At 69.7% G+C, this 56,487-nt stretch carries 52 protein-coding genes and 2 pseudogenes; 26 read left to right on the top strand and 28 right to left on the bottom strand.

Annotated features, from left to right (window positions below):
* Positions 1-58 precede the first annotated feature (58 nt).
* From AB0H88_RS46950 to AB0H88_RS46920, 7 genes are all read left to right on the top strand, one after another.
* Positions 59-1,282 (top strand): cytochrome P450, encoded by a 1,224-nt coding sequence (locus AB0H88_RS46950; RefSeq protein WP_357655986.1) that lies wholly within the window; start codon positions 59-61, stop codon positions 1,280-1,282.
* 107 nt (positions 1,283-1,389) lie between these two features.
* Positions 1,390-2,277 (top strand): alpha/beta hydrolase, encoded by an 888-nt coding sequence (locus tag AB0H88_RS46945; RefSeq protein ID WP_357655985.1) that lies wholly within the window; start codon positions 1,390-1,392, stop codon positions 2,275-2,277.
* Positions 2,278-2,300: 23 nt separating this feature from the next.
* Complete coding sequence (locus AB0H88_RS46940) at positions 2,301-3,074, top strand: MerR family transcriptional regulator (protein WP_357655983.1); 774 nt, start codon at positions 2,301-2,303, stop codon at positions 3,072-3,074.
* A gap of 153 nt (positions 3,075-3,227) precedes the next feature.
* Positions 3,228-4,427, top strand: a complete 1,200-nt coding sequence (locus AB0H88_RS46935) for an FAD-dependent oxidoreductase (protein WP_357655982.1) — start codon at positions 3,228-3,230, stop codon at positions 4,425-4,427.
* Between the two features lie 18 nt (positions 4,428-4,445).
* The gene (locus AB0H88_RS46930; RefSeq protein ID WP_357655981.1) at positions 4,446-5,402 is read left to right on the top strand and encodes a sigma-70 family RNA polymerase sigma factor; all 957 of its coding nucleotides are present in this window, start codon (positions 4,446-4,448) and stop codon (positions 5,400-5,402) included.
* A 106-nt stretch (positions 5,403-5,508) separates the two neighbouring features.
* Entirely contained in the window at positions 5,509-5,832 is a 324-nt protein-coding gene (locus AB0H88_RS46925) for a metalloregulator ArsR/SmtB family transcription factor (protein WP_357655979.1), read from the top strand.
* Entirely contained in the window at positions 5,829-6,218 is a 390-nt protein-coding gene (locus tag AB0H88_RS46920) for a VOC family protein (protein WP_357655978.1), read from the top strand. Before AB0H88_RS46925 ends, AB0H88_RS46920 begins: the two co-directional genes overlap by 4 nt.
* An 89-nt stretch (positions 6,219-6,307) precedes the next feature.
* Here the strand turns inward: AB0H88_RS46920 and AB0H88_RS46915 are convergent, their stop codons facing one another.
* Positions 6,308-7,492: a DUF3500 domain-containing protein gene (locus AB0H88_RS46915; RefSeq protein WP_357655977.1), complete on the bottom strand. Its 1,185-nt coding sequence runs from the start codon at positions 7,490-7,492 to the stop codon at positions 6,308-6,310.
* 152 nt (positions 7,493-7,644) lie between these two features.
* Here AB0H88_RS46915 and AB0H88_RS46910 point away from each other — a divergent pair, with 152 nt between their 5' ends.
* Positions 7,645-8,364 (top strand): TetR family transcriptional regulator, encoded by a 720-nt coding sequence (locus tag AB0H88_RS46910; protein ID WP_357655975.1) that lies wholly within the window; start codon positions 7,645-7,647, stop codon positions 8,362-8,364.
* A 209-nt stretch (positions 8,365-8,573) separates the two neighbouring features.
* Here the strand turns inward: AB0H88_RS46910 and AB0H88_RS46905 are convergent, their stop codons facing one another.
* The 7 genes from AB0H88_RS46905 to AB0H88_RS46875 are packed head-to-tail and all read right to left on the bottom strand — an operon-like array spanning position 8,574 to position 16,160.
* Entirely contained in the window at positions 8,574-9,701 is a 1,128-nt protein-coding gene (locus tag AB0H88_RS46905; RefSeq protein ID WP_357655973.1) for an enolase C-terminal domain-like protein, read from the bottom strand.
* Between the two features lie 4 nt (positions 9,702-9,705).
* Positions 9,706-10,674, bottom strand: a complete 969-nt coding sequence (locus tag AB0H88_RS46900; protein WP_357655971.1) for a D-2-hydroxyacid dehydrogenase — start codon at positions 10,672-10,674, stop codon at positions 9,706-9,708.
* On the bottom strand, positions 10,671-11,657 hold the full coding sequence (locus AB0H88_RS46895; RefSeq protein WP_357655969.1) for a hydroxyacid dehydrogenase: 987 nt from the start codon (positions 11,655-11,657) through the stop codon (positions 10,671-10,673). Before AB0H88_RS46895 ends, AB0H88_RS46900 begins: the two co-directional genes overlap by 4 nt.
* Positions 11,657-12,820: a hypothetical protein gene (locus AB0H88_RS46890; protein ID WP_357655967.1), complete on the bottom strand. Its 1,164-nt coding sequence runs from the start codon at positions 12,818-12,820 to the stop codon at positions 11,657-11,659. Before AB0H88_RS46890 ends, AB0H88_RS46895 begins: the two co-directional genes overlap by 1 nt.
* A gap of 3 nt (positions 12,821-12,823) precedes the next feature.
* On the bottom strand, positions 12,824-13,678 hold the full coding sequence (locus AB0H88_RS46885) for a carbohydrate ABC transporter permease (protein WP_357655965.1): 855 nt from the start codon (positions 13,676-13,678) through the stop codon (positions 12,824-12,826).
* Positions 13,678-14,646, bottom strand: a complete 969-nt coding sequence (locus AB0H88_RS46880) for a sugar ABC transporter permease (RefSeq protein WP_357655963.1) — start codon at positions 14,644-14,646, stop codon at positions 13,678-13,680. The genes AB0H88_RS46885 and AB0H88_RS46880 overlap by 1 nt, the downstream gene beginning before the upstream one ends.
* Positions 14,647-14,705: 59 nt before the next feature.
* Positions 14,706-16,160, bottom strand: coding sequence for an extracellular solute-binding protein (locus AB0H88_RS46875; protein ID WP_357655961.1), 1,455 nt, complete (start codon positions 16,158-16,160; stop codon positions 14,706-14,708).
* 191 nt (positions 16,161-16,351) lie between these two features.
* On the opposite strand from AB0H88_RS46875, the gene AB0H88_RS46870 reads away from it, so the two are divergent.
* The 3 genes from AB0H88_RS46870 to AB0H88_RS46860 are packed head-to-tail and all read left to right on the top strand — an operon-like array spanning position 16,352 to position 20,028.
* Complete coding sequence (locus AB0H88_RS46870) at positions 16,352-17,128, top strand: sugar phosphate isomerase/epimerase (RefSeq protein ID WP_357655959.1); 777 nt, start codon at positions 16,352-16,354, stop codon at positions 17,126-17,128.
* A 27-nt stretch (positions 17,129-17,155) separates the two neighbouring features.
* Entirely contained in the window at positions 17,156-18,214 is a 1,059-nt protein-coding gene (locus AB0H88_RS46865) for a LacI family DNA-binding transcriptional regulator (RefSeq protein ID WP_357655957.1), read from the top strand.
* A gap of 26 nt (positions 18,215-18,240) precedes the next feature.
* Positions 18,241-20,028, top strand: a complete 1,788-nt coding sequence (locus tag AB0H88_RS46860) for a DUF2264 domain-containing protein (protein WP_357655955.1) — start codon at positions 18,241-18,243, stop codon at positions 20,026-20,028.
* A gap of 32 nt (positions 20,029-20,060) precedes the next feature.
* Here the strand turns inward: AB0H88_RS46860 and AB0H88_RS46855 are convergent.
* Together AB0H88_RS46855 and AB0H88_RS46850 are read right to left on the bottom strand one after the other, a co-directional pair.
* A pseudogene (locus AB0H88_RS46855) lies at positions 20,061-20,486 on the bottom strand (Clp protease N-terminal domain-containing protein); the annotation flags it as partial.
* 378 nt (positions 20,487-20,864) lie between these two features.
* Positions 20,865-21,758, bottom strand: coding sequence for an NADP-dependent oxidoreductase (locus AB0H88_RS46850; protein ID WP_357655953.1), 894 nt, complete (start codon positions 21,756-21,758; stop codon positions 20,865-20,867).
* Positions 21,759-21,828: 70 nt separating this feature from the next.
* Between AB0H88_RS46850 and AB0H88_RS46845 the strand changes: the two genes are divergently transcribed.
* Together AB0H88_RS46845 and AB0H88_RS46840 are read left to right on the top strand one after the other, a co-directional pair.
* Positions 21,829-22,434: a helix-turn-helix domain-containing protein gene (locus tag AB0H88_RS46845; protein ID WP_357655951.1), complete on the top strand. Its 606-nt coding sequence runs from the start codon at positions 21,829-21,831 to the stop codon at positions 22,432-22,434.
* A gap of 115 nt (positions 22,435-22,549) precedes the next feature.
* Positions 22,550-23,170: an L-threonylcarbamoyladenylate synthase gene (locus AB0H88_RS46840; RefSeq protein WP_357655950.1), complete on the top strand. Its 621-nt coding sequence runs from the start codon at positions 22,550-22,552 to the stop codon at positions 23,168-23,170.
* Between the two features lie 109 nt (positions 23,171-23,279).
* On the opposite strand, the gene AB0H88_RS46835 is transcribed toward AB0H88_RS46840, so the two are convergent.
* On the bottom strand, positions 23,280-23,912 hold the full coding sequence (locus tag AB0H88_RS46835; RefSeq protein ID WP_357655948.1) for an NAD(P)H-dependent oxidoreductase: 633 nt from the start codon (positions 23,910-23,912) through the stop codon (positions 23,280-23,282).
* A 136-nt stretch (positions 23,913-24,048) separates the two neighbouring features.
* Between AB0H88_RS46835 and AB0H88_RS46830 the strand changes: the two genes are divergently transcribed.
* Entirely contained in the window at positions 24,049-24,690 is a 642-nt protein-coding gene (locus AB0H88_RS46830) for a helix-turn-helix domain-containing protein (protein WP_357655945.1), read from the top strand.
* A gap of 104 nt (positions 24,691-24,794) precedes the next feature.
* On the opposite strand, the gene AB0H88_RS46825 is transcribed toward AB0H88_RS46830, so the two are convergent.
* Positions 24,795-25,688, bottom strand: coding sequence for an NmrA/HSCARG family protein (locus AB0H88_RS46825; protein ID WP_357655942.1), 894 nt, complete (start codon positions 25,686-25,688; stop codon positions 24,795-24,797).
* Between the two features lie 101 nt (positions 25,689-25,789).
* Between AB0H88_RS46825 and AB0H88_RS46820 the strand changes: the two genes are divergently transcribed.
* The gene (locus AB0H88_RS46820) at positions 25,790-26,398 is read left to right on the top strand and encodes a helix-turn-helix domain-containing protein (RefSeq protein WP_357655940.1); all 609 of its coding nucleotides are present in this window, start codon (positions 25,790-25,792) and stop codon (positions 26,396-26,398) included.
* Between the two features lie 386 nt (positions 26,399-26,784).
* Positions 26,785-27,672: a hypothetical protein gene (locus tag AB0H88_RS46815; RefSeq protein ID WP_357655938.1), complete on the top strand. Its 888-nt coding sequence runs from the start codon at positions 26,785-26,787 to the stop codon at positions 27,670-27,672.
* Positions 27,673-27,708: 36 nt separating this feature from the next.
* Here the strand turns inward: AB0H88_RS46815 and AB0H88_RS46810 are convergent, their stop codons facing one another.
* The 6 genes from AB0H88_RS46810 to AB0H88_RS46785 all read right to left on the bottom strand — a co-directional run bounded on the left by AB0H88_RS46810 (position 27,709) and on the right by AB0H88_RS46785 (position 35,714).
* Positions 27,709-30,021 carry a polysaccharide lyase 8 family protein gene (locus tag AB0H88_RS46810; RefSeq protein ID WP_357655936.1) on the bottom strand — a complete coding sequence of 771 codons (2,313 nt, stop codon included), beginning with the start codon at positions 30,019-30,021 and terminating at the stop codon, positions 27,709-27,711.
* 130 nt (positions 30,022-30,151) lie between these two features.
* Entirely contained in the window at positions 30,152-31,381 is a 1,230-nt protein-coding gene (manD, locus tag AB0H88_RS46805; protein WP_357655933.1) for a D-mannonate dehydratase ManD, read from the bottom strand.
* Between the two features lie 69 nt (positions 31,382-31,450).
* Positions 31,451-32,599, bottom strand: coding sequence for a galactonate dehydratase (gene dgoD / locus AB0H88_RS46800; protein ID WP_357655932.1), 1,149 nt, complete (start codon positions 32,597-32,599; stop codon positions 31,451-31,453).
* Between the two features lie 5 nt (positions 32,600-32,604).
* Positions 32,605-33,420: a carbohydrate ABC transporter permease gene (locus AB0H88_RS46795; RefSeq protein ID WP_357655930.1), complete on the bottom strand. Its 816-nt coding sequence runs from the start codon at positions 33,418-33,420 to the stop codon at positions 32,605-32,607.
* Entirely contained in the window at positions 33,417-34,349 is a 933-nt protein-coding gene (locus AB0H88_RS46790; protein WP_357655928.1) for a sugar ABC transporter permease, read from the bottom strand. The genes AB0H88_RS46795 and AB0H88_RS46790 overlap by 4 nt, the downstream gene beginning before the upstream one ends.
* A 75-nt stretch (positions 34,350-34,424) precedes the next feature.
* The gene (locus tag AB0H88_RS46785) at positions 34,425-35,714 is read right to left on the bottom strand and encodes a sugar ABC transporter substrate-binding protein (RefSeq protein ID WP_357655926.1); all 1,290 of its coding nucleotides are present in this window, start codon (positions 35,712-35,714) and stop codon (positions 34,425-34,427) included.
* A 136-nt stretch (positions 35,715-35,850) separates the two neighbouring features.
* Between AB0H88_RS46785 and AB0H88_RS46780 the strand changes: the two genes are divergently transcribed.
* Positions 35,851-36,612 (top strand): FadR/GntR family transcriptional regulator, encoded by a 762-nt coding sequence (locus AB0H88_RS46780; protein WP_357655924.1) that lies wholly within the window; start codon positions 35,851-35,853, stop codon positions 36,610-36,612.
* A 25-nt stretch (positions 36,613-36,637) separates the two neighbouring features.
* Here AB0H88_RS46780 and AB0H88_RS46775 read toward each other — a convergent pair.
* The 3 genes and pseudogenes from AB0H88_RS46775 to AB0H88_RS46765 form a co-directional block, all read right to left on the bottom strand.
* A pseudogene (locus AB0H88_RS46775) lies at positions 36,638-36,814 on the bottom strand (substrate-binding domain-containing protein); the annotation flags it as partial.
* 31 nt (positions 36,815-36,845) lie between these two features.
* Positions 36,846-37,511, bottom strand: a complete 666-nt coding sequence (locus tag AB0H88_RS46770; RefSeq protein WP_357655922.1) for a MarC family protein — start codon at positions 37,509-37,511, stop codon at positions 36,846-36,848.
* 115 nt (positions 37,512-37,626) lie between these two features.
* Entirely contained in the window at positions 37,627-38,901 is a 1,275-nt protein-coding gene (locus tag AB0H88_RS46765) for an arginine deiminase (protein ID WP_357655920.1), read from the bottom strand.
* A 450-nt stretch (positions 38,902-39,351) separates the two neighbouring features.
* Here AB0H88_RS46765 and AB0H88_RS46760 point away from each other — a divergent pair, with 450 nt between their 5' ends.
* Genes AB0H88_RS46760 through AB0H88_RS46750 form a run of 3 tightly spaced genes read left to right on the top strand, consistent with a single transcriptional unit; the run spans position 39,352 to position 43,141 of the window.
* On the top strand, positions 39,352-39,963 hold the full coding sequence (locus tag AB0H88_RS46760) for a PadR family transcriptional regulator (RefSeq protein ID WP_357655918.1): 612 nt from the start codon (positions 39,352-39,354) through the stop codon (positions 39,961-39,963).
* Positions 39,960-41,753 carry a sulfatase gene (locus tag AB0H88_RS46755; RefSeq protein ID WP_357655916.1) on the top strand — a complete coding sequence of 598 codons (1,794 nt, stop codon included), beginning with the start codon at positions 39,960-39,962 and terminating at the stop codon, positions 41,751-41,753. Before AB0H88_RS46760 ends, AB0H88_RS46755 begins: the two co-directional genes overlap by 4 nt.
* Positions 41,754-41,797: 44 nt before the next feature.
* Positions 41,798-43,141, top strand: a complete 1,344-nt coding sequence (locus AB0H88_RS46750; RefSeq protein ID WP_357655914.1) for an MFS transporter — start codon at positions 41,798-41,800, stop codon at positions 43,139-43,141.
* A 262-nt stretch (positions 43,142-43,403) separates the two neighbouring features.
* Here AB0H88_RS46750 and AB0H88_RS46745 read toward each other — a convergent pair whose 3' ends face one another.
* Positions 43,404-44,927, bottom strand: coding sequence for a carboxylesterase family protein (locus AB0H88_RS46745; RefSeq protein ID WP_357655912.1), 1,524 nt, complete (start codon positions 44,925-44,927; stop codon positions 43,404-43,406).
* A gap of 68 nt (positions 44,928-44,995) precedes the next feature.
* Here AB0H88_RS46745 and AB0H88_RS46740 point away from each other — a divergent pair, with 68 nt between their 5' ends.
* Positions 44,996-45,589, top strand: coding sequence for a TetR family transcriptional regulator (locus AB0H88_RS46740; protein WP_357655910.1), 594 nt, complete (start codon positions 44,996-44,998; stop codon positions 45,587-45,589).
* 51 nt (positions 45,590-45,640) lie between these two features.
* Here AB0H88_RS46740 and AB0H88_RS46735 read toward each other — a convergent pair whose 3' ends face one another.
* The 5 genes from AB0H88_RS46735 to AB0H88_RS46715 all read right to left on the bottom strand — a co-directional run bounded on the left by AB0H88_RS46735 (position 45,641) and on the right by AB0H88_RS46715 (position 50,839).
* Positions 45,641-45,772, bottom strand: a complete 132-nt coding sequence (locus tag AB0H88_RS46735; RefSeq protein ID WP_357655907.1) for a hypothetical protein — start codon at positions 45,770-45,772, stop codon at positions 45,641-45,643.
* A 324-nt stretch (positions 45,773-46,096) separates the two neighbouring features.
* The gene (locus tag AB0H88_RS46730; RefSeq protein WP_357655905.1) at positions 46,097-47,767 is read right to left on the bottom strand and encodes a trehalase family glycosidase; all 1,671 of its coding nucleotides are present in this window, start codon (positions 47,765-47,767) and stop codon (positions 46,097-46,099) included.
* An 18-nt stretch (positions 47,768-47,785) separates the two neighbouring features.
* On the bottom strand, positions 47,786-48,586 hold the full coding sequence (locus AB0H88_RS46725; protein ID WP_357655902.1) for a carbohydrate ABC transporter permease: 801 nt from the start codon (positions 48,584-48,586) through the stop codon (positions 47,786-47,788).
* Positions 48,587-48,606: 20 nt separating this feature from the next.
* Complete coding sequence (locus AB0H88_RS46720) at positions 48,607-49,557, bottom strand: sugar ABC transporter permease (RefSeq protein WP_357655899.1); 951 nt, start codon at positions 49,555-49,557, stop codon at positions 48,607-48,609.
* Between the two features lie 4 nt (positions 49,558-49,561).
* On the bottom strand, positions 49,562-50,839 hold the full coding sequence (locus AB0H88_RS46715; RefSeq protein ID WP_357655897.1) for an extracellular solute-binding protein: 1,278 nt from the start codon (positions 50,837-50,839) through the stop codon (positions 49,562-49,564).
* Between the two features lie 251 nt (positions 50,840-51,090).
* On the opposite strand from AB0H88_RS46715, the gene AB0H88_RS46710 reads away from it, so the two are divergent.
* Together AB0H88_RS46710 and AB0H88_RS46705 are read left to right on the top strand one after the other, a co-directional pair.
* The gene (locus AB0H88_RS46710; protein WP_357655895.1) at positions 51,091-52,107 is read left to right on the top strand and encodes a LacI family DNA-binding transcriptional regulator; all 1,017 of its coding nucleotides are present in this window, start codon (positions 51,091-51,093) and stop codon (positions 52,105-52,107) included.
* Between the two features lie 358 nt (positions 52,108-52,465).
* Positions 52,466-53,296 (top strand): glutamate ABC transporter substrate-binding protein, encoded by an 831-nt coding sequence (locus tag AB0H88_RS46705; protein ID WP_357655892.1) that lies wholly within the window; start codon positions 52,466-52,468, stop codon positions 53,294-53,296.
* Here AB0H88_RS46705 and AB0H88_RS46700 read toward each other — a convergent pair.
* Positions 53,293-53,988, bottom strand: coding sequence for a helix-turn-helix domain-containing protein (locus tag AB0H88_RS46700; RefSeq protein WP_357655889.1), 696 nt, complete (start codon positions 53,986-53,988; stop codon positions 53,293-53,295). The genes AB0H88_RS46705 and AB0H88_RS46700 overlap by 4 nt on opposite strands.
* Before the next feature lie 99 nt (positions 53,989-54,087).
* On the opposite strand from AB0H88_RS46700, the gene AB0H88_RS46695 reads away from it, so the two are divergent.
* The 3 genes from AB0H88_RS46695 to AB0H88_RS46685 all read left to right on the top strand — a co-directional run bounded on the left by AB0H88_RS46695 (position 54,088) and on the right by AB0H88_RS46685 (position 56,301).
* Positions 54,088-55,026, top strand: a complete 939-nt coding sequence (locus AB0H88_RS46695) for an NADP-dependent oxidoreductase (protein WP_357655887.1) — start codon at positions 54,088-54,090, stop codon at positions 55,024-55,026.
* Between the two features lie 33 nt (positions 55,027-55,059).
* Entirely contained in the window at positions 55,060-55,740 is a 681-nt protein-coding gene (locus AB0H88_RS46690; RefSeq protein WP_357655885.1) for an SDR family NAD(P)-dependent oxidoreductase, read from the top strand.
* Between the two features lie 141 nt (positions 55,741-55,881).
* Positions 55,882-56,301, top strand: coding sequence for a pyridoxamine 5'-phosphate oxidase family protein (locus AB0H88_RS46685; RefSeq protein WP_357655882.1), 420 nt, complete (start codon positions 55,882-55,884; stop codon positions 56,299-56,301).
* Positions 56,302-56,487: the final 186 nt, after the last annotated feature.

The following is a 56,487-nucleotide window of genomic DNA, read 5'->3' as shown; positions in this document are numbered from 1 at the left end:
CTCCCGACGCCGCCACCAGCAGAACAAACCCCGTCAAATCTATTACTGGAGGTCATTCATGACGAAGAGCGTCGCCGATGAACTCGCCGACCTGAAGCTGCCGGTCGAGCGTGGCTGCCCGTTCGCCCCGCCCGCCGCCTACGAGCGACTGCGCGAGCAGGCGCCGATCAGCAAGATCCGCATGACCAGCGGCGGCGAGGCGTGGTGGGTGTCCGGGCATGAGCAGGCCCGTGCCATCCTCGCCGACCCCCGCTTCTCCTCCGACAAGCGCAAGGACGGCTGGCCGCTCTTCACCCTCGATGCGGCGACCCTGCGGCAGCTCCGCAGCCAGCCGCCGTTGATGCTCGGCATGGACGGCGCGGAACACTCCGCGGCCCGCCGCTCGGTGATCGGCGAGTTCACCGTGAAGCGCCTGGCCGCGCTGCGCCCGCGCATTCAGGACATCGTCGACCACTTCATCGACGACCTGCTCGCCGCCGACCAGCACCCGGTCGACCTGGTGCGGGCGCTGTCCCTGCCGGTGCCCTCCCTGGTGATCTGCGAACTGCTCGGCGTCCCCTACGCCGACCACGACTTCTTCCAAAGCCGCACCACCATGATGGTGCGCCGGACCTCGCTGGAGGAGCGCCGGCGAGCCTTCGCCGAACTGCGCGCCTATATCGACGACCTGGTCACCCGCAAGGAGTCCGAACCCGGTGACGATCTGTTCGGCCGGCAGATCGCCCGGCAACGCCAGGAGGGCACCGGTGACCACGCAGGCCTGGTGAGCCTGGCCTTCCTGCTGCTGACCGCCGGACACGAGACCACGGCGAACATGATCTCGCTCGGCGTGGTCGGGCTGCTCACCCATCCGGAGCAACTGGCCCTGATCACGGCCGACCCGGACAAGACGCCCATGGCCGTGGAGGAACTGCTGCGCTACTTCACCATCGCCGACGGGGTCACCTCCCGGCTGGCCACCGAAGACGTGGAGATCGGCGGGGTGAGCATCAAGGCCGGTGAGGGCGTCATCGTCTCGATGCTGTCGGCCAACTGGGACCCGGCGGTATTCAGGGATCCGGCCGAACTGGATGTCGAGCGCGGGGCCCGCCACCACGTCGCCTTCGGGTTCGGACCGCACCAGTGCCTCGGCCAGAACCTGGCCCGGATGGAACTGCAGATCGTCTTCGACACGCTGTTCCGCCGCATCCCCACCCTGCGGCTCGCCATACCGGTCGAGGACCTGCCGTTCAAGGCGGACGCCGTCATCTACGGCGCCGACGAACTCCCGGTCACCTGGTGAGCAGGACAATGAGGCGGACCAAAGCCGACACCGGCTCCATCCTGCCGGAGTGAACATGTCGCGCGACCATTGACCCTGACGCAGGGTCAATGTCTCAGCATGGTGGCATGACCGAAAAGACCAGTGCGAACGAGGTCACCGGGCTGCGCGAGTCGTACGGCGACGCGCAGCAGACGGCGAGAGACGACAGGACCATGCGGCACTTCACGATCCGCCACGACGGCGTCACGCTCCCGGTGACTCGCGGTGGCCAGGGACGACCGCTGGTCCTGTGCCCCGGGCTGAACTCGACCCAGGCCGGCCTGCACGAGCTGGCCGAACTGCTCCGGCGCGACCACGACGTGCTGACCTTCGACCTTCGGGGCCATGGCCTCGCCTCGGCCGCCGACCGGTACTCCTTCGAGGCGTTCCTCAGTGATCTGGCCGCCGTGATGGCGGAGCTGGGACGCCTCGACCCGGATTCGGCGCCCACGCTCGTCGGTTACTCACTGGGCGCGGACCTGGCCGTACACTATGCCGCCGAGCATCCCGGCACCGTCGCCGAGCTTGTTCTCATCGACGGGGCGAACCCGGTGCCCGAACCGTTCCTCACCGAGACCCTCCTGCCGGAGTTTCGCGCCATGTGGGAGGACCTGGCGACGCGGCAGGAGAGCGAGCGGGGCACCGCGCGCCAGGTGCTGCTCACCGCCCAGGAGATTCTCGACCTGAACATCGAGATAGACACGGTTCGGTCCAGGATCCTCGACCGGTACAGGAAGATCGACCGGCCCATCAGTCTGATCATGTCGACCTCGATGGCCGGCGACAGCGGCGAAGGGCACGCGCCGCGGTTCAACCAGAACTGGCGCGCCGGTGTCGAGCGGCTCGTCCGCGACCAGCCGCACCTCGTCACGTCCTGGCTCGACGCCGACCACCAGCTGGTCTTCACCCACGCCCCGGAAATCGCCCAGATCATCCGGAGTACGCGACGCCCGGGCGGCCAGGCGACTTCTTGAGCGACTCCTGGAAGGCTGCTCTGATGCTGACCATCGGCGAGCTGGCGTCCTACGCCGGAGTGACGGTACGCGCGGTGCGGCACTACCACGCCAAGGGGCTGTTGCCGGAGCCGGAGCGGGACCGCTCCGGCTACCGCAGGTACGACGCCGGCGCCGCGGTCGAACTGATCAAGATCCGGACCCTCACCGAGGCCGGGGTCCCGCTGGCGCGCGTGCGCGAGCTGCTCCAGGCCGGCGAGGAGGAGTTCGCCACGGCGGTCGCGGACATCGACAAGCGGCTGCGGGCGGAGATCCGGCAGCGACAGCGTCACCGGGAGCGGATCGCCCGGCTCGCCGCCGGAGACAGCTTGACGCTGCCCCCGGAGGTGGTCGGGTATCTCGACCGGCTGCGCGCGCTCGGGGTGGACGAGCGGATCGTCCAGGCCGAGCGCGACGGCTGGATCCTGCTGGCCGCGCACTCCCCCGAGAGAGTCCCGGAGTGGATGGCACGCAAGCGGGAGCAGATCGCCGACCCGCAGCTCATCGATTTCTTTCTCACCCTGAGCCAGGCACTTGACCGGACTGCCGGAGATCTGCGGCTGGACGAGCTGGCTGACAGGCTGGCCGCCTACATCACGCGGCTGGCCGAGGAGAAGGGTGAGGACTACGTCGACGACATCGACATCGAACCGCCGCTCGTCAAGCTGATGGACACACTGGCGTTCGGCACTGTGCCGTCGGCCCGCCGGCTGATCGAACTGCTGAAGGAGCGAGGCTGGACCGGTTGGACCAAGCTCGAGCGCGTGAACCCCATGTGAGCGGCGAAGAGATCCTCGCCGCCCCAGACGAGCGCCTTTACATTGTAGATTTCTTACTTGCGCTGTGACTCATGCCACATGCGGTTCCTGTCAGCAATCGGGGCCCCGTTCCGCTCAATTCACCGGGAGCAAGCCAACCGACAGGAGCAACACATGAAGCACCGCATCGTCGTCCTCGGCGCCGGCTATGCCGGGGTCTACGTGGCCGGGAACCTGGCCCGCCGGCTGTCCCCGGCGGACACCGAGATCACCGTGGTCAACGCTGTGCCGGACTTCGTCGAGCGGCTGCGGCTGCACCAGTTGGCGGCCGGCCGGAAGATCGCGGCTCAAAAGCTCGCCGACGTCTTCGCGGGCACGGGGATACGGCTGCGCCTGGCCCGTGTCACCGCCGTCGATCCCGAGCGCCAGATCGTCGCTGTGGCCGACGCCGACGGCGGCGGCGAGCTCGGCTACGACACGCTTTTGTACGCGCTCGGCAGCCACGGCTCCGACTGCGGCGTCCCCGGCGTGGCCGAGCACGCCTTCGACATCGCCGGCCGGCCCTCGGCGCTGCGCCTGCGCGAGCGCTTGGACAGCCTGGGCAGGCGGGGTGAAGGCGGGAGTGTACTGGTCGTCGGCGACGGGTTGACCGGCATCGAGACCGCCACCGAGATCGCCGAAGCCCGGCCCGGCCTGTCGGTGGCGCTCATCGCCCGCGGCGAGCTGGGCGCCCGGCTCTCCGCCGGAGCCCGCGGCCACCTGCGCCAGGCCTGCGAACGGCTGGGCATCACCGTCCTGGAGCACACCAGCGTCGAAGCCGTCGAAGCGACGCGGGTGCTGTGCGCTGACGGCACCGCCCTGGCGTCGGACGCGACCGTGTGGACGGCCGGGTTCGCGGTCGACCCCATCGCCGCCGTCAGCGGGCTGGAGGTCACCGAGAACGGGCAGATCATCGTCGATCGCGCCATGCGGTCGGTCTCGCACCCGAACGTCTACGCCGCCGGCGACAGCGCCTACGCCATCGGCGACAACGGCCGGCCGCTGCCGATGTCCTGCGCTTCGGCCGGCTTCACCGGCGGGCAGGCGATCCACGCGATCGTGGGACGCCTGACCGGCCGCAAGATTGCGAAGACCAAGCTGGTCTACTCCTACAACCACATCAGCCTCGGGCGGCGGGACGGGATCCTGCAGATGGTCGACGACGAAGGGCAGGCAAAGCCGAAGTACGTGGGCGGCCGCAAGGCCGCGCAGATCAAGGCGGGCATCCTCAAGGTCTCGCTGTGGGCCAACTCGCACCCGACCTTCGGCCTGCCCAAGCGCAAGCGCCGCCTGGCCGCCGCGCCGAATGCGTCCGCCCAGAAGGCGTTCGCGTAGCCGCCTAGGGTGGTCCGCGTGAACAGCACCGCCACTGATCGCTTCGACACCAGTCGGTTCGAGGCCAGCAGGAACCGGCTGGCCTCGCTGGCGTACCGGCTGCTGGGCTCCGCCGCCGACGCCGAAGACGCCGTGCAGGACGCGTTCCTGCACTGGCAGGCCGCCGACCGGCAACTGATCAAGGTGCCGGAAGCATGGCTGACCAAGGTGGTCACCAACCTGTGCCTCGACCGGCTCCGCTCGGCACAAACCCGCCGTGAACGCACCGTCGGCGCCTGGCTGCCCGAACCGCTCCTCAACGGCGACCCGATGCTCGGCCCGGCCGACACCTTCGAGCAGCGCGAATCGGTCTCCCTGGCCGTGCTGACTCTCATGGAGCGCCTGTCACCCCTCGAGCGGGCCGTCTATCTCCTGCGCGAAGCGTTCTCCTACAGCCACGCCGAGATCGCCGAGATCCTCGACATCACCGAGTCCGCAAGCCAGCAGCACCTCCACCGCGCCCGGCGCCGCATCACCGCCGCGCGCCGCCGCGACGGTGGCGAAGCCGACCAGGCATCCGCCCGCAGGATCGTCGAGGAATTCCTCGCCGCTGCCTCCTCGGGCCGCACCGAACGGCTGGTGGCGCTGCTCACCGACGACGCGACCGCGATCTCCGACGGCGCCGGTCTGACCGAGAGGCTGTCGCGGTACGACACTCCGCAGCGCATCGCCGCCGTCGCACGAGCCGGCTTCAAACCCACACCCGCGAAACGGCGATTCGCCGGCGGCACGCCCGCCATCCACTACGCGCTCGTCAACGGCTCCCCCGCCATCCTCGTCGTGGTCGGCGACCAGGTCGTCGGCACCGTGGCGTTCGACATCACCGACGGCAAGATCGCAACCGTGCGCAGCATCGCCGCCCCCACCCGCCTCACCCGTCTCACCGATGCCTGGCGACGGCACGAACCTGACACGCCGCTCATCAGCCTGTGGTGACCCGACGCCGGCCACGGCTGATTCGGCGGACGAGTGACCCGGCCTCGGGGAGCCGGCGAGGGCTGCTTCTTGACATGCAAGTAGCGGCTTGCCTATGGTGCGGCGTGTGGGTGACGTCTTCAAAGCCCTGGCCGATTCCACCCGCCGGACGATCCTCGACGAGCTGACCGACCGGAACGGACAGACGCTCTTCGAGATCTGCGCCCGCCTGGTCACCAAGCATGGGCTCGCTTCCTCGCGGCAGGCGATCTCGCAGCATCTCGACGTACTCGAGCGTGCCGGCCTGGTCGAGACCAGGCGCGAGGGCCGGTACAAGTTCCACTACGTCAACACCGGACCGCTCGAACCGATCATCGAGCGGTGGCTCAACAGGCCCGAGAAGGACGTCGGCGACGGCGCCGATACAGACGACAAGAGGAGACCTACATGAGGATCAACCTGGCGAGCGTACTCGTTGACGACCAGGAGAAGGCGCTGCGCTTCTACACCGACGTGCTGGGTTTCGTGAAGAAGCACGACGTCCCGCTCGGCGAGGACCGGTGGCTGACCGTGGTGTCCCCGCAGGACCCGGACGGCACCGAGTTGTTGCTCGAACCCAGTGGCCACCCGGCGGTCAAGCCGTTCAAGGAGGCGCTGGTCGCCGACGGCATCCCGTACACCTCTTTCGCCGTCGACGACGTCAAAGCCGAGTACGAGCGGCTCCGCGGCCTTGGCGTGCGCTTCACTCAGGAGCCCGCCGACATGGGCCCGGTGACCACCGCCGTGCTCGACGACACCTGCGGCAACCTGATCCAGATCGCCCACCAGGCCGGCTAGCGGCAGGCGGCACCGCCGCCCGCCGGCCGGCTCTCGACGCCGCCGCCGATGACAGCCGCGACCTGCCGGCCGACGCGCTGATCCACTCGTCAGTGCGGGATCTCGGTGCGGTGCGATGCGAGCAGGTCCATCCCGAAATCCCCGTCCGGGTCCCGCCACACGGAGTGCGCGTGGTCGGCGTCGCGCTGGGTGTTGTCGTACTCGATGAGAAGGCGCGGCCCGGTGAGCCGGTAGTAGTGGGGCTCGCCTGGTGAGATGCCGCCGGCCCAGGCGAAATGTACGTGGTCGAGGTTGCGCTCGACGAGATGGTGGCGGCGGTAGGCGTCGGCGACCGGCGTCGGAGAGCGGTCGGTGTAGGCCGCCAGCAACTCGCGGAGCAGCCCGCGCTGCTCCACCGTCATCTCGTGGGCGGGGACCCCTCGGGGGTCATGGGTGAGCGCCATCGCCTCGTGGTCCTGCTCCGTGTAGCCGGAGGCGCGCTCGGCGGCTTCGTCGAGCCGGTGGGCCAGCGCGGACAGCCGAGGCGTGGGAAGCGGTCCGCGGAACAGGTCCTGCAGGTGCATCATGCGGTCCCCGGGGCGGACGCGGGCGCGGTTGCCCGAGACGATGTCGGAGATCGCGCGGGGATGCAGCAGCGCCCGCGCCTGCTCCGGCCTCCGAAGCGAGCCCATCACGGAGCGGGCGAGGTCCTCGGCCCCGCCGAGCGGACGCAGCGTCCCGGCGAGCAGCGGCGAGGCCGCGGGGTTGGCGCCCAGGAACGACGGTGTCGCCGCCGCGATTGCGCCATCGTGAATCAGGAGGTTCACCGACAGATGGTGGCCGCCCACACGCCACCCCCACAGAGGGTCACCGGGACGTCCGAAGACGCGTACCCAGTACAGCCCCGGGTCGCGGGTGCGCTCCCGGCCCCAGTCGGCGCTCCACCCCTCCAGTTCGTCGAGAACGTTCTCCAGCCCCATGATGACGCAGGCCGTGGCGTACGCCGGGCGGGTCAGACCGCTGGCCAGGAGCCGCATGGCCAGGCTCTGCTGCCGAGGTGAGAGTTCGCCGAGCGGCACCCCGCCGTGGTCGGTAGGAGTGTAGAACCAGCGGACCCGCTCGGCCTCGACAGCCGGGTCGCCGAAAGGTACCCGCACCGCTCGGGAGTACAGCGCCGCCGGGAGCGAGTCGAGGAATTCGGTCGCGATGCGGACCATGTCGCCCACGAGCACCCGCTCGGCGTCTGCGTCGCCCGGACCCGCCACTCCCCCACGCTCGGTGACCTTCTCGCTCACCAGACCCACCTCATTCCTCTCGAAAGTCCGACGGTCCCTTTCGGGAGTCATACGGCGATACGTCCGGTTCTGCGACATCGAGCATAACCTTGACGACATCGCCGCGTGATGGACCGAACCAGCAAAAGACCGCCGGTATGTAGGATGTGGCCGTGACCTTCAAGCGCGCCCGCAACGACGAGCAGCGGGGCGAACGACGGCGGCAGATACTCGACACCGCGACCGCGATGCTGAGCGAGATGCCGGTCGCGAAACTGAGCCTGAACGAACTCAGCCGCCGCGCCGGCCTGGCCAAGCCCAACGTGCTGCGCTACTTCGAATCACGCGAGGCGGTCCTGCTCCACCTCCTGGGCACCGAGATCCAGGACTGGATCGCCGAACTGGAGCGGTCACTCGAACCCACCCACGGCACACCCCGGCAACGCGGAGACCGGCTGGCCGCCACCCTGGCCAAGACGATCGCCCAGCGGCCGGTGCTCTGCGACCTGATCAGCACGCAAGCCGCAGTGCTGGAACACAACGTGTCCACCGGCGTCGCCATCCAGCACAAGAACGCCACCCTGCGCGCCTTCCAATCCCTGGTACGGCTGCTCCTCCGCTACCTGCCCGAACTCGGCACACAGGACGCGTTCCGGCTCGTGGGACTCACCATGCTGACGGTCAGCGCCGCCTGGCCGTACAGCCGCCCCCCAGAGGCGCTCCTGGCCGCCTACACCTCCGACCCGGCGCTGGCACCCATGCAGGTGGGCTTCACCGACCTGGTGCGCCAGGCACTGGAAGTGACCATCTCCGGCCTGCTCGCTCGCGGAGAAGACGTTCCGCTGGGAGCAGGCCCCCTCAGCACGGCCCAACCACCCGTCGAGCAGGGATGAGCCAAGGCCAACGGCCGGGTGGCGGAATCGGCGCCTGACAGGGTGGTCTGGGGGGTTTCTGCCATTACCCCTCACAGGGGGGACTCCCACCTCACGGCTGTTTGCCCTTGCATGGTCAGTGGGCCGGCTCGCTGATCGGCATCCTGCTCTCGCGCACGATCAGCGGGTTCGGCGCCGCCCTCGGCTGAGCCCGCCGCAAAACTCGCCCGTCAGAGAGCGAGCGAGCGGACCACCTCCTCGTCCACGCCGATCCCGAGGCCAGGGCCGGTGGGTACGTGGGCGACGCCGTCGGTGACGGTGATGACCGGGTTCGTCGCGTACGGGCTGGTGATGAACTGCCGGCCGTTGAGGTCGACGGGCGTGTCCACGCCGAACGCGGCGAACAGGTGCAGCGAGGCGGCCAGCCCGATGTCGGACTCGGTGAGGCCGGAGCCCATGACGGCCAGGCCGCTGTCCTCGGCGAGCTGGCACTGGCGCAGGGCCAGGGTCAGCCCGCCGCAGCGCTGCACCTTGGCGACGGCGACGTCGATGGCGTCGAGCCGGACGAACGTCGCCAGGTCGCTCGGGTGGCGCAGGCTCTCGTCGATGGCCACCGGGATGGGGCTGGCATCACGCAGGCGGCGCAGGCCGGCGATGTCGTTGGAGGGCAGCGGCTGCTCGAAGACGAAGACGTTCAGGTCGCTCAGGCGCCTGGCCACCCGGAGCGCGGCGGCGGCCGTGTAGCCCTGGTTGGCGTCCACCCAGAGCACGGCGTCGGGAGCGGCGGCGCGTACGGCGGTCACGATGGCCACGTCCTCGTCCTCGGTGTGCAGGCCCAGCTTGACCTTGACGTGGCGGTAGCCGTGCGCGCGGCCCTCGGCCACCGAGTCCGCGGCCTCGGACGCCGACTCACCCGCCACGATCCAGGCCAGCTCGATGGTGTCGCGCCTGCGCCGGCCCCACAACTCGCCGAGGGACACGCCCAGGCTCCGGGCGTAGGCGTCGTGGCAGGCCACGTCCACCGCCGCGCGTGCCAGCGGCATACCGATCGAGAACCCCTTGCTGATGGTGCGGTCGAAGGTCCGGCAGAGCCCGTCGAGGTCCCACAGCGGCCGGCCGACGGCGGCCGGGGCCAGGTAGCCCTCGATGGTGGAGACGATGGACTCGGTGGTCTCGTACGTCCAGGACGGGATCGGCGTGGCCTCACCCCATCCGGTGGCGCCGTCGTCGGCCGTGACCTTCACCAGGACCCTGATGGCGGGGCGGCCGCTCTGGACCACGGACCCGCCCGCGACGGCGAAGTCGCGCAGCGAGGGCAGGGCCACGGCGAAGGTCTCGACGCGTGCTATCTGGTTCACGTGATCAGTACCATTCCGACTTGTCCACCACATTGATCAGTTCTCGCCCAGCCACGAACCGGCGGGCGTTCTCCAGCAGGACGGCGAAGCACCGCTCCGAGGCGTGCGGTCCCACGCCCGCCACATGCGGGGTGATGATGACGTCGGGACGCCGCCAGAGCGGGTGGTCGGCGGGGAGCGGCTCGGGCTCGAAGACGTCCAGGGCCGCGCCGGCCAGGCGGCCCGAGGACAGGGCGGCGGCCAGGTCGTCGAGCCGGACGATGGGCCCGCGTCCGACGTTGACCACGTACGCCCCCGGCTTGGCCAGCGCCAGCCGCCGCGCGTCCAGCAGGCCCTCGGTGGCGGGGGTGTGCGGGACCGTCAGGATGACCAGGTCCGCCTCGGGAAGCAGCCGGTCGAGCGCGTCGGCCGGCAGCACCTCGGCGAAGCCCGGCACGGGGCCGCCGCGCCGGGCGTCCGTGCCCACGACCCTGGTGCCGAACGCCGCCAGCAGCCTGCCGACCTCGGCCCCGACCGCGCCCACCCCCACGACCAGGGCCGTGGCCTCGCCCAGGGGCAGCACGGCGCCGGGGTCCCAGTCGGGCGCCCAGCGCCCGCGGGCCTGTTCGCGGGCGTACCTGGGCAGGTCCCTGGCCAGCGCGAGCACGAGCGCCAGCGTGTGCGCGGCCACGTGGTCGGTGTAGGTGTCGCGCATGTTGGTGACCTGTACGCGGTGCGCGACCAGGGCCGGATGGTAGAACGCCGGAGGCGGCCCGGCCTGCGGGGCCTGCAGCCAGCGCAGCCGCCCGGCGTGTGCCAGCAGGTCCGCGGGCAGCGTGCCGTAGGCGGCGTCGGCCTCCGCCAGCGCCTGTGCCGCCTCCGTCGGGGTCTCCGGCTCGAGGACGACGAGCCCTGGCACCGCCTGCTCCAGCCGGGCCCGCCAGCCCGCGGTGGCCGGATCGTGCGGCGGCAGCAGCACCAGGGTGCTGCTCACGCCCTTCTCGCCAGGCCGGACTCGATGATCTCGTACAGCAGCGGCTCCCCCGCGACGTAGCGGGCGAGTTCCTCGGCCATCGCCTCCCCGTGGCGGCGCCGCTCGTGGCCCAGGCTGCCCGCCACGTGCGGGGTGACGACGATGTTCGGCATCGTGAACAGCGGCGACCCGGCGACCGGCGGTTCCGGGTGGGTGACGTCGAGGACGGCGAACAGGTCGGTGCGCCGGCTCAGCACGTCCACGAGCGCGGCCTCGTCGACCAGCTGGCCGCGCGCCGAGTTGATCAGGGTGGCGTCGTGCTTCATCGACTCCAGCAGCGCGGCGCCGACCATGCCGCCCGTCTCAGGGGTGAGCGGGGCGTGCAGGCTGACCACGTCGGAGGTGGCGAACAGCTCCTCGAGGCTGACGAGGCGCACCCCGAGCCGCTCGGCCTCCGCCGGGTCGGCGTAGGGGTCGTGGGCCTGTACGTCGAGCTTGTGGTGAGCGAGCAGCCGCGCCGTCGCCCGGCCCGTGGCGCCGAGCGAGACCAGCCCGACCGTCGCGCCGTAAGCCCCCAGCTCGGGTCCGCGCGGCGCGGTGGCGGCGGCGGCGCGGGCGTTGAGCACGTAGCGCCAGCCGTGCTTGAGCGCGTACAGGATCTGCGAGAGCGCGAACTCGGCGACCGGGGTGGCGTTGGCGGTGGCCGCCGTGGTGACCCGCACTCCCCTGGCCCACATCTCCGGGGTGACCATCGAGCGGATGGAGCCCGCGCCGTACAGCACCAGCGAGAGTTTGGGCGCGGCGGCGAGGAAATCGGCGTCCAGCTTGGGCGCCCCCCACCCGGTCACCAGGACCTCAAGGCCGCCGAGCACGTCGGGAGTGAGCCGGTCGGCGGAGAGCAAAGGCGAGTCGATGGCCAGGTGCCGCTCAAGCGCGGTCCGGGCCTCCGGGCCGTAGACGTCGTCGAAGCGCTTCGGGTCCATCACATAAAGGCCGTTCAGCATTATCTCTCCTTATCCTTAAAGTCCTTCAAGCGAGCCGCCGCCCGCACACTGGCCAGGCGGACGGGTGAGCCCAGCCCGGCGTGGTAGTAACGCAGTTGCCGCGCGCCTCCGGCGACGAGGTCGGCGGCCAGAGCCGGGATCCGGGCGTGCCCGTCCTCCAGCACGGTCAGGTTGGCGACGAGCGGGACTTCGGTGCGGCTCGCCGCGGCCTTCATCTGGGTCAGGGCCGCCTCCTCCTGGCCCCAGCACTTGAGCACGTACGCGTCGGCCGGCGCGTCGAAGGAGGCCAGGTCGATGCCCACGTCAGGGCCGGTGACCTGCGGGTCGTCGGTGGCCATGAGCAGCAGCTCACGGCCACCGGCCAGCGCCGCCACGTCCCGGACCAGGCCGGCGATGACCTGCCCGCGGTGACCGTACACCGCCTGGGCGCGCTCCGAGCCGAGTACCTCGTCCAGGCTCGTCCCGGCCGGGACGCCCCGCTGGAGCTCCCCGTCCACGGCGGCGCGCACGTCACGCGCCAGTTCCTCGACGTCCAGGCCGCGCCCGGCCAGCCCGGCCCGGCAGGCCGGACACAGGCAGAGGGACAGCAGCGCCTTACCGCAGGCGGACAGGTGGGCGCCGGAGGTCTTCTCGTGGTGACCGGCGTGCTCCATGCCCAGCCAGCCGCACGCCTCCAGCATCAGCGCGGGCACGTCGTACTGCTCGCACACCTCGCCTACGAGAGTGAGCGCGTAGTCGTGGACGGCGGGCTGGGCCGGGCACAGCGCGTAGGGGTAGGACTCACCGTAGGCGTTCGTGACCGTCAGGTCGGGCGCTTGGCGGCCCAGCACCGAGGAGTGCGTGAGCACCAGCCAGGCCTCAGCCCGCAGCCCCGCCCCGGCCAGCGCGGCCAGCGCCGTGCCGAACCGGTCCTCGTCGGAGACTGCCCAGCTCGGCGGGTGCGGCCGGAGCCGCCCGCGCCAGCGCTCGGGGCGCAGCCGGAAGTAGGCCGCCGCGTGGTCGGCCTGCACGATCCGGTGACGCGGGTGCCACGGGGTGACGGCCCGGACCGAGTGGTAGGCGGCCTGCAGGGTCACCGTGCTCACGCCCAGGCCGGCGATGCGCTCGGCCGCCGCGGGGTCGCCCACGACGTCCCAGGTGTAGGCGAACGCCCCATGCCTCACACGTCATCCTTTCGTGGCGCCGGCCAGGCCGCGCGTGAAGTAGCTCTGGAAGAACAGGAAGATCATCAGCATCGGCAGGAACGAGATCGTCATCCCGGCGGCGAACCCGGTCCAGTCCGTCGCGTGCTCGCCCTGGAAGGACAGCATCCCGACGGCGAGGTTCTGCAGGTCGGGCTGGCCGAGCGTGAACACCAGCGGGATGTTGAACTCGTTCCAGCTGCTGATGAACTGGAAGATGACCACCACCGCGATGACCGGCTTGGCCAGCGGGAGGATGAGGCGGAAGGTCTTGAGGAAACCAGCCCCGTCGAGCTTGGCCGCCTCGAACAGGTCGGTCGGGACGCTGGAGAAGAACCCGACGAACAGCAGCACGTAGAGCGCGCCGGCGCCGCCGGACATGGCCAGGATGACCCCGGCCCGGGTGTTCAGCAGGCCGAGGTTCTCGATCAGCACGAACTGCGGGACGATGATCGAGGCGACCGGGATGAACAGGGTCCCCACGATCATCCGGTAGAGCAGGGTACGGCCGGGGAACTCGTACCTGGCCAGCACGTAGCCGCACAGGGCCGCCTTGACCAGTTCGACCAGGGTCGAGGCGACCGAGTAGAGCACCGTGTTGAAGAAGTATCCGGAGAACCCGGCGTTGACCCAGGCCCGCACGAAGTTGTCGAAGTTCAGCTGGTCGGGCAGGAGGCTCGCGCCGCTGGTGAACATCCCCGCCTGGGTCTTGAACGCGGCCGAGATCGTCCACAGGAAGGGATATACCCACACGAGCCCGACGACCAGCAGGATCGGCAGGGCGATGAGATTGGCCCGCACGGCATGGCTGCGCCGGCCCGCCCGAGTGGTCGCTGCCATCAGACGCCGTACTCCTTCCTGAGCCGCTGAGCCCGGCGGACCGCGAGGCCCTGGGCGGAGACCAGGACGAAGGCGATGACGGAGAACAGCAGCGCCGCGGCCGAGGCGTAGCCGTAGGCGAACGGCACCGAGCCGAACGCGTTCTGGTAAATGAAGTAGGACACCACGTAGGTGCTGGTGCCGGGCCCGCCCGCGGTGAGCGTGACGACCAGCCCGAAGACGTGCATGGCGTTCACCAGGCCGAGCAGGGCGATGATCACGGCGACCGGCCTGATCATCGGCAGCGTGATGCGGGTGAGCTTCTTCCACTCTCCCGCGCCGTCGATGGCGGCCGCCTCGTAGACCTCCTCGGGCACGTTCTGCAGCGCCGCGATCCAGTAGATCATGTACTGGCCGAAGATCTGCCAGATGGAGACGAGCACGAGCACGACCAGCGCGCTCCACCGGTTGGCGAACACGTCGAACCCCTGGTCGACCAGGCCGAGGTCGCGCAGGATCGCGTTCAGCGCGCCGTTGGACGGGTTGAGCAGGTAGGTGAACACCAGCCCCGCCATGGCGACGGGGATGATGAGCGGCGCGAAGAACATGGTCCGGAAGAACCGCTTGCCGCGCAGCCACTTGCGGGTCAGCAGGATCGCCGCCAGCAGCGAGATCGGGAGCTTGATGACGGTCGTCAGCAGGGCGAAGACCAGCGTGTTGACCACGGAGAGCCAGAACAGCGGGTCGGCCAGGATCGTGCCGTAGTTGCCGCCCCCGACGAAGTCGTCGATGGGGCCGACGCCCGACCAGTCGAAGAAGGAGTAGTAGATCGTCGCGATCAGCGGCCAGATGGTGAAGCCGAGGTAGAGCAGGAGGAAGGGGGCCAGGAAGACGAGCAGCCAGACCCTCTCGATGCCGCGGACGCGCTCGCGGGAGTGACCGGCGCGCTCGGGCGCACGCTTGGCGGGCGACCGGTCCCTGTCCGTCACCCTTTCCCTCCTGGGGGCGGGAGCGGTGGTTGTCATGGATGTCCTCACGAGGAGTCCGGTCAGTTGCGGTACATGTCCGAGGTGAAGTCCTTCGTGTACTCCCAGTCGGGGAAGGTGTAGCAGTCCATCGACACCTTCAGGCCGCTGGCCGCCTCCTGCTTGAGCCCTTCCTCCAGAGCGGTCTGCCGCTGTTCGGCGATGGCGGCGCCCACCGTCTCCAGAGGCTGGCCGCTGGTCAGCGCTTCACCCATGGCCTCCCACTCCCCGTCGGGGCTCTTCGCCACCGCGTTGACGTACGCCTTGGACTTGGCGATGTCAGGGCACTTGAGCAGCGGCACGGGAAGCTGAACCCGGTAGCCCGGCCGTCCGCCGATCTCCATGATCTGCCGCAGCGCCGGGTCGGTGACCATCTTCTGGTTGTCGACGTAGGCGAGCGTGCCGAAGGCGCTCTTGTAGTACTGCTTGACGAAGTAGCCGTTGGGGTCGGTCATCCACTGGATGAAGGTCCACATGGCGTCGGGATGCTTGGTCTGCGAGCTGACCCAGTACTTGTTGTTGTCGTACTTGCGGCCGGCCGCGCCGGTCTGCCCGCCGTCGGGGTTGACGCGCGGCGCCACCACGTACTTGTCGCTGCTGAAGCCCTGGCTGGCCCACACGCTCGGCAGCCAGGTGCCGTCGAACATGATGCCGGCCTGATCGGCGGCGAACTGCTGGCGGGAGAAGTTCTTGTCGTTGGTGCCGGGCGCCAGGTAGCCGGCCTTGTTGAGCTCCTGGATGAAGGCGAAGGTCTTCGTCTGCGCGGGCTCGGTCAGGTCGAACTTGCCGGTCTTGTAGTCGAAGAACTCGTCCGTCGAAACGCTGCCGATCAGCCCGTACCAGATCCGTTGCATGTCCACGCCCTTGGTGGGGGCGGCGATGCACTGCGCCTTGGTCTTGGCCTTGATCTGTGCGCAGGCGTTCTTGAGGTCGGTCCAGGTCTTGGGCGGGTTGCTGACGTCCAGCCCGGCCTGCTGGAAGACCTGCTTGTTGAGGAACATGTAGCCGGAGCCCCAGTACAGGTTCTCCGAGAACGGGAAACCGTAGGTCTTCCCGTCCTGCATGTTGATGCCTTCCAGGAACGACCCTTCCGGCCAGCGCTTGGTGAAGTCGGCGGGGATGGTCCCGGTCGGGTTGAGCGGGCGGATCCACTTCTGGTCCGTCAGCTGCGACAGCCCGAGCGCGTTCCAGTAGAACATGTCCGGCGCCTGGTTGCTCTGGAAGGCCAGGGGCAGGGTCTTCATGTACTCGGACTGGGTGATCGAGCGCCAGTCGATCTTGATGTCGGGATGCTCCTTGGTGAACTGGGCGCCGATGTCCTTGTGGAAGTTCACCTGCTCGGCGGAGAAGTCCCAGATCCGCAACGTGGTCTGCGAGCCACCTCCACTCTGGTTGCTCGAGGTGCCGCACGCCGCCACGAGCAGTGACGTCATGGCTGCGGTGGCCATCACAGCGGTCGAACGCGAACGAGGGATCATGGACCCTCCTAAGGAGGCGGAGGTCAGAGGGGGGTCGGGTGGCTGGTAAGCGCTTACCCGAGGGTGGGTTGAGAGTAGCCCGGCTCATTCCCCGTTTCAAGGCTTGTGAGAAAGCGGTTTCAGATGGATGCTCAGCGATGAAGACTGCCTGACCCAATATGTACAAGCGCTTTCACAACTTCAGGAGTACTGTGCGCCTGCTCGCCTTCACCAAGCCCTTCGGCTCCCTCGACGCCCCCCAATTGGCCGAGGCGGTGGCCTCGGTGGGCGCCGAGGGGGCGGACCTCCTCGTGCGCGAGGGCCAGACGGTCAGCCCCGCCGACCCGGACGGCATCGCCGTCGTCGCCGCGGAGCTCGGGCGCCGCGGCCTCACCCTCGACGTCGTCACCACCGACCTGCTCGACGTCGGCGCGGACGCCGAACGGCTCATCGCGGCCTGCGGCGAGAGCGGTGTCCCCCTCGTACGGGTGGGTTTCTACCGCTACGACCCGGCCATCGGCTACCACCGTCAGCTGGAGGAGGCCAGAGCCGCGCTGACCCGCCTGGCCGGCCTCGCCGACCGGCACGGCGTGCGGCTGGCGATCCAGCTGCATCACGGTACGATCCATCCATCCGCCTCGCTCGCGCTCGCACTCGCCGGCGACCTGAAGGATGTGCGCTTCTACGCCGACCCCGGCAACCAGGCCAAGGAGGGCAGCGAGGCATGGGCGCTCAACGTCGATCTGCTGGGCGATCGGATGGCCTGCATGGGAGTGAAGAACGCCGTCTGGCGATCGGGCCCGGACGGCTGGACGTGCGATTGGCAGCCGTTCGCGGACGGGGGCGTGGTCCGCTGGGCGGAGATCATCCCCGGGCTGCGCGAACGCGGCTACAGCGGGGTGCTGTCGCTGCACGTCCACTACCCGGCGGCCGACCCGGTGGCGGCCGTACGGAGAGATCTGGATCATCTGCGCGGGCTGTTCGGCTGACGGGCGCACGGGGGGCAGGAGGAGCGGGTGCGTAATCTGCGGCAGGGCCGCGGGAGCCGGGTGACGATCAGCGACGTCGGGGCGGCCGCGGGGGTGTCGGCCTCGACCGTCTCCCGCGTGCTCAACGGCACGGCGAAGGTCGATCCCGCGCTGGCGGCGCGGGTCCACGACGCGGTCACACAGCTGGGCTACCGCCCCAACGCGGCGGCGCAGGGGCTGGCCCGCGGCGAGTGGGGCACCATCGGCGTGCTGGTCCCCGACCTGGCCAATCCCTACTTTCCCGGCGTGCTCAAGGCGGTCTCGGCCGTCGCCCGCTCTCACGGGCGCCGCGTCATGGTCATGGAGTCGGACGACGACCCCTCGATCGAGCACGACCTGGTCGAGGACCTCATGCGCAGCTGCGACGGGGTGCTGCTGGCCTCCTCCCGCATGGAGCGCGCCGACCTGGCCGCCCTGACCGGCCGGGGCCATCCGCTCGTCCTGCTCAACCGGATCGTCCCCGGCCTGGCCGCGCCCGCCGTCTCCGCCGACTTCTTCGGCGGGATGATGCTGATCTGCGGCCACCTGGCGCAGCTGGGCCACCGCAGGGTCGCCTACCTGAGCGGGCCCGAGGTGTCCTGGGCCAACTCCGAGCGGATCAGGGCGCTGGAGGCCGCCAAGGCGTTCGGCCTGTCCGTCACGATCCTGCCGTGCGGGTCCACCAGCCAGTGCGGGTACGAGGCCGCCGCCGGGGTGGCCGGCACCGGCGCCACCGCGCTCACCACCTACAACGACCTGGTGGCCCTGGGGGCGGTGACCCGGATGCGCGAGCTCGGGGTGCGGGTTCCCGAGGAGCTGTCGGTGGTGGGGTTCGACGACATCGCGCTGGACCACGTGGCGCACACGAGCCTGACCACGGTGTCGGTGCCCCGGGGGCAGCTCGGCAGGCAGGCCGCCGAGATGCTGGAGGCCCTCATGACCGAGGGGCACGACGGGGCACCGGTGACCCTGCCGATGGAGCTTCAGGTCCGCGACAGCACCGCCCCGCCCCGGGTTCCCGCGGTGTTGACAAGCGAGGGCGGCGGGGGGAAACCTAGCTCGGGATAGCGCTTTCCCAGCGAAAGAGAGACCCCGTGCACACTGACGACCTGCCCGGCGGCGATCGAGACGACCTGGCGCGTCAGGTATTGGACCTGGTCAAGCCCCTGATTTCGCGGTTCAGTCCGGGCCGGGGACGGCTGCGGCTGGGGTTCAGCACGGCCCACTACGACCAGGCGGCCGCCGAGCTGGAAGCGTTTGCACGCCCGCTGTGGGGGCTGGCGCCGCTGGCGGCCGGCGGCGGGGCGTTCGACCACTGGGAGCTCTGGAGCGCCGGGCTCGCCGCCGGGACCGACCCCGAGCACCCCGACTACTGGGGCACGGTCTTCGACAAGAACCAGCGGCTGGTCGAGACCGCCGCCATCGGCCTGGCGCTCGCCCTGGCCCCCGAGCGGATCTGGGACCCGCTGACCGGCCCGCAGCGCGACACGGTGGCCGCCTGGCTACGGCACGCCGTCACCGTGGAGCCGAACAACAACAACTGGCTGTTCTTCCCGGTCATGGTGGGGCTCGGGCTCGACCGCGTCGGGATCTCCCACGACCACGACGCCAACACGGCCAGGCTCGACCGGCTGGAGGAGTTCGACCTCGGGCGCGGGTGGTACTCCGACGGGCCGACGTGGCAGCGCGACTACTACATCCCGTTCGCCATGCACTACTACGGCCTCATCTACGCCGCGCTCGGTCACGACCAGGACCGGGCCGGGCGCTTCCGCGAGCGGGCCGCGACGTTCGCCCAGGACTTCCAGCACTGGTTCACCAGTGAGGGGGTGGCCGTCCCGTTCGGCAGGAGCCTGACCTACCGGTTCGCGCAGTCGGCGTTCTGGGGGGCGCTGGCCTTCGCCGACGTCGAGGCGCTGCCGTGGGGGGTGACCAAGGGGCACCTGCTGCGGAACCTGCGCTGGTGGGATCGCCGGCCCATCCGCGACAGCGCGGGGCTGCTCACCATCGGCTACGGCTACCCCCAGCCGCACATGGCCGAGCAGTACAACGCGCCCGGCTCGCCGTACTGGGCCATGAAGGCGTTCCTGCCGCTCGCCCTGCCCGCCGAGCACCCGTTCTGGACCGCCAAGGAGGCCGACGCTCCCCCGCTGCCCGAGGTCAGCACCCAGCCGGAGGCGGGCGTGGCGCTGATGCGCTGCGAGGAGGGACGGCACGTGGTGCTGCTCAGCGCGGGGCAGCGCAATCCGTGGGCGCGGCACGGCGCGGCCAAGTACGCCAAGTTCGCCTACTCCACGCGGTTCGGCTTCAGCGTGCCCGCCGGGACGCTGAAGCTGGAGCAGGGCGCCTTCGACAGCACGCTGGCGCTCAGCGAGGACGGCGAGCACTGGCGGCCGTGCGAACTGCCGGACCAGGTCTCCGCCGCCGACGGTGTCCTGCACTCCCGCTGGACGCCCTGGGATGACGTGGAGATCGAGACCTGGCTGGTGGCGCTGCCCCCGTGGCACGTACGGGTGCACCGGATCACGACCGGGCGGGCGCTGCGCACGGCCGAGGGCGCCTTCGCGGTCGACCGCGACCGGCCGCCCACCCGGGTCGACACCGGTTCCGGCCGGGCCCGGCTCGACTCGCCCCACGGCCTGTGCGTGATCGAGGACCTGACCGGCGGACGGGAGGGCGACCTGGTCACGGCCCTGCCCGGCACGAACGTGCTCACGGCGCGCACCACGATCCCCACGCTGAAGGGCGACCTGCCGCCCGGCGAACACCTGCTGGCCTGCGCGGTGCTCGGCCTGGGGCCCGCGGGCCCGGACGCGGCGGACGGGTGGCCGGAGCCTCCCGCGTGGGAGATCATCGAGCCCCTGATCGGCCCGCCGGTGTAGTTGCCGGGCGTCTATCGGGCCAGGTACTGCTGGAGGAGTTCGTCCGTGGTCCGCCCGACCTGGTCGAGGTCGGCTCCGAGCTTGACCAGCACCTGGGCCGCCACGCTCGCACCGTCGCGGATGAGCCCGAGCAGGAGGTGTTCGGTGCCGATGTAGTCAAGGCCGCGCCGCACGGACTCCTGGTTCGCCGCCTGGAGCACTTCGCCGGCCGCCGGCGTGAACGGAAGGTAGCCCGACGTAGCGGACTCGCCTCGGCCCCGGCTCTCCTCAACCTGCCGGCGCACATCCTCAAGGCTGAGGCCCAGGTTCTTGAGAACCTGGGCGCCCACCCCCTCATCCTCACGGATCAAACCAAGCAGAACGTGCTCGGTGCCGATGGAGTCGTGGTTGAGCGTTCTGGCCTCTTCCTGGGACAGGACGAGAATACGTCGAGCTCGGTCGGTGAACTTCTCAAACATCCCGCCACTCCTCGGAAAGCAGTCACTCAGGCCGGTGAACCCGGCTTTGTCCTTGCGCATGCTAGTGCCGTATCAGGCAACGTTTGCCTTGTCGGTGTGGTGGGTCCCGCCGACGGGGCGGATGTATCAGACTTGAGCGATGACTGGGCCGAGGCCAACAACGTCGAGATCGCCTGCACCCCGACCAACTCCTCGTGGCTCAACCGCATCGAGGCACAATTCACCGCCTGCCTCACTTCGCGCTGGACGGGACCGACCAGGCCAGCCATAAGGAGCGGGGCAGCATGATCCGCCGCTACATCACCTGGCGGAACCGGCATGCAGACGACATCCGCCTCCGTCAGATCGTCACCAGGGCGAACGTCGCCCAAGGCGGCACTAGACGAGAATGACGCGGCGGCCGCGTGTGTGGCCGGCGCGGCTGTCGATGTGCGCCTTCGCGGCTTCGGCCAGCGTGTAGGTCTTGTCGACCGGGATGTGGAGCTTCCCCCGCACGATGAGCGCGGCGGCCTCGGAGAGTGCCTCCGGCACGCTTCCGGCCTCGCCGGAGAAGCGGACGCCGAACTGCGGCGCGTTGAGGTCGGCGATGGAGACGACCTTCCGCGGGTCCCGGGTCAGCTCCAGGAGTTCGGGAATCACGCCGGAGCCGGCGAGATCGAGCGCTGCGTCGATGGGACCGAGCTGGCGCACTCTGTCGACCCAGCCGGGGCCGTATGTCGTGGCGAGGGCACCAAGGCTGCGCAGATAGTCCTGGTTCGCCGCCCCGGCCGTGCCGATCACCGTGATGCCACGGTCGCGGGCGATCTGCAGCACCGCGGACCCGACTCCGCCCGAGGCGCCACTGACAAGGAGCGTCTGCCCGGGCTGGACGCCGACCTGGCCGATGACGCGCAACGCGGTCTCGACCACGGAGGGATACCCGGCCGCCTCTTCGAAGGACAGGCCGTCGGGCATCCGAGCCCAGGCCGAGAGCACGGCGAACTCGGCGTAGGTGTCAGCGCCTTCGCCGAACACGCGGTCGCCGATTTCGAACCCTTCGACGCCCTGCCCGATCTCGTCGACCACTCCTGAGGCGTCCAGTCCGACTCCGGCGGGCAGCCGGATCGGATGGGCCTTCAGGATCTGGCCTTCACGGATTCTCCAGTCGGCGGGGTTCACGCCTGCAGCCCGCACCGCTATGCGCACCTGGCCGGGGCCGGCATGCGGTTCCTCGGCCTCGATGATGTGCAGGACGTCCGGACCGCCGAACTCGGCGAAGTTCACTTTCTTCATGCGGCAGACCATAACACTAACAGTTAGCTTTTTGAAACGGTTGCGTTTTAGCATCTGATAGCGTTAACGCATGACCGAGCACCCCGGACGCCGCGAGCGCAAGAAGGCCGCAACCCGCCAGAAGATCGCCGACACCGCCTTGCGCCTGTTCGCCGAGCGCGGCTACGACGCGGTGGGCATCCGCGAGGTGGCCGCCGAGGCCGACGTGGCCGTGACCACGCTCTTCTCCCACTTCAGCTCGAAGGAAGCCCTGGTCTTCGAGCAGGACGAGGACTTCGAGCGGCGCCTCGTGCGGGCGGTCACCGACCGCCAGCCGCACGAGGCGCTCATCCCCGCCCTGCGCCGCGAGATCCACGCCATGGTGCGGCACTGCACGGCGGACGGCGCCGCCCCGCTGTGGCGCATGATCGAGGAATCACCGGCGCTGCGGCAGTACGAGGAGTCGATGAGACAGCGCCACGCCCAGTCGCTGGCAACGGCCATCGCCGCCGACCTGGACTTGCCGCAGACCACGCCGACCTGCAGCGCGATCGCACGTTTCGTGGTCGACGCCTTCTCGGTCGCCCGCGAAACGGACGACCCGCAAACCGCGGTGGACGAGATCTTCCGCATGATCGAGGCGGCTTGGGCGGTCGCTGGTGCCACTCCACCTACGCGGGAAAGCGTTGCGGTGTGAGGCGCAGGGGATGGAGACCTCGGCGGTGAACTCCTGCGTATCCGGCACGACGTATTCGGCTTCAGCCTTGGGTCGCGTGTCAGGTCATGGGGCGGCCGCTTCTAAGATCCGAGGTGTGGCCAAGTATCTCGCTCTGCATCCGGACAATCCCCAGCCTCGCCTGATCAGCCAGGTCGTCGAGTCGTTAAACGCGGACGGGCTGATCGCCTACCCGACGGACTCCTGCTACGCGCTGGGGTGCCGGCTGGGCAACAAGGAGGGACTCGATCGGATCAGGGAGATCCGCAGCCTCGGCAGTGATCATCACTTCACGCTGGTCTGCCGGGATTTCGCGCAGTTCGGTCAGTTCGTTCATGTGAGCAATGCGGTGTTCCGGTTGGTCAAGGCGGCGACTCCGGGCGGGTACACGTTCATCCTGCCAGCGACCAAGGAGGTGCCGCGGCGGCTGCTGCATCCCCGGAAGAAGACGGTCGGTGTCCGGATCCCTGATCACGTCGTCACGCAGGCGCTGCTGGCCGAGCTCGGCGAACCGCTGCTGTCGAGCACCCTGCTGCTGCCCGGCGAGACCGAACCCGCGACGCAGGGCTGGGAGATCAAGGAGCGGCTCGACCACGTGGTGGACGCCGTCATCGACTCCGGCGAGTGCGGCGCCACCCCGACCACCGTCGTCGACCTCTCGCAGGGTGAGCCCGAGATTCTTCGTCGCGGCACGGGAGACCCGTCCCTCTTCGAGTAGGCGGCCGCGTCTATGTCACGGCGAGCCGGAGCGGCTGATCTGCGCATGAACGGGATTCGGGACCGCAATGTGGCCCTACGGCCTGAGCCGATAAGGGGGAAGCGTACAGCTACTTGGCGGCCAGCTCTCGGCCCGCGGCGCGGGCGGCGGTGAGGGCGTCGCCGTGCAACTGCGCGGCCAGAGGGCGCAGCGATTCCATGGCCGGATTGGCGGCGGCGAGGGTGAGCTCACGTTCGACGACGGTGAGCTCGGCCTCCCACATGTCAGCCAGGACCCGCGTCAGGTACGGGGTGGAGTGGTCCCAGCCCTCACGTGGGGTGCCGGGTCCATAGCCGCCGCCACGCACGGTGGCCAGCACGGTCGGCTTGCCCTTCAGCACCGGAGTGCCGACGCCCGCGCCGGCGATGACCAGGTCGGCCCAGGTCTTGAAGTGCTGAGAGACCCCGTAGTTGTACAGCGGCACGGCCAGCAGGACCGCGTCGGCCGCCTCCAGTTCGGCCGCCAGCCGCACCGCCAGCGCGAGCGCGTCGCGCTGCTCCTGGCTGCGGTCGGGCTCGGGGGTGAACCCCGCGGTCGCCGCGAGCGCCCAGGCCTCGGCGGGCAGCGGGTCGGTGGCCAGGTGACGACGCACCACCGGCACACCGGGCCGGGCGGCGGTCCACTCGGCTTCGACGAGGTCGGCCAGCTCGGCGCTGGAAGAGGTGTCGGGAAGAATGCTGGCGTCCAGCCGGAACAGAGTCATGATCGTCTCCTTTAGGTGCCGCGTCATACGGCACAGCGGTATCGGCGGCGATCTGGCGTGGGTGCCAGTGCCGCGACCCGCCTCAGCATAAGCGGACTTTACCCCGCTTTATATTCCAGAGGTAGGGTGAGAACTTGTGGATCTCCCTGTGGTGCCCTTCGGCCGTCCCCGCGCGGAACGTGTGGACGCGGCACGCAACCGTCTGCAACTGCTCCAGGTGGCCCGAGAGATGATCGCCGAGCACGGAGTGGAGAAGGTGACCATGGACGGCCTGGCCGAACGAGCCGGCCTGGGCAAAGGGACCGTCTTTCGCCGGTTCGGCACCCGCGCGGGAATCTTCCACGCCCTGCTGGACGAGGACGACCGCGCCTTCCAGCAGACCGTCATGGGCGGGCCGCCGCCGCTCGGCCCCGGAGCCGACCCGGTGCAGCGGCTGATCGCCTACGGCCGGGCCCGCATCGCCTTCCTGCTCGACCACCACGCGATCGTCCGCGCGGGCCTGGACCGCAACCAGCCCGTCCCCGCCGGCGAGCACAACCTCTCCCGGTTGCACATCCGCATGCTCCTGGGACAGGCGCACCACCAGGGACACCTGGACATCGCCGACCTCGACAGCCTGGCCGTCCAGCTCACCGCCGCCCTCGAAGGCCCGATCCTGCTCTACCTGAGCATGGCGCCATCCGTCCCGGCCGACCCCACCCCGGCCTCCATCCCGTTGGCCGACAGCTGGCAGACCATCGTCGAACGCCTCTGCCGAACGCCGTCACCCGAACGCTGAGATCACGAGATCGGCCTACTGACCGATCGGCCGGTCGCTGAACTGCGATAACGAACCAAGGTGGCGGCGCGGCGCGCGGCAAGGCCCTCGCGGGATCGTCGTGTTCAGAGGGTGGCGTGGGCCCAGTCGGTGAAGGTCGTGGTCGGGATCGTGAGGGCCTGGGCGAACTCGGGACGCGCCGGTGCGGGATGCAGGCTGACGTACCGCTGCGACAGGACGAACTCGTTGCGCAGGCCGGCGGCCTGTGCTTCCGACGGGTCGGTGGGAAGTGTGATGGGCTTTCCGAGGACGCCGGAGAGGATCGTGGCCGCCTGGCGGAAGGTCAGCAGGTCGCCTGCCAGTTCCAGTTCCACGCCGTTGAACCGCTCGGGGTCGGCGAACGCGGCGGCGGCAGCGGCGCCGATATCGTTCAGTGCGACGAAGGGCTGGGGAACTTCGGGATCGATGGCGACCAGGAGGTAGTCCGGCTTTCCCTCAGGGAAGTAGAACGACGGGTAGATGAAATTCTCCATGAACGTGCTTGGGCGCAGGATGGTCGTGTAGCGGATCGCCGCCTCACGCATCGCCTGCTCCGCGGCGGCCTTGCTGCGCCAGTAGTGCCCCATGTGGACGCCCCATCGCTCCTCGTCGATCGGGTCCCGGCGGCCTGCCCCCGACACCGAGGTGTGCACGATCTGTTCGACGCCGGCCTTCCGCGCCGCTGCGGCGAGATTGCCGGCGTACCGCACCTCCGAGTCGCCCATGAGGTCGGCGAGGTCGGGCATCTGCATCGAGAACACGCCTCGGGCTCCGTCGAGGGCCGCCAGCAACGAAGCCGGGTCCTCCAGGTCGCCCGTCACGAGCGTGGCACCGCGACCGGCGAGCTCCTGTGCGCGCGGCGTGGTGGGATCGCGTACGAGAGCGTGCACGTCCGTTCCCTCTCGGAGCAGCGCCCGCGCGGTCGCCCCTCCCTGTCGACCAGTCGCCCCGGTGACCAGCACGAATGATGAATCCGACATGTCTACCTCCAGCATCCCCATAAACGGAGGGGCACCCCGCTTTACTGGACGCTACGATATGGGGGGCTCCTCCGTTTGTCCAGTGAAGGGTGGGCGCGACGATGAACGCAGCAGGTCCGGCAGGCCGAGCAGACAGGCGGCGCAATCGCCAGCGACTGCTCGAGGCCGCGGAGGCGGTGATCGAACGGGACGGCGCGCAGGCCTCACTCGAAGAGATCGCGCGCCGCGCAGGCGTCGGCTCAGCCACCCTGCACCGACACTTCCCCTCGCGGCACGACCTGCTCAACGCGGTGTTCCACGAGGGCGTCGAACGGCTCGGCCGTCGCGCCCGAGAGCTCGCCGACAGCACGGCCCCCTGCGACGCGCTCGCCATGTGGCTCGAGGAGCTGACGACGTACACCACGACCACACGCGGGCTCGCAACAGCCCTGCTGTCAACCCCCGACGGCGCCATCGCCGCGGAGGACAGCTGCCACGGCCTGCTCCATCATGCGGCGGCGCGCCTGGTCGCGGACGCGGAGGAAGCGGGAGTCCTGCGCACCGAGGTGACGGTCCACGATCTCATGGCCCTGGCCAACGCGATCTCCCTGGCCTCCGACGGCGATCCCGACAGCGCTCACCGGCTGCTGCGGCTGGCCCTCGGCGGCGTCCTGAAGAGTTCGCCCGCCGAGCACCCTCCACTGAGCCGAGCAGCGAGGAACGCGCCCTGACCGCGCCAGCTGGTGACCGCTCCGAACGCGCCCGGCTACGGACGCCGGGCTCCGAACGCGCCCGGCCGCAGACACCGGGGTCCGAACGCGCCCGGCCGCCGACGCCGGGGCAGGCGCTTGAACATGCGCTCAAAGCTGACAGCGGCTGTCCACCGCGTCAGGCGAGGATTGTTGGCGACGCGCCATGAGATGATCGAGTTCATGATGGGTTTGTCAGGCACGGGCCGCCGCGTCCTCGGGTCGGCCGGCGAGGCTGCCGCGATGTTCAACGCCGACCTGGTCACGGCGTCGGCCGCGTGCTGAGCATGGTCGAAGCGGAGAGCACCGCGCGAATCCCGCACACGTTCGGGGACGGCCTCACCTCTCCCCTCGCCGGCGGGGACCCTATGAGACCCGCGAGCGATCCAGCGCCGGTCGGCGTCGGGCAGATCCCGGGATTACGGCCGCGCCTGCGCCCCGGCGATGGGGGCGAGGTTCCCGCCGCCGACGTCGACCTTGTGGACGCCCTGGATCCGCGGACACGGCGAACGGTGACGGCCTGGCTTCGCGAGAAAGCCTCCGCGCCCCAGCGACAGACGCGGCTGCGGGTCCTGGCCTCGTTCCTGCGCTGGCTGCACACCGCCGAACCAGCCCTCGACCTGCTCACCGCCACCGAGGCTCAGCTGGACGCCTACTGCTACACCGCCCTCACCACTGGCGTGCGCACATCCGGCAAGCCCCTGACCAGGACGACGGTGATCCGGAGACGCGCCACGCTGGCCTCCTTCTACGCTTTCGCCCGGCTGTCTGGTGCGGATCGATCTCATCGCGGCCTGACCGGCACGCCGCCGCTCACCCCGGCCGAACGGCGACTGCTGCGAACAGGTGCCGGGCGGCTGGCCGACGAGGGCCGGTGGGCCGAGGCTCTCGCCGTCGCGCTGCTGGAGGCGACGGGCGCCTCCGTGGAGGCGCTGGCCGCTTTGACCGCCCACGATGTCCGCCCTTCGGCCCCCGCCGACCGGCTGACCCTGATCACCTTGCGCGACGGCCGTGATGGCATCGTCGCGTTCCCGGTGTCGCCGGAGGTCCGCCACCTGTTGCGCGCGCTGTGCGCCAGCCGCGCCCCCGGAGAACCGCTGATCAGGCGGGACGACGGCCGGAGCGTGGACCTCGAATGGATCGGGGCCGCGCTCACCGACGCCGCTCTCGCCGCCGGCGTACGCGGGCAACGAGCCCAACTCCTGCACCCGCACCTGTTGCGCGCCCGCACGGTGACCGAGCGCGCGCGCCCGTAACTGACGGGCCGAGCACTGAACAGCTGCTTCAGAGGTTCAGACGTGCACCACCGCGGTGTGGGCGTGCCCGCGGCTGCGACCGACCTCCACCTTGACCGCGCGCTTGGACTTGCGCACACCGCGGTCGCTTTTCCCGACCGATTTCACCGGCCAGGGCAGCTTGATCTTCACCTCGTCGGCGGTCCTGGACGGGTCGGAGACCGCGAGCCGTACCCGCCGGTGGTCGCGGCGGATCAGCAGCGTGCAGGGGCCGTCGGCGTGGAGCGGTCCGTCCGCGGTCTCGACGGTGCCCGCGCGCCAGAAGACGGCGGCCAGCACGTTGTCGCGGGCGATGGCCTGCACCGCTCCGGAGTTGGCGAGGACCTTGATCCGCTGCCGGTAAGCCGCGGTCTGCGCGATGGAGGCCTCGGGCAGCACGGCATAGGCGTAGCGCGCCTTGCGCGGATCGACGCCGTGGTCGATGAGGATCGTCGTGTAGTGCTTGGCGACGGGGGTGTTGTCGCCGCCGGTGGTGGCGCCCTTGTCGATGTCCCGCCAGCGGCCGGTGCGCTGGTCGCGGATCACCTTCGCGTCGGCGCCGTCGAGCAGCGCGTAGCCGGCCACCCCGGACAGGTGGACCCAGCCGTCGCCCTGGGTCAGCGGCGGATGCCAGTCGTGAGTGTTGCGGTTCTCCACGATGGTCTCGATATGGCGGCCGTCGGAGGCGGCGATGCCGGTGCCGAGGGCGATCACCGCGTCATCGAGCAGGAACCACGCCTTCTTGGCCCGCAGTGAGGAGCCGTCGGCGATCAGCTTCATGGCCGCCACGCCGTACTCGCCGTCGAGTGCCACGCCGCCCGCCCACGGGGTGGGCGGCAGGCGGCGCTTGCCGTGCGAGAGGTCGGCGCGTCTGCGGGTGTCGACCGTCGTGCCCGGCAGCCGGTGCGGGTCGATCGTGGGCCACAGGTCGTCGTTCCAGTGGGTGAGGTCGGCGGTGTAGAGGTAGGTCATGCCGTCGCCGGTGTACCAGCCGTGCAGGTTCTCCTGGTTCATGGCCTCCGCCGCGCCGATGCGCTCCGAGCTCATCGCGATCGCGTAGGCCCAGGTGGGACGGCGGTGTACGACCCGGTCCATGTCGGCGAAGACGTACGTGCCCGTCATGCGCGGGCCGACCGGCACCGACAGGTCCTCCAGCAGGGCCTTGGCCCCGCTGATGCTCGCCAGCGGTGGGAGCGTGGGGGCGGCCTGGTTGCGGGCGATCCAGCCCTTCACCAACGGTCGCCAGCGCTGGGCGTAGCGCTCGGGCGCCGCCTCGAGCAGGGTGAGGATGGACTCGACCGCCTTCTCCCCCGAGTGGTGGTCACGGTGGCCCTGCACCGAGATCTGCCGGCCGCGTACGCAGTCCATCATCAGCCCGTCGAAGATGAACGGCGCGAACGAGCGATCCACGATGTCGTAGACGTTGCCGATTCCGGTGATCTCCCACGGTGACCTCGCGAGCATGGCGATCAGCTTGGCCACGCTCTCCAGGTAGTCCACGCCATAGCTGCCGTTGTAGGGAAACACGTCGTGCTGGATGAACGACCCGTCACGGTAGAAGCCGTCGCCCGGGCCCTTGGTCGGCCGCAGCAGGTCGGAGACCGCGTTCCTGGCCCGCTTGACGAGGCGGGCGTCGTGGGTGAGCAATCCGCGCATCGCCACCGCCGTGGCCTTGCCCGCCCGGTTGGCGCCGGTCTCGACGACGCCGGGGTGGCTGACGCGGCGCTCCGGGTTGGGACACCAGCGGCGCAAGGGCCGCAGCCAGCGCTCGAGGCGGTCCTTGGGCAGGCCGTCGTACAGCAGGGCACAGCTGTCGGTCAGCGCGCGGGGGACGCCGATCTCCCACCAGTACCAGTTGCTGCCCCGCCGGTCGAGCCCCTCGTGGTAGGCGTGCTCGTACAGGAAGTCCAGCGCCATGATCGCGGTGTCGGCGACCTGCCCGTCCCGGTGCATGGTGGTGCCCGGCGTGGCCCAGCCCAGCGCCAGGGTGCGCATGCGGTTGTAGGCGCGGTTGAAGTTGCCCGTACGGGGGTCGTCGAGCGGCAGGTCGGGCCACAGGCTCGGGCGGCCGGGATCGGGCTTCAGCTTGCGCAGCACCGCGTTGGCCGAGCCGTCGACTGCCTGCGCCTTGTCGGTGTAGACGGAGTCGTACGACCCGCCGGCCAGCAGGCTCACCCACCGCTCACGCGCGGCGTCGAACGTGGCGGCGCTGACCTTGGCGGTGCCGGCTGTGGCGGTGCCGACCGCCTCGGCCGGTCTGTCCCAAAGAGCGAGGCCGGCCACGGCCGAGGTGCCCAGCAGAGCGGACCGCCGGCTGAGGGGGTGGGTCATGGCGGCCTTCCGACAATCGGGCGAATATCAGCTCAAAGGATCATATGTCGATTTGCCCACGACCCAGATCACCGCACGGCCGCCGTTGGCGCGGACCAGGACAGCGAACGCCCGGCCGACGCCGTCGTGCTCACCAGTCATGGACGGTGCCGTCCGTGAGCCGGTTGAACGGCAGGTACGCCGGTTGGTACGGGAATCGCGCCGCGGCCTTCTCATCGAGCTCCACGCCGAGTCCCGGCAGCCCGCCGGGGTGCAGGTAGCCGTCGGCGAAGCTGAATGACTGCTGGAACACTTCGTTGGTCGCCTGGCCGTGCTGCATGTACTCCTGGATACCGAAGTTGTGGATCGCCAGGTCCAGGTGCAGGGCGGCGGCCATGCCGACCGGCGAGATGTCGGTCGGGCCGTGGATGCCGGACTTGATCTGGTATTGGGCGGCGTAGTCGAGCAGCTTCCGCATGGCCGTGATCCCCCCGGTGTGGGTGACGGCGGAGCGGACGTAGTCGATGAGCTGTTCACGGATCAGGGTCTGGTAGTCCCACACGGTGTTGAAGACCTCCCCGATGGCCAGCGGAGTGGTGGTGTGCCGGCGTACCAGGCGCAGCGCCTCCTGGTTCTCGGCCGGCGTGCAGTCCTCCAGCCAGAACAGGTCGTACGGCTCAAGGGCCTTGCCGAGCTTGGCGGCCTGGATCGGCGTCATCCGATGGTGCCCGTCGTGCAGCAGCGGCAGCTCGGGCCCGAACTCGTTGCGCACCGCCTCGAAGACGCCGGGCAGGTGGCGCAGGTAGGCGCGGGTGTCCCAGTCCTCTTCGGCGGGTAGCGCGGTGCGCTGGGCCGGCTCGTAGTCGTACCGCTTGCCGTCGGCACTGGGCTGGGCGGCCACGCCGTACACGGCGTTGATGCCAGGCACGGAGGTCTGCACGCGGATCGACCGATAACCCATCTCCAGGTGCCGGCGGATCGAGTCGAACAGCTCTGGCAGGTCCCGGCCCGAGGCGTGCCCGTACGCCATGATCCCGTTCCGGGAGGCTCCGCCGAGCAGCTGGTAGAGCGGCATCCCGGCGGCCTTGGCCTTGATGTCCCACAGCGCCACGTCCACGGCCGCGATGGCGGCCATGGTGACGGGCCCGCGCCGCCAGTAGGCCGAGCGGTAGAGGAACTGCCAGGTGTCCTCGATGCGATGCGGGTCCCGCCCGAGCAGGAGGGGGACAACGTGGTCGGCCAGGTACGACGCGACCGCCAGCTCCCGCCCGTTGAGTGTGCCGTCGCCCAGCCCGCTGATCCCCTCATCCGTCGTGATCTTGAGGGTGACGAAGTTGCGGTCGGGGCTGGTGACGACGACGTCCGCTGCGATGATCTTCACGCAGATGCCTTTCTCACAGGTGGTACCGGTAGTGGCGGCGAGTGCGACGGTGAGGCCGAGAGGTCACGCTCACCACTCCGCGTAGGACCCGTCCCGGTGCCGCCAGATGGGACTGCGCCAGGCGTGTCCTGCTTTGCCGGCGGAGCGGACCGCCTCATCGTCGACCTCGATGCCCAGGCCGGGCGCGGTGAGCCGCTCGATGTGCCCGTCCACGAAGGTCAACGGGGTCTTGTCGAGGCAGTAGTCGAGCACCTCTGCGCCAAGGTTGTAGTGGATGCCGATGCTCTGTTCCTGGATGAGGTAGTTCGGCGTGGCGAAGCCGATCTGCAGGCAGGCTGCGAGGGCGATCGGGCCGAGCGGGCAGTGCGGGGCGAGCTGCACGTCGTACACCTCGGCGAGGGTGGCGATCTTGCGCACCTCGGTGATGCCGCCGGCGTGCGAGAGGTCCGGCTGGGCGACCGCGATGCCGGCTTGGAGGACGGGCAGGAACTCCTGCCGGCTGTAGAGCCGCTCCCCGGTCGACACCGGGATGGTGGTCGAGCGGACGAATTCGCCGATGAGGTGCGAGTTCTCCGGAACGACCGGCTCCTCCAGGAACAGGGGCCGATACGGCTCCAGCAGCGGCGCCACCCGGCGAGCGTTGGCCAGGGTGAACCGCCCGTGCAGGTCGACGGCGACGTCGCGGTCGTCGCCGAGCACCTCGCGGGCGGCGGCGACCCGGGCGACCACGCCGTTCAACTCGGCGACCGAGGCGACCGGGCTCATCTTGCCGGAGGCGTTCATCTTCACTGCGGTGAGCCCGGCCTCGACCTGGGCGGCGATGTGGTCGCGGACCTCGCTGGGCTCGTCGCCGCCGACCCAGCCGTACACCCGGATCCGGTCCCGGACCGGACCGCCGAGCAGCTGATGCACCGGGGCGCCGAAGTGCTTGCCGGCGATGTCCCAGAGGGCCTGGTCGAGGCCCGCCACAGCACTCGCCAGGATCGGGCCACCCCGGTAGAACGAGCCCTTGGTCAGCACCTGCCAGTGGTCCTCGATGCGCAGCGCGTCCCGGCCGATCAGCAGCTCCGCGAGCTGGTCCACAGCGGCGCGGACGGTCTCGGAGCGCCCTTCGCAGGTGGCCTCACCCCAGCCGACGATCCCGGAGTCGGTCTCCACCCGGACGAAGAGCCAGCGGGGGGCGACCAGAAAGGTCTCTACGCGGGCGATGGTCGTCATGCCGGTCAGCCCTTTGTCGCGCCGGCGGTGAGGCCGGAGACCACGTACTTCTGCACGAACAGGGCGATCACCATGATCGGCAGAGTGACCACAGTGGCAGCGGCCATCAGGCCGCCCCAGTCGATGCTGGCGTAGCCGACGAAGTCGAAGATCGCCACGGGCAGGGTCTTGGTGTCCGCGTCGGAGAGCACGAGCGCGAACATGAAGTTGTTCCACGAGAAGATGAAGGACAAGATCCCAGCGGTGGCGATACCCGGTACGGACAGCGGCAGCATGATGCGGCGGAACGCGCCGATGTGGGTCAGCCCGTCGACCAGCCCCGCCTCCTCCAACTCCTCGGGCAGGCTGTCGAAGTAGCCCATCATGATGTAGACCACCAGCGGCAGCGCGACGAACATGTGGCTGAGGATCAGCACCCCGAAGCCGCCGACCATCTTCAGGTTGGAGAAGACGTAATACCAGGGCACCAGCAGCGAGACACCGGGGATGACCCGGGCCATCAGCACCACCAGCGCGGACTTCCGCATGTTGAACCGGCTCATCGAGTACGCGGCCGGCAGGCCGAGGATCAGCGACGCCACGGTGGCGGCGAACGCCACCCAGAGGCTGTTGACGATGAACTCGACGTAGTTGGCCTGCTGGAGCACCTTGGCGTAGTTGCCCATGGTGGGCGAGAAGGCCAGCGCCTTGCCCGGGTCGTAGATGTCGACGTTGGTCTTGAACGACGCGGCGATCATCCAGAGCAGCGGCGCGAGCAGTGAGAGCATCACGAAGGCGAGCGCCACCACCCGGAACACCCGGTACGCGGGACGGGGTTTCATCGCTTGGCCTCCTTGCGCCGGGCGGTCAGGGCCCACATCGCCCCGATGATGATCAGGAAGAAGAGGATGAGGACGGTGGAGGAGACGCCGTACTCGTTGTAGTCGAAGCTGAGGCCGTAGGCGTACACGTTCAGCGTCTCTACCTCGTGGAACGAACCACCGCCGCGACCCTTCGTGGCGTAGAGGATGTCGAAGGTCTTCAGCGCGTCGATACCGCGCAGCAGGATCGCCACCGTCAGCGTGGGCATCAGCAGCGGCAGGGTGACGTGCCGGAAACGCTGCCAGGTGCTGGCGCCGTCGATGCGCGCCGCCTCCTGCGGCTCGTCCGACAGCGAGGTGAGCCCGGCGAGCAGGATCAGCGTCACCATCGGCGTCCACTGCCAGATGTCGATGAAGATCGTGGTGGGCAGGGCCGTGTGCTGGCCGGCCAGCCACGGCTGCGGCCCGATGCCGACCCAGCCGAGGATCTGGTTGGCCATGCCGATGTTCGGGTCGAAGATGAGCCGCCACATCATGCCGACCGCGACCGGGGTGGCGACGAGCGGCATCAGGATGGCGACCCGGACCCATCTCTGCCCCTTGAACGGCCGCCAGAGCAGCAGGGCGATCGCCATCCCGAGGACCACCTCGAACAGCAGCGCGACGACGGTGAACGTGGCGGTCCGCCCGACGGCGGGCCAGAACCGCGCGGTGTCCGACAGGACGTCGAGGTAGTTCTGGATGCCCACGAACTCGCTCTCCGCGCGGACGGATCCCTCGGCGTCGGTCAGGCTGAGATAGCCGGTCCAGACCAGGGGGAACACGAGCAGCGCGGCGACGAAGGTCATCGCGGGCGCGGCGAAGAGCCATTTGCGGTGGTCATTGACCCAGCGCACCCAGCCGGGCGTATCGGGGGCGCTGGGCGGCGCCTTGGTGGTGATCGTTGCCATGGGGTCTCCAGTGGTGCGCGGGCCTGCGGGGTACGTGGGTGACGGGCGCTCATTCCCGCCACCCACGGGCGCCCCTTACTTGGCCTCGTCGTCCAGGAACTTCTGGAACGCGGCGTTGGCCGTGTCAGCGGCCGCCGCGGCGTCCTTGCCGGTGATCGCGTCGACGATCGGCTGGCCGACGATCTCGCGAGCCTCGGCAACCTTCACGACCAGCGGCCGGTCATGACCCACCCCCGACTTGGTGCTGGCCTTGATGGCCTCCGCCAGGTCCTTCGGGAAGGTCGAGATACCCTCCGGGTTGGCCCACACGGAGCTACGGGCACCCGGCACGCCGGACTTCTGCTGGGCGAGCGTCTGGTTCTTGCCGGTGGCCCACTCGATGAACTTCCAGGCGTTGCTCGTGTTCTCCGAGCTGGAGTTGATGCCCAGGGCCCACGACGGGATGTTGTACGGCTTCGAACCGGCCGGGCCGGCCGGGAACGGCGCGAAGCCGACCGTGTCCGAGACCTTGGATTTGGCCGGGTCGGTGGCGTTCTTGTAGAGCGAGTTCGCCTCGGTGTAGAAGGCGGCCTTGCCCTGGGTGAAGATGGCCATCGCCTCGGGCCAGCCCATGTCGGTGCTGACGTTCGCCGGGCCGGAGTCCTTGATCAGCCCGCCGTAGTAGGCGTACGCCTGCTTGGCCGCTTCGCTGTTGACCGCGGCCTTGCCGCTGCCATCGACGAAGTCGCCGCCGAAGCTGTAAAGGAAGCTGGAGAACTGGGTGACCGCCGGCGACTTGCCGGTACGGGCGACGAAGCCCGCGACGCCCGGGTCGGCCGCCTTGACCTTGGCGGCGGCGGCCTTCAGCTCGTCGAGGGTCTTCGGCGGGGCGCTCAGGCCGGCCTTGGCGAGCAGGTCCTTGCGGTAGTAGAGGACCTCCTGCTCGGTGATGATCGGGACACCGACCGGCTTGCCGTCGTATGTGGTGGCCTCCACCGGGCCGGCCTGGAAGTCGCTGAAGTCCCAGTCCTTGTTCGCCTTCACCTGGTCCGACAGGTCGGCCAGGTACTTGTTCTTGGCGAAGAGCTTCCCCTCCTGGAGGGGACGGTACATCATCACGTCGATGTCGGATGAGCCGGCGTTCAGCTTGACGTTGTACTGGTCGGAGAGCTGGTCCTCGCCTAGTTGAGTGACCTCGACCTTGAGCCCGGTCTGCTTCTCGAACTCGGGCAGGGCCTTCTTGACGTTCTCCGTCCACACGTGGTTGGCCAGGGTGACCCGGACCGTCTTGGACGCGCCGGCGCCATCACCACCACCGCCACAGGCGGACAGGCCCATGGCGACAACCACGGCCAGAGATGCACTGAGTATCGATCGACGTTGCACGTCATCTCGCCTTTCTGTCATGACTGCCGCCCCCGGAAGTGCGCCACACTGTCGTAACATCTGCTTAATGCCGGGATGTTAGGACAAAAAAGCTGACTTATTCAAGGGTACGTCGGCAACTGATATGCTCTATGCCGTGAATCAGTCCTCCCCTGGGGGCCTACCCACTCAGCACGCCCCTGCCGAAGCCGGGCTGCACGCACGAGTCCTCGACCGTCTCGGCACGGCCATCTGCAGCGGCGACGTGGCCGCCGGTTCCGTCCTGAGCATCGACGACCTGGTCGACCGCTACCAGGTCTCCCGCTCGGTGATCCGCGAGGTGCTGCGAGTGCTCGCCTCCATGGGACTCATCGAGACGCGGCGCCGGGTCGGGATCATGATCCAGCCCGCCGAGGGGTGGAGCGTCTTCGATCCGCAGGTGATCCGCTGGCGGCTCGCCTCGGCCGGGCGGATGGCGCAGATGCGCTCGATCACCGAGCTACGGACCGCGATCGAGCCGCACGCCGCCTGGTTGGCCGCCGGGCGGATCGACGACGACGAGGCGAGCGAGCTGGTCGGCCTCGCGGCCAAGATGTGGGCCGCGGGGAAGGCCGGCGATGAGGCGCGCTTCCTCACCCTGGACATCGAATTCCACCGGCGGGTGCTGGCCGCCTCCGGCAACGAGATGTTCGCGAAACTGCAGCAGATCGTCGCCGAGGTGCTCGCCGGCCGGCACCACTACCACCTGATGCCGCACAACCCGGACGAGCAGGCGTTGCAGCTGCACACCGACGTGGCCCAGGCGATCCAGCGGCGCGACGGCGAGCGGGCCCGGGAGGCCATGGTGGGGATCATGGAGCAAGGGTTCGCCGAGATGAAGTCGATGTGGGAGCAGGCCGTCGAGCCAGGCGGCACCTGACCGGCGCAGGTGAGCACGGCACGGCTCAGCCAGGAGGCGGGGGGGTCGAGCCGCGGACGACCAGGCTGGGGGTGACGGAGAAGCGGACCGCCGAGGTGCGGCCCTGGATGCGTTCGAGCAGGAGCCGGCCGGCCGTGCCGCCCATGACGGCTCCGTCCTGGTTGACGCCGGTCAGCGCGATGTTGGGCAGGGCGGCCGGCTGGGTGTTGTCGAGATCATCGGGCCCGCTTCATTCACTGGTTGAGGCGCGCGGTGACCAGGTCGGTGAAGCCGTTGGCGAGCAGGATGACGGCGATGGCGGTGAGCAGGATGCCCGCGATCCGGTCCAGGAGCATGGCGCCCTTGAGCGAGATGCGCCGTTGGACATGGCCGGACAGGTAAAGCGTCACCCCGGTGACCACGGCGAAGCACAGGGCGGCGACTGACAGGGCGATCTTGTCGGGCATGTTGGTCGCCGCCGCCGAGGCGGCGACACCGAAGGCGAAGGTGGTGCCGCCGACGGTCAACGGGAAGGTGAGCGGGGTGTACAGGATGGTCTTGGGGTGCGGCGCCGGCTCGGGTGGCAGTGTGCTGCCCAGCTTCTCCTCTTCCTGAAGTTTCTCCAGCTCTTCGACGGCTCCGGCTTTGCCGCGCATCAGCGGGATGGAGGCGTAGGCCAGGGCGATGCCTCCGGTGGCGGTCAGCGCGGCGGTGCTGATGCCGAGCAGTTTGAGGAGCGGCTCGCCGATCCATAGCGCCGCCAGGACGAAGACCGCGACGTTGAGGCCGAGCCCGAGCGCCAGCCGGTTGACCTGTTTGTGGTCGTAGGGCCGGACGATCGGCAGATAGGAGGCGAGCGCGGCGACGGGGCTGTAGAGCCCGAACAGGGCTAGGAAGAGAATGATTGCTGGATGGGTCATCGCGGTCCTTCCCGCTGCGGCGATGCCGGCAACCGACCCCATAGGCGGGAACGGTCGCGGCTGGTGGCGGGGGGATGGCGCGGGGACGGTGGCCCGCGCCTTCTCGCTTCGGCTGCTAGAGGGGGTCGCGCAGGATCGGGCAGGTCATGCAGTGCCCGCCGCCCCGGCCCTTGCCCAGCTCGAAGCCCTCTATCTCGATGACGTCCACACCGTGCTCGCGCAGCTTCCTGTTGGTGAACTCGTTCTTGTGGTAGCCGACCACGACGCCGGGCTCCAGGGCGACGAAGTTGCTGCCGCTGTCCCACTGCTCCCTGGCCCGCTGGTAGTCGTCCCCGCCGGTGGAGATGATGTCGAGCTTGCCGATGCCGAGCGCGTCCTCGAAGGCGGCGGCCAGGTTCGGTTCGTGGTGCACGTCGAGAGTGCCCGCCTTGTCGCCGGGCCGCAGCGAGTAGACCGCCGCGTTCTCCACGACCGGCGGGTAGCCGGTGGCCTTGTCGACGTCCAGCAGGGTGAAGACGGTGTCGAGGTGCATGTACGAGCGGTGTGGCGGGATGTTGACCGCGAGCACCCTGGTGGCGGCCTCGGCGGCGAACAACTCCATGGCCAGGTGCTCGATCATGATCGGGCTGGTGCGCTGGCTGACGCCGATGGCGACGGTGCCCTTGCCGATCGGCATCATGTCGCCGCCTTCCAGCGAGGCGCGGCCGAAGTCCTCCTCGTCGAAGTTGCCGTCGTCGCCCATCGGCGGGTACCAGTAGGCGAATCCGTCGTCGGCGAACATCGGGTGGAAGTGGTAGATGATGCTCTGGTTGATCGTCTCCAGGCGGCGGGCGTGGTAGTAGAGCGGGTTCAGCGAGACCCCGCCGTACAGCCAGGCCGAAGGGTCGCGCTGGTAGAGCGAGTTCGGTAGCGGCGGCAGGATGAACGACCCGGTCCTGGCCATCGCGGTGACCAGGGAGCAGGCGTCGAAGCCTTCGCGACTGGCCTGGACCGCGGCGACGAACTCCTCCTTGGTGAGCCCGCCGATCAGGTGCTCGGCCAGCTTGTCTCCGCTCCAGGAGGCCAGCTCGGCGCGGATCTCGTCGACGAGCGAGGGCCCCACCGTCAGGTGGGTGACCGTGCGCTCCACCGCGTGCCGCTTGGCCTCGGGTGCGGCCTCCAGCGCCTCGGCGAGCAACTGCTGGTGGTGGAAGACCTCGATGCCGCGCCCGCGCATCATCTCGACGAACATGTCGTGCTCGATCTGGGCGCGGCTGACCCAGAGCACGTCGTCGTAGAGCAGGTCGTCCTTGTTGGCCGGGGTGAGCCGTCTGAGACTGAGATCGGGCCGGTGCACGATCACCTGTCGCAGCGTGCCCACCTCTGAGTGGACTCCGTATTTCGTGCTCACAAGGTCCTCCCATGCGGATCGGTAACGGTAGGGGAGGGTGGCCCGCGCCTCGCGAGAGCGGCAGCACGGGGATCTCAACCGCGTTCGGCATCATTCCACTGCGATGAGCGCCCCAATCTGCCGACGGTGATGCTTTGTCAAAAGGTTGAGGTGGCCGGACCGGGTTCGACGCCGGGCAGTATCTCCTCTGTCAGGCGGACCAGCCGGCCCTGCTGGTCCCAGGACGAAACCTCGGCGTGGCAGACAGGCCTCAGGCCCATACCTAACCGTCGGGTCGCTGCTCGAGCCGCTGATCCGCGTCTCGGCTCCCGACCGGGATCGGCGCGCGGCCTGGCGGGCGGGCCGAAATCATCCACTGAGAAGACTCTCGACAGGGCATGACACTTGTGCCATGGTATCACCATTCCACTTGTGGCACGGTTACCTTCGTTACAACGACGGGCACACTTGATGAAGCTTGAGATCCTTCTCCTCGGGGCGCTGCTGGATCGTCCCAGTACCGGCTACGAACTGAAGAAGTTCTTCGACACGCACGGGCGGTTCGCGCGCTCGAACACCACCATGAGCCAGGCGTACCGAACTCTGGCGGCGATGGAGCAGCGCGGCTGGGTCGAGCACACGATCGAGGAACGCCCCGGGGCGAGCAACGCCAAGCGCTACCACGTGACCGAGGAGGGTCACACCGTCTTCATCGACTGGCTGACGCGTCCGTACAACCCGCCCACCCGCTTCCAGGACCCCGACCTGTACGCACGCCTGGGCGGCGCCGGTTTCATGACGGTCGAGCAGGTGCTCGCCATCCTCGACGTCGAGATCAACACCCGGGTGGCGGAAGTGGCGCGCTACCGCCACCGTGACCGCAGCCGCCACGACGAGCCCCCGCGTGGCTACGACGTCGCACTCGGGAACCAGATGGACGAGTGGCTTCATCGGCGCGGGGCCGAGGCGATGGACCGGCACATCGCCTCCCTCATCGAGCTGCGCCGGCGCCTGCTCGACGCGGAGCCGCTCAACCAGGAGCCCGCGCCCACCCTCGGGCGGACGGAGGAGACGGCGCGATGAGGGCCATCATCGTCATGTTCGACAGCCTGAACCGGCACCTGCTCTCGCCCTATGCCGACACCTTCGTCGACGCGCCCAACTTCGCGCGGTTGGCGGCCAAGGCCGTGACGTTCGACAACTTCTACGCCGGTTCGATGCCGTGCATGCCGGCGCGGCGTGAGATGCACACCGGACGGTACAACTTCCTGCACCGCAGCTGGGGCCCGCTGGAGCCGTTCGACGACTCCATGCCCGAGATGCTCAAGCATGCGGGCGTGCACACCCATCTGGCCTCCGACCACCCGCACTACTGGGAGGACGGCGGCGCGACGTACCACACCCGTTACAGCACCTGGGAGTTCTTCCGGGGTCAGGAGGGCGATCCGTGGAAAGGCGTGGTCGGCGACGCCCCGAAAGGCCCGTTCGAGGCGATGAAGCGCCAGGACGCGATCAACCGCACCTACATGGCCACCGAGGCGGAGCACTCGCAGACCCGGACCGTCGACGCGGGCCTGCACTTTCTCGAAACCAACGTCGCCGCCGACCGGTGGTTGCTGCAGATCGAGATGTTCGATCCGCACGAGCCGTTCTTCACCCACCAGCTGTACAAGGATCTCTACCCGCACGACTACGACGGTCCCGAGTTCGACTGGCCGCCGTACCAGAAGGTCCTCGAACCCGGCGACCAGGTCGAGCACGCCCGCAAGGAGTACGCCGCCCTGGTCTCCATGTGCGACCGCTCACTCGGCCGCGTCCTGGACTTCATGGACACCCACGCCATGTGGGACGACACCCTGCTCCTGGTCAACACCGACCACGGCTTCCTGCTCGGCGAACACGGCTGGTGGGCCAAGTCCGTGATGCCGTGGTTCAACGAACTCGTGCACCTGCCGATGTTCCTGTGGGACCCGAGAACCGGCGACCGGGACGAGCGCAGAGGCGCGCTCGCACAGACCATCGACATCGCCCCGACCATCCTGCGCTACTTCGGCATCGAACCCACACCCGACATGCAAGGCAACGACCTCACTGAGGACGAACCCGTCCGTGAGGGCGCGCTCTTCGGCATCCACGGCGGACACGTCAACGTCACCGACGGCCGCTACGTCTACATGCGCGCCGGCAAGGACCAGGCCAACGGCCCCCTCGAAGAGTTCACCCTCATGCCCACCCACATGCGCGCCCGCTTCTCGGCGCAGGAGCTCAAGGAATGGGAACCGGCCGAGCCCTTCACCTTCACCAAGGGCGTACGCACCATGCGGATACCCGCCTCGCCCTCATGGATGAACCCCTGGCAACACGGCACGCTGCTCTTCGACCTCCACGACGACCCGGCGCAGGAAACACCGATCGCCGACGACGACGTGGAACTGCGGATGCTCGAACTGCTGCGCCGCCTCATGCTCGACGCCGACGCCCCGCCCAGCCAGTTCGAGCGCCTGGGCGTCCCCCACGAGGGCGACATCACCCGCGAGCATCTCCTGGTCCGCGAACAGCGCGGACGTGCGGCGGCTGTCGCCGCGCCGCTGCCCGCGATGGAAGAACTCCACGCTCCCGACTTGCTCCGCACCCCCCTCCTGGAACTCCTGCAGATGACCGGTCCCAAGGACGTCCTCGCTCAGGAAGCGCCCGCGCTCGTGCAGTCGGAGATGCTCTCCGCCCCCGCCTCCATGAGCCTTCTCGATCTCGCCCGTTACGGCTACGTGCCCGCCGCGGCCCTGCGCCGCATCGACGAGCAGCTCAGCCTTCTTTCGGTCAACCTTCTTTCGGTCAACCCTCTCCCGGCACCACCCGTCGCCCCAGCCCCCTGAGGCGACGTCGCTCTATCGCACCACCGCACAGACAGGGGCACCCCATGGATGCCAGCTCCCCCGCCACGTCCGTCCGGCCAGGAGCGGCTCAGGCCGCCGACATCCCCCATCGCTGGCGCAATCTCGCCGTCCTCTCCGGCGTGAGCGTCGTCGACAACACCGAAGCCGGCCTCATCAACACCGTCTTCCCCACGCTGGCGGCCGCGCTGCGGCTCAACAGCGGCCATCTCGGCCTCATCGCCGCCCTCGGCAAGATAGCCAGCGTGCCCGCCGGGCCGTTCTGGGTCTGGCTGGCCGGCCGGATCGGTCGCCGCGCCACGCTCACCGCCACGACGGTGACCGGTGGCCTGTTCGGTCTCGCCGCGGGCTTCTCGCAGAACTTCGTCCAGCTTCTGATCTGCTGCACCCTCATGTCCGCCGCGGTGATCGGCAGCTCGCCCATCACCATGGCCGTCATCGCCGACTCCTTCCCCGACGAGCAGCGCGCCCGGGCCAACGGCATCTTCTTCGGAACGCTCCAGGTCGCCGGCATCGTCCTCGGCCCCGTCATGGCCGCCTTCGTGGGGCTGGAGGACGGCTGGCGCTGGGCGCTGTGGACCCTCGGTGGGGTCTGCATCGGCGCCGGACTCCTGGTCGTCGCCCTCTACAAGGACCCAGACATCGGGGCCGCCGAAGAGCAGCTCGCCGACCTGGCCGCCGAGGAACGACCGAAGGCGAAGGTCACCGTCGCCTCCGTCATCGGGCTGTTCCGCATCCCCACGTACACCGTGATGATGCTGAGCCGGCTCCTATCCGGCCACCTGCTGATCATCATCTTCGGCGTCCAGTTCCTGGTCTCTGAGCGGGGCATCTCCAACTCCACCGCCATCCTGGTGGCGCTGCCGTTCGGGATCGGCTACAGCGTCGCCACGCTGGGCGCCGGATTCCTCCTGCCGAGGATCGACCGGCTCATGCCGAGCCGCGGCCGCGTCCTGGTCCTGCAGCTCGCCCAGATCCTGTTCGGCGTCATCGCCTTCTTCGGCACGCAGTTCCGGTACGAGAGCATCGGCGTGTACGCGCTCTTCTGGGCCCTGCTCGGCGCCTGCCAGGGGCTCAACCCGCCGGTCAACCGTCCCATCGTGGCCGCCGTCGTGCTGCCCGAGCTGCGCGGCCAGGCCTACGCGATCTGGCTGACGGTGTTCGAGACGATCGCGTGGGCGCTGTTCTCGCTCCTGGCCGGCGCGCTCGCGGCGACGATCGGGATCCAGGGCGTGTTCCTTTGGGTGCTGGTCATCCTGATGATCGTCAACGGCCTCCTGCTCTCGATCCTGTACGTCACCTATCCGCGAGACACCGGCCGGGTCGGCGAGACACTCGACTTCCGCCGCCAGCAGGCGCTCTCGAACTGACATGCGCTCCCCTACCAGGAAGGTCGCGACATGACCGACGGACGATCCGTCGTCGAGCGGCTCACGCTCGAGGAGAAGGCGAGCCTCGTGTCCGGCGCCGGTTTCTGGGCGACCGCGGAGGTGGCCCGTGCGGGCGTGCCGTCCGCGGTGCTCACCGACGGCCCGCACGGCGTACGCATGCAGCGGGCCGGCGCCGACCACCTCGGGCTCGCGCCGTCGACGACCTGCTCCGGATGGCGAACTCCTAGCCCCTGCGTCGGCCTCAGGCGGTCAGCAGGGGAAGCGGTTCGAAGGTGTGGTTCTGCCACAGGCGGCGCGAGGTCTCCTCGGGGTAGGCGGTGACGGACGGTGTCGTGTCGAAGACCTGGGTCAGGCGCTGCCGGGGGTCGTACGCGGGCCAGCCCGGGTCGCCGGTGGCGGCGAAGGCCGTCCATGCTGGGCGCATCTGCGTCGTCAGGGCACGAGCCTCGGCGGTGTGCTCCGGGCCGATGGCCACCGGGCCGAGGTGGGCGTCGTAGGTGCCGAACAGCAGCGGGCCGTCCAAGCCGTGGCAGGCCCGCAGCAGTCCGCCGGTGCCCGGGGACTGCCAGGTCAGGTCGTACAGGTACGCCCGCCCGCCCCCGGCGGCCTGGGCCTCGGCCAGGTGCAGTGTCGGCATGCGGAACAGCCAGTCGGTCTGCACGAGCTCGAACAGGTCCTCGGCGGACGCGTCCGGGAAGGCCGCGCGGTAGGCGCGTTCGCCGTCCTCGCCCGGCCCATAGCGCCGCAGCGTCTGCGCCGCCCGCCCGTCGGTGACCTTGCCGAACAGGTTGCCGAGGAGCAGGAACGTCCGCCACTCGTCGCGGTTGTGGCCGATGATCAGCTCCACGTCCCGTCCCGCGCCGCGAGCCAGCCCCTCCCAGGGCGTGACCGGCAGCACCTCGCCGTCGACGACGGGAGAGTAGAGGGACAGGGTGTGCGCGAAGGAGCCCCAGCGATCCTCGTACTGCCGCATCCTGGCCGTCAGCGCCTGGCCGACCGCCGGGAGTTCCCGCGGATCCACGCCGGACAGCTCCTCGGCCGTCGGGCGCAGGCCGGCCTCGGCGGCGATGGCCGCCCCGACGTCCCGGGCCAGGGCGCCGGAGAGGAACGTGCCCGGCAGGCTCTGCCCGACGGCCCGCCGGAACAGGCCCGTCGCGCTCGGCATGACCATCAGCGAGGCGACGGACCCGGCGCCCGCCGAGTCGCCGAGAACGGTCACCTGGCCGGGGTCGCCCCCGAACGCCGTGATGTTGTCCCGCACCCACTCCAGGGCGGCGACCTGGTCGAGCAGGCCCCGGTTGGCGGGCGCGCCGTCGATGCCGGCGAAGCCTTCGATGCCCAGGCGGTAGTTCAGCGACACGAACACCACGTCGCCCTCGCGGGCGATGTGCTGGGCGTCGTAGCCGGGACTGCCGGAGAAGCCGAGCTTGTAGGCGCCACCGTGGATCCACACCATAACCGGACGGCGGGCGGCCGGGTCCGGGGCGGGCGTCCAGACGTTGACCGTCAGCCAGTCGTCACCCGCGCCCTTGAAGAGGTCCCCGCCGCTGTTACCACCCATGTTCGTGTCCTGCGGGGCCGGCGGGCCGAACTCGTCGGCCTCTCGTACGCCGTCCCAGCGGCGCGCGGGCCGCGGCGCCTGGAAACGGGCCGCGCCGAGCGGGGGTTCGGCGTACGGAATGCCGCGGAAGACGGCCAGGCCGCCCTCGGTACGGCCGCGCACGACGCCGGCGGTGGTGCGGACCTCGGGCTCGACTCCGGACATCTCTGACTCCCTTAAAACGACTGATTTAACAGTTGTCTATTTTCTAACACATGTCTAGGGTTGGCGGCGTGCAAGTCAGACAGGACCGCCGGGTGCTCCGCTCTCGCGCCGCGCTGATGGCCGCCGCGGTACTCCTGGTTTCCGAGCGCGGCACCACGGCGCTTCCCGTCGGGGATCTCTCCGATGCCGCGAACGTCAGCCGGCAACTGGTCTATCTGCAGTTCGGCGACCGCGACGCGCTCCTCGTGGCAGCGGCGGCCGATCTGGTCGAACGGGAGCTCATCGCGGAGGTGGGCGACGACAGCGCCCCACGTCACGCGCGCGTGCTGGCGATGGCCCGGCACTTCGCCCGGCACCGGCCCTTCTACCGCGCGATGCTCACCGGATCCTGCTCCTTCCCCATGACCAGGGCCCTGAACAGGCTGTTCGGCTCGCTGATCACCTTGGCGGGGCTGCGGGAGGTGTTCGGCGACCTCGACGACGACACGGCGCGGGACCTGGCGACGATGATCACCGGCGGCACCGGCGCGATCGTCCACGACTGGGTGGTCGACGCGGACGACCCCCTCGACCCCGAGGAACTCACGGACCGCCTGCTACGCCTCTCGACGGCGCTGGCCGGCGGCCTCCCCGCCCTCGCCCCATTTGCCGGAGGCCGCTAGCCCTGCGCCGCACTTCTTCGGCCACGGACCGAGTGCCTTCGACCGCCGGCATCACGGTGTGCCGGAGACCGGCGCCTGCCACATCGCGACGATCACGTCGATCAGACCGTTGGCGGTGTCGTCCCAGGTGGGCCGGAAGGTGGGGTCGTGTTCGGCGAGGGCCCGTTCCCGCTCGACGCACATCTGTACCGCACCGGGACTTCGCGCAGCCCGCGACGACCCAGTCCCTCAGGTCGTCGCAGGTCCTCGGCCGTGTACGGCGAGGCGTGATGGGACAGCTTATGCAAAGGGCCGGCCAGAGGCCGTGCTCTCCTTTTCGACAGCTGCCCACCCCATGACCGCCGTCGGTTCCTGCCCCCGGAGCCCACGTAGGCCATGCCGTTAGAAGGCCATTGACGCACCTCCAATACCGGATCTACGCTCCGGTCGAATCGATTCGTTGGTGCTCCGTCAAACAGACCGGCCAGATCGTCTCGGTGGCCCCGAGCCCGGCCCGGGCGCGGCGCATCATCTCCCGGTGCGCCGCTCGTGGGCCGCGGCGAGGATGAGGTAGGCGCTGGCCGTCCAGGTGTAGGCGCGGTCGCGCAGGCCCTCGCCGGTGCGGGCGTCGAAGTTCTCCGCGAATCCCGACTGCTCGCACAAGGCGCGGAAGCGGGCGCTGATCTCGTCGGCCAGGTCCGGGTATCCGGCGCGGCGCAGGCCGTCCTCGATCAGCACGGTCGAGGGCGCCCAGATGGGGCCGCGCCAGTAGCCGTCGTCCTGGTAGTGCTCCGAGGTGGGCAATTCGGTGGCGAGCCCGAACGCGGTCAGGTGCCGCTCGATCCGGGCGGCCAGCGCCGCCCGGACGGGTCGCGGTAGCTCCTCGCCCAGCACGATCGGCATGAGGTCGAGCAGGCTGGAGCTGGACCAGGTACGGCCGGAGTGCGCACCACGGGCGACGAACCGTTCGCCGTCCCACAGTTCGGCGAGGAGCGCGTCACGCGTCCGGTCGGCCTGTTCGGTCCACTTGGCGGACGCGCCGGGGTCGGGTGCCAGGCGGGCCAGCTCGCGCATCTGCAGGACGAGGAAGGCGGCCAGGTCGGCGGTCTCGACGACCCGCTCGGGGTCGAACGTGGTGGCGTTGTCCCAGCCGCTGTCGTTGCCGTGCTGGTAGTGCGGCAGCTCACGGCCGGGGGCGCGGCGGGCCTCGAGCCAGAAGGCGGTCCAGCGTTCCAGCAGCCGATAGACATCGGCTTGGTCAGGTGCGGAAGGGAGCCGGCGCAGGGTCCAGCCGTGGATGGGCGGCTTGACGAAGTTGTACAGGATCTCGGAGTGGGTGACGGAGTCGGGCAGCGCGCCGGCGGCGTCCTGGTGGTCGAAGGGCAGCCGGAACTGGTGCCTGGCCAGCTCGGGCAGGCCGCCGGCCAGGGCGAGGGCGTTGAAGCAGTGGTCCCAGCTCCACACCTTGTCCATCCAGTGCTTGGACATGAGCACGGCGGGCCGGGTGACGAACCCGGCGGGGCGGACGGTGGCCGACCACAGCACGTAGGCGGCCAGCTCGGCGGCGGGCGTGCCATCGCCGCGCCAGGGCGCGACCGCCGCGGCGAACGCGTCGAACTCTGCCCGCGCCGCCTTGGCGACCTGCTCGAAGGCGGCGCCGCTGGTGTAGGGGGCGCGGGCGGTCTCGTACTCCTCGATGGCGATCTCCCACTCACCGCTGAGGAGGAGACCGCGTTCGGCGGTGCCCAGCGCCTGCGTGCCGCGGTGTTCGGCCTGCCCGCTGAGGAGGGTGATCCGGTAGCGGCGGCCGGTCTGGTAGACGGTGAAGACGTACGATCCGTCGACGGGGTCCTGGTAGAAGTACGGGCCGCTGAACGGCGTCAGTACGGGGTCGGCGGCCAGCAAGCGGAGCCCGAGACCGCGGCCTCTGAGCCGTACCGTGTCGGGGCCGTCGTAGGCGAGGTCGATCCGGCCGTCGTCACGGCTCCAGCTGAGCTGATGCGGGGTGGCCGTGATGATGCTCTCGGCGCTGGGGATCAGCCGCAGGATCGCGTGCATGCCGGTCTGGTGCGAGACGAGGTGCACGTCCTCGGCGTAGGTCTGCTCCGCCACCACGGGCGAGAAGCCGAACCAGGAGCCGTGGTAGCTGAACGGGATGTCCCGCAGGGAGAACACCGGGCCTGAAGCGGCGACGGTCATGAAGTGACAGGTCCCTTCTCAGTCTTTGACGGCGCCCGCGGTGACGCCGGCGGCGACATAGCGCTGGGCGACGACGAGCAGGATGGTGGCGGGGACGGAGGCGATCACGGCGGTCGCCATGATGGCGTTCCATTCCTGGTTGTTGTTGCCGATGTAGTGGTAGATGCCGAGGGTGATCGGCTGGTGGTCGCCGCCCTGGTCCAGGGTGGAGGCGAAGATGAAGTCCGACCACGCCCACAGGAACGCGAACAGCGAGACGGTGATGAGCGAGTTGCGGCTGACGGGTAGCACGATGGAGACGAACGTACGCACCACCCCGGCGCCGTCGGTACGGGCGGCCTGCAGCAACTCCTCCGGGATGCCGGACATGAACGTGGTGAGGATCAGCACCGCGAACGGCACGGCGAGGGTGGAGTCGGCCACGATCAGTCCCGGAACGGTGTTGAGCACGCCGCTGGACAGGAAGATGGCGTAGAAGCCCATCGCCATGATGATCCCGGGGATCATCTGCGCGATGAGCAGCACGAAGCTCAGCGCCCCACCGCCGCGCGGGCGCAGCTTGGCCAGCGAGTACGCGGCCGGCGCCGCCAGCAGCAGGGTCAGCGCCACCGTGCCCAGTCCGACGACCAGGCTCACCCCCAGGTAGGGCAGCTGCTGGTCCAGCACCGCCCGGTAGCCGTCCAGGGTGCCGTTGACGGGGAACCAGTTGGTCCGGCGCATGTCCTGGTCGCGGGTGAACGACACGTTGATCATCCAGTAGACCGGGAACAGCATCACGCCGGTCAGCACCAGCCCGATCGCGGTCTTGAGGTGCTTCATGCCAGGGCGTGTCTTCGCCTTCATGCCGGCGCCTGCCTTCGCTGCGCGCGGATGTAGACCAGGCCGAAGACCAGCGCCATGACGATGAGCAGATTGCCGACGGCGGCGCCGGGACCGAAGGAGGGCACCAGGTTGCCGAACCCGAGCCGGTAGGACCAGGTGGCGAAGGTGGTCGACGCCCCGCTCGGCCCGCCCTTGGTCATGATCCAGATGATGTCGAACACCTTCAGCGTGTAGACCAGCCCGAGCAGCAGCGTGATCGCCGACACCGGCCGCAGCAGCGGGAACGTCACGCGCCAGAAGCGCTGCCAGCCGCCCGCGCCGTCCAGCGCGGCGGCCTCGTAGATGGCCGGCGAGATCGCCTGCAGCCCCGAGTACAGCACCACCAGGTTGAACGGGATGCCGATCCAGACGTTGGCGATGATGACCGACCACAGCGACCAGTCCGGCGAGGTCAGCCAGTTCACTGGGCCGACGCCGAACCACGACAGCGCCGCGTTGACCACGCCGGAGTCGCTGTTGAGCATCCACGACCAGGTCGAGGCGGACACGATCAGCGGCAGCAGCCACGGCACCAGGAACAACCCTCGCAGCGTGGCCGAAAGCCGGAAGTTCTTCAGGAAGAACAATGCCAGCGCGAGCCCGATGACGAACTGGAAGGCCAGCGAGACCAGCGTGAACACCACCGTGTGCCACAGCGCGGGCCCGAAGGTCGCATCGGCGAACACTTTCGCGTAGTTGGCGAACCCGGCGAACGGGGCGTCGCCCTGCACGAAGGAGCGCACCGTGTAGTTACGCAGGCTCAGCTCGATGTTGCGGTAGAGCGGATAGGCGTAGAAGACCAGCAGGTACAGCACGACCGGGGCGAGGAACGCCCATGCCGCCCACTGGCCGGACCGCGCGCGTGCCGCCCGATGGCCCCGCGCCGTCGGGCGGTCCAGGGCCATCGGGGTCTGTGTGACGTGGTTCATGCCGCTACTGGATCGCGCTCGCCGCCGACGACTGCGCTGCCGCCATCGCCTCCTGCGGAGACTTCGACCCGCTCAGCGCCGCCTGCACCGCGCCCCACAGGGGCTCGGAGATCTTCGGGTACTTGGTGCCCAGGTCGTCGCTGGTACGGCCCTTGGCCGCCTTGACCGCCTCCACCCACACCCGCAGGTCGGGCGTGGCCGCCACCTGCTTGGCCTGCACCGCCTCCGTGGGCGCGATGTAGGAGAGCGTGGTGGTCGTGGTGAGCGAGTTGCCGGCGCTGGTCAGGCAGGTCACGAGTTTCTGCGAGGTGGCGTAGCGGCCGGTGTCGGCCTGGACGGGGATGCTGACGAACTCGCCGCCGGTGGGAGCGGGCGCGGCGCCGCCGCCCTTGCCGGGGACCGGGATGATGCCGTACGCGAAACCGGCCTTCTTGGCGTTGGCCAACTGCCAGGTGCCGTTCTCGGCGAAGGCGAAGTCGCCGCTCGCGAACTCCTGCCAGCTCGTCGTCTGGGTGTTGTTGATGACCGAGTTGGGGGCGTACCCCTTCTTCAGCCAGTCGCTCCACAGCGTCACCGCCGACACGCCCTCGGGCGAGTCGAGCTTGGTGAGGTTCGCGCCCGAACCCCAGAACCAGGGCAGGAACTGGAAGCTGCCCTCCTCGGTGCCGATCGCCGAGAACGTGATGCCCTTCTTGTTCGCCGCCTTCACCTTTTCCAGCGCCCCGGTCAGCGACGCCCAGTCCTTCACCGAGGCGATGTCCACCCCGGCCTTCTTCAGGACGGCCTTGTTGTAGTACAGGGCGAGGGTGTTGGCACCGATCGGGACGCCGTAGGTCTTGCCGCCGCTCTGACCGGCCGCCAGCAGGTTCGGCGCGATCGCCGTGACATCGAGTTTGTTCTCCTCGGTGGAGGTGAGAACGCCTGCCTCGGCCAGGGTGGAAACGACGGGATTGTCGACGATGAGCACGTCCGGGGAGTTGCCCTGCTGCGCCGCCAGCAGCGCCTTGTTGGTCAGGTCGCTGGTGTCGTAACCGGTGCGCTCGACCTTCACCCCGGCGTCGGTGCCGCACTTCTCCAGCAGCTTCACCCACTCAGAACTCTTGTCGTACTGCGGGTACGGGTCCCAGATCGCGTAGGTCCCGCCCCCGGCGGCCTGGCTCGCGCTCGCCGAAGCGCCGTTGCCGCTTTCGGGCGATGACGAGCAGGCGACCAGCCCGCCCACGGCGGCCAGGACCGCCAGACTCGCGCCGGCCGCACGCCGGCTCCTTGCCGCTGATCTCATCGGGCTGACCTCCGCTGACAGGCGTTATGCGGCCGTTTCCGGACCTAGTCGAATCGATTCGCCGAACCGATTCGCTGAACATAGGCCCGCTTCACCGCGAGAGTCAATGGGCGGTGCGGCCGGATCGCCGAGATGTCGCGTGGGATGTGCGGCAGGCGACGCGTCGTCGCCACGGACTCCGGCGACGTACCATCTCGTGAACCGGTTCGACCTACCATGGTCACGACCGGCGGTTCGGACGAGGAGCACGGGTGAACATCGGAGAGATCGCCAAACGGGCGGGCGTGTCGCGCAGCACCGTCTCGTACGCGCTCACCGGCAAGCGCCCGGTGTCGGAGGAGACCAAGCGCCGCATCCAGGCGGTCATCGACGAGCTGGACTACCGGCCCAACGCCGCCGCCAGGGCGCTCAAAGAGGGCCGTACCCGCACCATCGGCCTGGTCATCCCGCCCGCCAGCCAGCGCCTGACCGACATGCAGCTCGGCTTCGTGGCCAGCGTGGTCGACGCCGCCGCCCGCGCCGACCTCGACGTCCTGCTGTCACCCTCGGGCGGCGAGCACGACCGCTCCTTCGAGCGCGTCATCACCGGCCGGCGCGTGGACGGCGTCATCCTGATGGAGATCCGGCTGGAGGACGACCGGGTGACCCGGCTGCTGCAGAGCGGCCCGCCGTTCGTCGGCATCGGCCGTACCCGCCGGCCGGAGGACATGTCCTGGGTGGACATCGACTACGAGACGCTCATCGCCAAATGCGTCCACCACCTGGCCGACCTCGGCCACCGGCACCTGGCCCTGGTCAACCGCAACGCCGAGCTGGTCGCCGCCGGCTACGGGCCGGGCCACCGAGCGCAGGCCGGCTTCGATCGCGCCATCGCCGAACGCGGTCTGCACGGCGTGCGGGTCTGCTGCGCCGACGACGCCCAGGCCGGCCAGACCTGCCTGCGGCAGCTTCTCGCCGACCATCCGGAGCTGACCGCCATCGCCACCATCAACGAGGCGGCGGTGTCCGGCATGTACCGCGCGCTGGCCGAGACAGGCTTGACCGTGCCCGGAGACTTCTCCATCGCCGGCGTCGCCGCCCAGCACTGGGCCGAGAACCTGCACCCGCCGCTCACCGCCGCCGACGTCCCCGCCGGCGAGATGGGCGCCCGCGCCGTCGAGCTGCTCATCCAGCGCATCGCCGACCCGGCCACCCCGCACCGCCACCTCCTGCTCACCCCGCCGATCTCGCTCCGCGGCACGACCGGTCCCGCCCGGCCCCGCGCCTGAGGGCCAACGGCACTCGCGCCTGAGCACGGCACCACTCGCGCCGCCTGAAGAACACCGACGGCACGCTCAAGCCCACCTGGTACGAAGCCGAAGCCGCCCAGGTCGCCGGCACCGCCAGGGTCACCGCGTATCCGCTGGCAGACGGCCTCGGCGGCGACCAGGCGGTCCTGGACGCCGACGGACGCAGCCGCGGCAAGGCGGTCACCGACATCCATCGCCTTCGCCTCGCGGGAACTGCCGAACTTGCGCGTCCGCCGTCATCCTCTCGACCGGGTGCCGCCACGGCGGGTTCACTCTTCCTTCATCGTCCTTGCCTAGCGTGGGGCTCGCGTTGGCAGGCCCGCACCCCGGAGGAGCGATGAGCAGGACACTCGGCGGCCTCGCGCGAGTCGTCGTGGCAGCGGCCATCTCCCTGGCATCGGCCGGGTGCGGGATGAGCGTCCTCCGCCATACCCCGACCATCCTGGACAAGGACGAGCTGATCGTCGCGGTGAAGCCGGACCAGCCCGGCCTGGGTCTGCGGACGAAGCAGGGCACCTTCGAGGGGTTCGACGTGGACGTGGCCACCTACGTGGCCCGCCACCTGGGCAAGAAGGTCACCTTCATCGCCACCACGTCGGAGGGCCGAGAGGCCAAGCTGAACTCCGGCGAGGCGGACATGGTGGTGGCCACCTACTCCATCAGCCCACCGCGCAAGATGCAGGTGACGTTCGCGGGGCCGTACTACCTCTCGCAGCAGGACATCCTGGTCCGCAGCGGAACGACGAACATCGGCGACGTACGAGATCTCGCCGGGCGCAAGCTGTGTGAAGCCCAGGGCTCCATCTCCACCTCGAGGATCATAGAAGGCCGCGGCGTGGCCGCCGTCCTGGTCCCGGCTCCCACCTACAGCGAGTGTGTAGACCTCCTCAGATCCGGCGCGGTGGACGCGGTCTCTACCGGCGACCTGATCCTCGCCGGGTTCGCCGCCCGGGACAAGGGCGCGTACACCATCGTCCACGCCCCGTTCACGGAGGAGCGGTACGGCATCGCCCTACGCCATGGCGACGTAGCCGGATGCGAGGCGGTCAACCGGGCCATCACCGCGATGTACCAGACCGGGACGGCGCCCAAGCTCCTCCGCAAACACTTCGGCGCGACGGGCCTTTCGATTTCCACCTCAGTGCCCCAGTTCGAAGGCTGCGCCTAAGAGGTACTGGAACGCCGGCTGAGGCGGATCATGGCCCGGTACAGGGCCGTCGGGGTGGGCGCGGGCGGCAGGGGCTCGGTGTTCGCGGGGTCCGGGACGGCGTACGACTGGATCATGCAGCCGACGAGCCGGCGCCACGCCTCCGGGGCCGCGCCGGCCGTGGCCGCGATGACACCGGCGTTGGCCATGAGCAGGATGACCAGGTCCTCGGTGGTGAAGTCGGGGCGCAGCCGGCCGGCTTCCTTGGCCCGGACGACCAGCTCGCTGAAGCCGCGGTAAGCCTCGTCCCGTTTGGTCTCCAGGGCCCTGGCGCTGGGAAAGGTCATGGTCAGCACCTCGGCGAAACCGCGGTCCGCGGCCTGCATGCCGCAGACGGCCTCGATATACCAGGTGAATCCGTGCCACGGATCGGGGTCGGCCAGCGCGGTGGCGGCGGCATCGGCGTACGTCTGCATGGTGTCGGCGAAGACGGCGGCGACGAGGTCCTCGCGCGCGGGGAAATGCCGGAAGAGCGTCGCGATTCCGACGCCCGCCTCGCGTGCCACGGAGGCCATCGAGGCTTCGATGCCGTCGCGCGCGTAGACCCGCCGGGCCGCTGACAGGATGCGATCGCGGTTGTGCCGGGCATCGATGCGCAGGCCCTGGGCCGAGGGGTCTGGGGAAGCGGGGACGCGGCGGGCGGCAGGGGTCATGCAGCCATCATAGCGAATCGGAAAGGCCTATCCGATTCTAGTGCTACGCTGCGGAAGTCAACCGGATAACCCATTCCGATTAGTTGAGGAGAGCCGCCCGTGCGCGCAGTTGCCCTGAGTTCCGTCCCCGCGAGCCCCGCCGTCACCGAGGTGGCCGCGCCGCGGCCCGAAGCCGGTGAACTGCTGGTGAAGGTCACCGCTTCGTCGATCAACGGCTTCGACGCGGCGACCGTGGCCGGTTACCTGCAGCAGATGATGGAGCACCGCTACCCGCTGATCCCGGGCAAGGACTTCGCCGGCACGGTCGAGGCCGTTGGCGAAGGCGCCGAGGGGTTCGCCGTCGGGGACCGCGTCTTCGGCGTGGCGATGAAGCCGTTCCTGGGCGCCGGCTCGCTCGCCGAGTACCTCGTCGTGCCCGCCGCCTACGGTGTGGCACACATTCCGCATGGCCTCTCGGCCGCCGCGGCCGGAGCGCTGGGACTGGCCGGAACGGCTGCCCTGGACAGCATCGCCGCCGTGGACCCGCAGAAGGGCGAGACCGTCCTGATCTCCGGCGCCACCGGCGGTGTCGGCGCACTCGCGGTGCAAGTCGCGGTGGCTCGTGGCGCCCGGGTGCTCGCCACGGCGCGGCCGGGCGCCGAGAGCGATTTCGTCCGAGGGCTGACCGACTCCGAGATCGACCTGGTGGACTTCACCGCCGAGGTGGAGGCGCAGGTACGCGCCCTGGCCCCGAACGGCGTGGACGCGGTGCTGCACCTGGCCGGCGACGGCGCCCGGCTGGCCGCGCTGCTGCGGCCGGGCGGCCGGCTCGCCTCCACTCTCGGCTTCGGCCCCGACGCGGTCCAGGGTCAGGAGGTCAGCGTCACCTCGGTGATGGCCGACCCGAACCAGGTCACCTTGGACAAACTGGCCGCCGATGCCGCCGCGGGCGCCCTGCGGGTGCCCATCACCGCCACCTACCCGCTGGACCAGGTCGCCCAGGCGTTCGCCGACTTCGGCGCCGGCGCGCAGGGCAAGCTCGCGATCTCCATCGCCTGAGTCTGTTTCCCTTCACTCAACAGGAGTTTGATCATGCCCACCCTCGCCATCGTCGGCGCCGGCCCCGGCATGGGCCTGTCCATCGCCAAGCTCTTCGGCGGACACGGCTTCGACGTCGCCCTGATCGCCCGCAGCAAGGACAAACTGGATGAGCTTGTCGCCGAGCTCGCCGGCTCGGGCGTCACGGCGGCGGCCTTCCCCGCCGACATCATGGACCGCGCCACCCTGGCCACCGCCCTGGAACAGGCGGCGGCGCACTTCGGCGGTATCGACGTACTGGAGTACTCCCCCGCCCCGCACACCCCGGTCCCGGGCATCACCATGGCCGGCCCGCTGGAGGTGACCGTGGACAACCTCCAGCCGCAGATCGACTACTACCTGTACGGCGCGGTCACCGCGGCCCGCCAGGTGCTGCCCGCGATGCTCGAAGCCGGCGCCGGCACCCTGCTGTTCACCACGGGAGGCGGCTCCATCACGCCGAACCCGATGATGGGCAACATCAACGCGGCCGCCGCCGCCCTGCGCAACTGGGTGCTCAACCTCAACGGCGCCCTGGCCGGCCGGGGCGTCTACGCCGCGCACGTGGCGATCAGCGTCTGGATCGGCTCGAACGCGCCGGCGGGCTTTCCCACGGCGGAGGCGGACGACATCGCGGCGGTCTACTGGGACCTGTACGGCAGCCGCGACCGGGCCGAGCTGGAGTTCACGGGCTGATATTCGGAGTCGCCCGTGGATGCGAGGTGGGTCTGCGGCGCCCGGCCGAGAATGGATGCGAGGCGGGTCTGCGGCGCCCGGCCGCGAAACAAGGACGAAAGACCCTAACGTCTCCTCCCCATCACCCTGATGCTGGGAAACATGCAACTAGACGCGTCCGGCCTGCAGGTGCTCTCTCGACAGGAGTGCCTCGACCTGCTGGACACGGCGCGGATCGGCCGGATCGTCTTCACCGATCGGGCGCTGCCCGCCGTGCAGCCGGTCAACTTCTGCCTGTACGGCGAGCACATCGTGATCCGCACTTCCGTCGGCTCCAAGCTGGCCGCGGCCACCCGGCGGAGCGTGGTGGCCTTCGAGGCCGACGAGTTCGACCCCGACTCGTGTACCGGCTGGTCCGTGACCGCGGTCGGGCACGCCCGAGCCGTACACGAGCCCGAGGAGATGGCCCGCCTCACGCGGCTCCCCCTGGCGCCCTGGGCGCCGGGCAGCCGTGACCACTACATCGTGGTGGCGACCGAGCAGGTCTCCGGCCGCCGCATCACAACGGCACCAACCGGCTGAGCAGGTTCCGGGCGCCGCATCACAGCGGCACCGACCAGCTGAGCCGGGTCCCTCCGCCCTCGGGGGAATCGACGGTGAACGTGCCGCCCCCCCCGGCGGCCCGTTACGTAAGGGTTGCCCGCCCGCAGCGCCGGCCCAAGGGCGCCGTGCACCCCCCGATGGCGGTGTAGACCCGGGTGCGGCCGC

The sequence above is a fragment of the Nonomuraea sp. NPDC050680 genome (assembly GCF_040654555.1).
Taxonomy (GTDB): domain Bacteria; phylum Actinomycetota; class Actinomycetes; order Streptosporangiales; family Streptosporangiaceae; genus Nonomuraea.
The sequence above is the reverse complement of the archived record's forward strand: the minus strand, read 5'-3'. Positions and strand labels throughout refer to the sequence as shown.

Bases quoted from the DNA above. Each gene is read 5' to 3' on its own strand.
- AB0H88_RS46950 (WP_357655986.1), top strand. From the start codon at position 59: ATGACGAAGAGCGTCGCCGATGAACTCGCCGACCTGAAGCTGCCGGTC.
- AB0H88_RS46945 (WP_357655985.1), top strand. From the start codon at position 1,390: ATGACCGAAAAGACCAGTGCGAACGAGGTCACCGGGCTGCGCGAGTCG.
- AB0H88_RS46940 (WP_357655983.1), top strand. From the start codon at position 2,301: ATGCTGACCATCGGCGAGCTGGCGTCCTACGCCGGAGTGACGGTACGC.
- AB0H88_RS46935 (WP_357655982.1), top strand. From the start codon at position 3,228: ATGAAGCACCGCATCGTCGTCCTCGGCGCCGGCTATGCCGGGGTCTAC.
- AB0H88_RS46920 (WP_357655978.1), top strand. From the start codon at position 5,829: ATGAGGATCAACCTGGCGAGCGTACTCGTTGACGACCAGGAGAAGGCG.
- AB0H88_RS46895 (WP_357655969.1), bottom strand. From the start codon at position 11,657: ATGCTGAACGGCCTTTATGTGATGGACCCGAAGCGCTTCGACGACGTC.
- AB0H88_RS46885 (WP_357655965.1), bottom strand. From the start codon at position 13,678: ATGGCAGCGACCACTCGGGCGGGCCGGCGCAGCCATGCCGTGCGGGCC.
- AB0H88_RS46875 (WP_357655961.1), bottom strand. From the start codon at position 16,160: ATGATCCCTCGTTCGCGTTCGACCGCTGTGATGGCCACCGCAGCCATG.
- AB0H88_RS46850 (WP_357655953.1), bottom strand. From the start codon at position 21,758: ATGAAGAAAGTGAACTTCGCCGAGTTCGGCGGTCCGGACGTCCTGCAC.
- AB0H88_RS46845 (WP_357655951.1), top strand. From the start codon at position 21,829: ATGACCGAGCACCCCGGACGCCGCGAGCGCAAGAAGGCCGCAACCCGC.
- AB0H88_RS46835 (WP_357655948.1), bottom strand. From the start codon at position 23,912: ATGACTCTGTTCCGGCTGGACGCCAGCATTCTTCCCGACACCTCTTCC.
- AB0H88_RS46825 (WP_357655942.1), bottom strand. From the start codon at position 25,688: ATGTCGGATTCATCATTCGTGCTGGTCACCGGGGCGACTGGTCGACAG.
- AB0H88_RS46820 (WP_357655940.1), top strand. From the start codon at position 25,790: ATGAACGCAGCAGGTCCGGCAGGCCGAGCAGACAGGCGGCGCAATCGC.
- AB0H88_RS46815 (WP_357655938.1), top strand. From the start codon at position 26,785: ATGAGACCCGCGAGCGATCCAGCGCCGGTCGGCGTCGGGCAGATCCCG.
- AB0H88_RS46810 (WP_357655936.1), bottom strand. From the start codon at position 30,021: ATGACCCACCCCCTCAGCCGGCGGTCCGCTCTGCTGGGCACCTCGGCC.
- dgoD (WP_357655932.1), bottom strand. From the start codon at position 32,599: ATGACGACCATCGCCCGCGTAGAGACCTTTCTGGTCGCCCCCCGCTGG.
- AB0H88_RS46795 (WP_357655930.1), bottom strand. From the start codon at position 33,420: ATGAAACCCCGTCCCGCGTACCGGGTGTTCCGGGTGGTGGCGCTCGCC.
- AB0H88_RS46790 (WP_357655928.1), bottom strand. From the start codon at position 34,349: ATGGCAACGATCACCACCAAGGCGCCGCCCAGCGCCCCCGATACGCCC.
- AB0H88_RS46770 (WP_357655922.1), bottom strand. From the start codon at position 37,511: ATGACCCATCCAGCAATCATTCTCTTCCTAGCCCTGTTCGGGCTCTAC.
- AB0H88_RS46760 (WP_357655918.1), top strand. From the start codon at position 39,352: ATGAAGCTTGAGATCCTTCTCCTCGGGGCGCTGCTGGATCGTCCCAGT.
- AB0H88_RS46755 (WP_357655916.1), top strand. From the start codon at position 39,960: ATGAGGGCCATCATCGTCATGTTCGACAGCCTGAACCGGCACCTGCTC.
- AB0H88_RS46750 (WP_357655914.1), top strand. From the start codon at position 41,798: ATGGATGCCAGCTCCCCCGCCACGTCCGTCCGGCCAGGAGCGGCTCAG.
- AB0H88_RS46745 (WP_357655912.1), bottom strand. From the start codon at position 44,927: ATGTCCGGAGTCGAGCCCGAGGTCCGCACCACCGCCGGCGTCGTGCGC.
- AB0H88_RS46735 (WP_357655907.1), bottom strand. From the start codon at position 45,772: ATGTGCGTCGAGCGGGAACGGGCCCTCGCCGAACACGACCCCACCTTC.
- AB0H88_RS46730 (WP_357655905.1), bottom strand. From the start codon at position 47,767: ATGACCGTCGCCGCTTCAGGCCCGGTGTTCTCCCTGCGGGACATCCCG.
- AB0H88_RS46725 (WP_357655902.1), bottom strand. From the start codon at position 48,586: ATGAAGCACCTCAAGACCGCGATCGGGCTGGTGCTGACCGGCGTGATG.
- AB0H88_RS46720 (WP_357655899.1), bottom strand. From the start codon at position 49,557: ATGAACCACGTCACACAGACCCCGATGGCCCTGGACCGCCCGACGGCG.
- AB0H88_RS46715 (WP_357655897.1), bottom strand. From the start codon at position 50,839: ATGAGATCAGCGGCAAGGAGCCGGCGTGCGGCCGGCGCGAGTCTGGCG.
- AB0H88_RS46705 (WP_357655892.1), top strand. From the start codon at position 52,466: ATGAGCAGGACACTCGGCGGCCTCGCGCGAGTCGTCGTGGCAGCGGCC.
- AB0H88_RS46700 (WP_357655889.1), bottom strand. From the start codon at position 53,988: ATGACCCCTGCCGCCCGCCGCGTCCCCGCTTCCCCAGACCCCTCGGCC.
- AB0H88_RS46690 (WP_357655885.1), top strand. From the start codon at position 55,060: ATGCCCACCCTCGCCATCGTCGGCGCCGGCCCCGGCATGGGCCTGTCC.
- AB0H88_RS46685 (WP_357655882.1), top strand. From the start codon at position 55,882: ATGCAACTAGACGCGTCCGGCCTGCAGGTGCTCTCTCGACAGGAGTGC.